Source organism: Chitinophaga sp. (assembly GCF_039596135.1).
Classification (GTDB): domain Bacteria; phylum Bacteroidota; class Bacteroidia; order Chitinophagales; family Chitinophagaceae; genus Chitinophaga.
Map to the genome: position 1 here is coordinate 288,358 of NZ_JBCNKH010000002.1, position 57,671 is coordinate 346,028.

35 protein-coding genes (2 of these 35 only partly in view) are annotated in these 57,671 nt (G+C 46.0%); 31 read left to right on the top strand and 4 right to left on the bottom strand.

Annotated features, from left to right (window positions below; all coding sequences use genetic code 11):
* The 10 genes from ABDW16_RS03120 to ABDW16_RS03165 all read left to right on the top strand — a co-directional run.
* Positions 1-1,032, top strand: the 3' portion of a protein-coding gene (locus ABDW16_RS03120; RefSeq protein ID WP_343667657.1) for a RagB/SusD family nutrient uptake outer membrane protein. Its footprint begins 420 nt before the window's first position; 1,032 of the gene's 1,452 nt are visible here — the last part of the coding sequence; its start codon lies beyond the left edge, outside the window; it ends in the stop codon at positions 1,030-1,032.
* A 22-nt stretch (positions 1,033-1,054) separates the two neighbouring features.
* Complete coding sequence (locus tag ABDW16_RS03125; RefSeq protein WP_343667658.1) at positions 1,055-1,966, top strand: putative zinc-binding metallopeptidase; 912 nt, start codon at positions 1,055-1,057, stop codon at positions 1,964-1,966.
* Between the two features lie 6 nt (positions 1,967-1,972).
* A complete protein-coding gene (locus tag ABDW16_RS03130; RefSeq protein WP_343667659.1) occupies positions 1,973-3,253 on the top strand; it encodes a DUF4302 domain-containing protein in 1,281 nt (426 codons plus the stop codon).
* Between the two features lie 38 nt (positions 3,254-3,291).
* A complete protein-coding gene (locus ABDW16_RS03135; RefSeq protein ID WP_343667660.1) occupies positions 3,292-12,216 on the top strand; it encodes a gliding motility-associated C-terminal domain-containing protein in 8,925 nt (2,974 codons plus the stop codon).
* 21 nt (positions 12,217-12,237) lie between these two features.
* Positions 12,238-16,395, top strand: coding sequence for a PKD domain-containing protein (locus ABDW16_RS03140; RefSeq protein WP_343667661.1), 4,158 nt, complete (start codon positions 12,238-12,240; stop codon positions 16,393-16,395).
* A 17-nt stretch (positions 16,396-16,412) separates the two neighbouring features.
* A complete protein-coding gene (locus ABDW16_RS03145; protein WP_343667662.1) occupies positions 16,413-17,420 on the top strand; it encodes a PorP/SprF family type IX secretion system membrane protein in 1,008 nt (335 codons plus the stop codon).
* 16 nt (positions 17,421-17,436) lie between these two features.
* Entirely contained in the window at positions 17,437-19,203 is a 1,767-nt protein-coding gene (locus tag ABDW16_RS03150; RefSeq protein WP_343667663.1) for an OmpA family protein, read from the top strand.
* A gap of 6 nt (positions 19,204-19,209) precedes the next feature.
* Positions 19,210-20,235 (top strand): type IX secretion system membrane protein PorP/SprF, encoded by a 1,026-nt coding sequence (locus ABDW16_RS03155; RefSeq protein ID WP_343667664.1) that lies wholly within the window; start codon positions 19,210-19,212, stop codon positions 20,233-20,235.
* Between the two features lie 98 nt (positions 20,236-20,333).
* The gene (locus ABDW16_RS03160) at positions 20,334-20,864 is read left to right on the top strand and encodes a collagen-like protein (protein WP_343667665.1); all 531 of its coding nucleotides are present in this window, start codon (positions 20,334-20,336) and stop codon (positions 20,862-20,864) included.
* A gap of 90 nt (positions 20,865-20,954) precedes the next feature.
* Complete coding sequence (locus ABDW16_RS03165) at positions 20,955-21,542, top strand: sigma-70 family RNA polymerase sigma factor (protein ID WP_343667666.1); 588 nt, start codon at positions 20,955-20,957, stop codon at positions 21,540-21,542.
* A 6-nt stretch (positions 21,543-21,548) separates the two neighbouring features.
* On the opposite strand, the gene ABDW16_RS03170 is transcribed toward ABDW16_RS03165, so the two are convergent.
* Together ABDW16_RS03170 and ABDW16_RS03175 are read right to left on the bottom strand one after the other, a co-directional pair.
* On the bottom strand, positions 21,549-23,666 hold the full coding sequence (locus tag ABDW16_RS03170) for a tetratricopeptide repeat-containing sensor histidine kinase (protein WP_343667667.1): 2,118 nt from the start codon (positions 23,664-23,666) through the stop codon (positions 21,549-21,551).
* Between the two features lie 263 nt (positions 23,667-23,929).
* The gene (locus ABDW16_RS03175) at positions 23,930-24,787 is read right to left on the bottom strand and encodes an OmpA family protein (protein WP_343667668.1); all 858 of its coding nucleotides are present in this window, start codon (positions 24,785-24,787) and stop codon (positions 23,930-23,932) included.
* A gap of 225 nt (positions 24,788-25,012) precedes the next feature.
* On the opposite strand from ABDW16_RS03175, the gene ABDW16_RS03180 reads away from it, so the two are divergent.
* The 17 genes from ABDW16_RS03180 (at position 25,013) to ABDW16_RS03260 (ending at position 47,659) form a co-directional block, all read left to right on the top strand.
* Positions 25,013-26,404, top strand: coding sequence for an alpha-L-fucosidase (locus tag ABDW16_RS03180; RefSeq protein WP_343667669.1), 1,392 nt, complete (start codon positions 25,013-25,015; stop codon positions 26,402-26,404).
* Positions 26,405-26,698: 294 nt separating this feature from the next.
* Positions 26,699-29,941 carry a TonB-dependent receptor gene (locus ABDW16_RS03185; RefSeq protein WP_343667670.1) on the top strand — a complete coding sequence of 1,081 codons (3,243 nt, stop codon included), beginning with the start codon at positions 26,699-26,701 and terminating at the stop codon, positions 29,939-29,941.
* A gap of 16 nt (positions 29,942-29,957) precedes the next feature.
* A complete protein-coding gene (locus tag ABDW16_RS03190; protein ID WP_343667671.1) occupies positions 29,958-31,424 on the top strand; it encodes a RagB/SusD family nutrient uptake outer membrane protein in 1,467 nt (488 codons plus the stop codon).
* Positions 31,425-31,559: 135 nt separating this feature from the next.
* On the top strand, positions 31,560-32,225 hold the full coding sequence (nfi, locus tag ABDW16_RS03195; protein WP_343667672.1) for a deoxyribonuclease V: 666 nt from the start codon (positions 31,560-31,562) through the stop codon (positions 32,223-32,225).
* 89 nt (positions 32,226-32,314) lie between these two features.
* A complete protein-coding gene (locus ABDW16_RS03200) occupies positions 32,315-32,752 on the top strand; it encodes a hypothetical protein (RefSeq protein WP_343667673.1) in 438 nt (145 codons plus the stop codon).
* Positions 32,753-32,805: 53 nt separating this feature from the next.
* On the top strand, positions 32,806-33,870 hold the full coding sequence (locus ABDW16_RS03205) for a DUF5009 domain-containing protein (protein WP_343667674.1): 1,065 nt from the start codon (positions 32,806-32,808) through the stop codon (positions 33,868-33,870).
* A 43-nt stretch (positions 33,871-33,913) separates the two neighbouring features.
* Positions 33,914-34,528: a sigma-70 family RNA polymerase sigma factor gene (locus ABDW16_RS03210; RefSeq protein ID WP_343667675.1), complete on the top strand. Its 615-nt coding sequence runs from the start codon at positions 33,914-33,916 to the stop codon at positions 34,526-34,528.
* Positions 34,529-34,573: 45 nt separating this feature from the next.
* The gene (locus tag ABDW16_RS03215; protein WP_343667709.1) at positions 34,574-35,602 is read left to right on the top strand and encodes a FecR domain-containing protein; all 1,029 of its coding nucleotides are present in this window, start codon (positions 34,574-34,576) and stop codon (positions 35,600-35,602) included.
* A gap of 50 nt (positions 35,603-35,652) precedes the next feature.
* On the top strand, positions 35,653-39,099 hold the full coding sequence (locus ABDW16_RS03220) for a SusC/RagA family TonB-linked outer membrane protein (RefSeq protein WP_343667676.1): 3,447 nt from the start codon (positions 35,653-35,655) through the stop codon (positions 39,097-39,099).
* A gap of 24 nt (positions 39,100-39,123) precedes the next feature.
* The gene (locus ABDW16_RS03225) at positions 39,124-40,644 is read left to right on the top strand and encodes a SusD/RagB family nutrient-binding outer membrane lipoprotein (RefSeq protein WP_343667677.1); all 1,521 of its coding nucleotides are present in this window, start codon (positions 39,124-39,126) and stop codon (positions 40,642-40,644) included.
* Between the two features lie 19 nt (positions 40,645-40,663).
* Positions 40,664-41,125 (top strand): RidA family protein, encoded by a 462-nt coding sequence (locus tag ABDW16_RS03230; protein WP_343667678.1) that lies wholly within the window; start codon positions 40,664-40,666, stop codon positions 41,123-41,125.
* Between the two features lie 78 nt (positions 41,126-41,203).
* Positions 41,204-42,439 carry an aminotransferase class V-fold PLP-dependent enzyme gene (locus tag ABDW16_RS03235; protein WP_343667679.1) on the top strand — a complete coding sequence of 412 codons (1,236 nt, stop codon included), beginning with the start codon at positions 41,204-41,206 and terminating at the stop codon, positions 42,437-42,439.
* Positions 42,440-42,527: 88 nt separating this feature from the next.
* Positions 42,528-43,763 (top strand): amidohydrolase/deacetylase family metallohydrolase, encoded by a 1,236-nt coding sequence (locus ABDW16_RS03240; protein WP_343667680.1) that lies wholly within the window; start codon positions 42,528-42,530, stop codon positions 43,761-43,763.
* Positions 43,764-43,766: 3 nt separating this feature from the next.
* Positions 43,767-44,681, top strand: coding sequence for an RraA family protein (locus ABDW16_RS03245; RefSeq protein ID WP_343667681.1), 915 nt, complete (start codon positions 43,767-43,769; stop codon positions 44,679-44,681).
* Positions 44,682-44,697: 16 nt separating this feature from the next.
* On the top strand, positions 44,698-45,693 hold the full coding sequence (locus tag ABDW16_RS03250; RefSeq protein ID WP_343667682.1) for a bile acid:sodium symporter family protein: 996 nt from the start codon (positions 44,698-44,700) through the stop codon (positions 45,691-45,693).
* Between the two features lie 274 nt (positions 45,694-45,967).
* Positions 45,968-47,005, top strand: coding sequence for a sugar phosphate isomerase/epimerase family protein (locus tag ABDW16_RS03255; protein WP_343667683.1), 1,038 nt, complete (start codon positions 45,968-45,970; stop codon positions 47,003-47,005).
* Between the two features lie 162 nt (positions 47,006-47,167).
* Positions 47,168-47,659, top strand: a complete 492-nt coding sequence (locus ABDW16_RS03260; protein ID WP_343667684.1) for a hypothetical protein — start codon at positions 47,168-47,170, stop codon at positions 47,657-47,659.
* On the opposite strand, the gene ABDW16_RS03265 is transcribed toward ABDW16_RS03260, so the two are convergent.
* On the bottom strand, positions 47,656-48,435 hold the full coding sequence (locus ABDW16_RS03265; RefSeq protein WP_343667685.1) for a DUF4974 domain-containing protein: 780 nt from the start codon (positions 48,433-48,435) through the stop codon (positions 47,656-47,658). The genes ABDW16_RS03260 and ABDW16_RS03265 overlap by 4 nt on opposite strands.
* 201 nt (positions 48,436-48,636) lie before the next feature.
* On the opposite strand from ABDW16_RS03265, the gene ABDW16_RS03270 reads away from it, so the two are divergent.
* The 3 genes from ABDW16_RS03270 to ABDW16_RS03280 all read left to right on the top strand — a co-directional run bounded on the left by ABDW16_RS03270 (position 48,637) and on the right by ABDW16_RS03280 (position 51,383).
* Positions 48,637-49,815 (top strand): proline dehydrogenase family protein, encoded by a 1,179-nt coding sequence (locus tag ABDW16_RS03270; protein ID WP_343667686.1) that lies wholly within the window; start codon positions 48,637-48,639, stop codon positions 49,813-49,815.
* Between the two features lie 252 nt (positions 49,816-50,067).
* A complete protein-coding gene (locus ABDW16_RS03275) occupies positions 50,068-50,862 on the top strand; it encodes a thymidylate synthase (RefSeq protein ID WP_343667687.1) in 795 nt (264 codons plus the stop codon).
* Between the two features lie 29 nt (positions 50,863-50,891).
* Positions 50,892-51,383, top strand: a complete 492-nt coding sequence (locus tag ABDW16_RS03280; RefSeq protein ID WP_343667688.1) for a dihydrofolate reductase — start codon at positions 50,892-50,894, stop codon at positions 51,381-51,383.
* Between the two features lie 94 nt (positions 51,384-51,477).
* On the opposite strand, the gene dnaG is transcribed toward ABDW16_RS03280, so the two are convergent.
* Positions 51,478-53,457 carry a DNA primase gene (gene dnaG, locus ABDW16_RS03285; RefSeq protein ID WP_343667689.1) on the bottom strand — a complete coding sequence of 660 codons (1,980 nt, stop codon included), beginning with the start codon at positions 53,455-53,457 and terminating at the stop codon, positions 51,478-51,480.
* Positions 53,458-53,540: 83 nt separating this feature from the next.
* Between dnaG and ABDW16_RS03290 the strand changes: the two genes are divergently transcribed.
* Positions 53,541-57,671, top strand: the 5' portion of a protein-coding gene (locus ABDW16_RS03290; protein WP_343667690.1) for a PKD domain-containing protein. Its footprint extends 954 nt past the window's final position; the window shows 4,131 of its 5,085 coding nt (coding positions 1-4,131); its start codon is at positions 53,541-53,543; its stop codon lies off the right edge, out of view.

Sequence of the window (57,671 nt, forward strand, 5' to 3'; positions counted from 1 at the left end):
ATGCTGGTGACATTCTTCTCCAAATTCTATAATGCTGCCACAGCAGCTACTGATCCGGGCATTCCGTATGTAACGGAGCCTGAAACGGTGGTATTCAAACAATACGACCGTGGCACGGTTGCCGATGTGTATGATAAGATTGAGAGAGATTTACTGGCCGGCATTCCGCTCATTAACGACGAAAAATACGACGTTCCTCATTACCACTTCAATAAATCGGCGGCTTACGCCTTTGCTACCAGGTTCTACCTGTTTAAAAAAGATTATGCAAAGGTGGTGGAGTTTGCCAACAAGACTTTCCCTAACAATGACCTGGCCGGTTACATGCGCCCATGGAATACCACTTACAGAACGATGACCCCATCCATGCTGTGGGAAACCTATGCCCGCGCGACCGAAAAATGTAACCTGCTGCTGGTAGAAACGCAGTCACTATATGGGCGATATGTAGCGCAATACCGCTTTGGTATGAATCAAAGCATAGAGTTCGCCGTGCTGGGAAGTAATGTAACAGGTGGTAACTACACGTATCCAATATACTACTATGGTACCCGCGACTACTTTGTACCCAAGCTGACAGAATACTTCGTGAAGGCATCCGTGAATGCGACGATCGGTGATCCCTATGTGATGGTGCCGCTGTTTACCACAGAAGAAGTATTGTTCAACAGGGCAGAGGCCAATCTTTATTTAGGCAATACCAGTGATGTGCTGGCTGACCTGAACCTCTTTGCCAGCAAGCGTATCGTGAACTATGACGCCACTGAGCATGCGGTGACCATTGCCAAGGCACAGACTTTCTATGGTACTTCAAACAGCAGGAATGCTTTGCTGAATACCATCCTTGGTTTCAAGAGAGCAGAGTTTTTACAGGAAGGGCATCGCTGGTTTGATATACAACGGTATGGTATCACCGTGAACCACTATGATATTTATGGCAATAAGGTGACTGTAACTGCCGATGATAACCGCCGTGTATTGCAATTACCACTGTCTGCCCAGACAGCAGGACTTGCTTTGAATCCCAGATAACAACCAAAAATATTTCGCATATATGAAACCGTTAAACGCACTCTTTTTCTTTCTGCTGGTGATCGCACTTGCAGCCTGTTCAAAAGAAAACGATGATCTAAGTGGTGTGCAAGACATCCCCGGCCTGGGTGGAGACACCTGGGTCGAGGATTCTTTAGACAAATGGCTGTACGATTCCCTCACCGTGCCTTACAACATAGAGGTGAAGTACAAATGGGATCAGTTTGAATTTGATGTGACCAAAACACTGGTACCGCCTAAGGAAGAAGTAGTGATCCCTGCCATGCAGGCAATTATGAAGGTATGGATAGATAATTATATTGAATATGCCGGAGAACTTTTCTTCAAGAAGTATTCTCCCAAATTTTTCATTCTCTCAGGCAGCGCCAGCTGGAATGACAATGGTACCATCACCCTGGGTACTGCCGAAGGTGGCCGCAAGGTAGTAATGTACCTGCTGAATGAATTCCGTACCAAGGGCATGGATGGCTACCAGCTGGGTGATACTGCCAATGTGAAGCAGATCTTTCATGTAATAGAACACGAATTCGGGCACATTCTTCACCAGAATATTATGTACCCAACCGAGTTCAAAAAGATCAGTGTTGGGCTCTATACGGCAAACTGGAATAATATCTACGATTCCGATGCACACCAGGATGGTTTTGTAACGGCCTATGCCATGAGCAGCGAGAATGAAGATTTCGTAGAGATGATTGCTACTATGCTGATAGAAGGGAAGGAAGGATTTGACAGGATCGTAAATAGCGTAGAGGATAAGACCAGCGACAACGGCACCACCCAGGCACAGGCAGTAGCCGCCCTGCGGCAAAAGGAAGCGATGGTGGTGAACTACTATAAATCCGCATACGACGTAGACTTCTACGCTTTACAAAAGGCAACCAGAGACAGTATTAACGCACTTTTTTATTGATGCTTTATGAGAACAAATTTATATCTCTATATTTTCCTGACTACATTATTCTTTGCCGCCTGCAAAAAGGACGATGATAATGTATTTAAACAATCGCCCGATGAAAGGATTAACGAAGTGCTCAGTACCTACAGTACTGCGCTTACCAGTGCCGAATATGGATGGAAGGGGCTTGTGTATCCCTCGGCTATATCCAAAGTACCTTTTAGTTTTTATTTCAGTTTCGATACAGCGAATCGTGTACAGATGTATTCAGACTGGGATTCGGCTACGCTCTCTGTAATGCAGGAGAGCAGTTACCGGCTGAAAGCCCTGCAGCAGCCTTGTTTATTATTTGATACCTACAATTACATTCATATACTCTGCGACCCCGACGCCGGCGTAAATGGCGGTTATTATGGCGGCGGATTGCTATCCGACTTTGAGTTCATACTGGATGGCATAAGCAGCAATGGTGATACAATTAAACTTACAGGACGCCAGCATAGCAGCAAGGCCGTGCTCGTCAAAGCTACCTCCAAAGAGGCACAGGATTATTACGATAGAAAACGGAACTGGGATTTTGAAAAGGTTTCCCGGTTTCTTACTTACTTTAAAAAGTTACACACGGGCAAAGGTGACTATGACATCTATGTAAACCCGTCATTCAAGAGCATTAAGATCGTAAATGCCAACGTAAAATTCAGTGCCGGTTATTACTTCACTCCCAACGGTGTGGCTTTTGATAAACCATTTACCGATGCCGGTGAGACCATTAATGGATTTGAAGATGCCACCTGGTCAGAAGAAAACCAGCTCATGACCCTGAAGGTCAATGACAGAACTGTTACTATCACCAGTGACAAGAAGCCCTACATTGTAGACAGCACTGCCGGTACCCGCTGGTACAATACGGCTTTGAACGCTGCTAACTATTACTACGCGGATAGAGGGATTCATGTAGATGGCCAGGATGACTATTACAATTTCAAATCCATTTCCGGTTTTGAGTACCTGTTTTATTATCCCAATTTCCAGAGCAGTGGGTATGATTTCAATGGACTCATGGAAAACAGTTACTATGGTCCTGCCTTCAAAGCAAGATTCAGTACTGCCGGCATTGCCACATTTACCTACGGCGGCACATTCTACACGATCCCTGACTACAGCAATACCACCATATCTAATATTGTCACCAAGATCACAGAAAGCACCGGTTACTACTTTGTACAAACCAGTGACAACAATACCTATGACATGGTGAATGTAAAAGATGCGCGTAGCTGGATCAGCTGGCAATTATTCTAATGCATTAACCCCCTAAATAATAGAAAAAGAGAACCCATATGAGAACCAAGCCTGTTTCTGTACGCCTCGGGGCTGTCTTATACCTGTTATTGTTGTTGCTGCCGGCTATCAGCCTGCGTGCACAGTCTGATATTACTATCGGTCTTGGCAACGGCAGCAACTCTACGACATCTTATCCATGTCCTATACAAGACTGGTATCAAGCTACCCGGGCACAATATCTATATCGAGCCTCAGAATTGACTGCCAAAGGCATGGGCCCTGGTATGATCAATGCTGTGAAATTTAACGCCACCTCCGTAGGAAGCGATGTGGACGGCGCAGAACAATATGCAATCAAGATAGTAGGAACCACTGTAAGTTCACTGTCTGATACATATTATGAACCCGTAGGCAATAACTTCTTCGGACCGGTGAATTATATGCCGGTAGTCGGGCTTAATACCTTCGCCATTCCGTCAGGTTTTTTCTGGAATGGTACGGACAATATCCTGGTGGAAGTATGTGGAGGTGCATCTTCCTATACACATAATCCCATATTTCCTTACACGACAGGTCTTGCATTCAATGGGTCTCATACCTATATACAGGATGCGGGTACCAGCCTCTGTGGCACCAACCTGGTGAGCACGGCATCGACAACCCGCCCTGACATTATTTTCAACTGGACTCCTGCAGCTGCATGTACCGGCACTCCCACAGCCGGTACTGCGGCCAGCAGCGCTTCGTCCGTATGTTTGAATGAAAGCTTTACACTTTCTCTGAGTGGTGCAACGGTGGCCTCCGGTCTTAAATACCAGTGGCAATCATCTACAAACAATAGCACATGGACAAATATTCCAAATGATACATTGTCATCACTTACTACCTCGCAGACTGTGTCCACCTATTATCGTTGCGTGGTTACCTGTGCTGCCAGCGGTAATTCGGCGAACTCTACGAGCGTACAGGTCTCAAGCCCATCGCTAGTACATGGTACCTTCACCATCAATAAGGCATTGCCTACAGGTGCAGGCAACTTTGCCTCCTTCAATGACGCATACAATTATATCAAGTGCGGTATTGACGGCGCCGTGGTATTTAATGTAGTGGCCAATGCAGCTTCTGCATATAATGAACAGCTGATCATGACACCGGTACCAGGTGCATCGGCAACGAATACAATAACCTTCAATGGTAATAACGATACGATTGCTTACCTGAGCACGACGAGTGCAGAAAGAGCAGTGATTAAACTGAATGGCGCAGATTATATCACCTTCAATGACCTGGTCATTCAGGCCAAAGGCAGTACTTCCGGCCAATATGGCTTTGGGGTACAACTGATGAACGATGCGGATTACAATACCATCAACAATTGTAAAATCCTTATCAATACAACCTCTACCTCTTCCGATTTTGCAGGTATCGTCGTGAGCGCTTCAGCTACATCTGCTACCGGAACTGGTGCTACCAACTGTGACAATAATACTATCAGCAATAATACGATCATAGGCGGTTACTACAGCATTACGCTGGTAGCCAGCTCTACGAACTCAAATGGCAGCAATAAAATTATCAGCAACAAACTCCAGGACTTCTACTATTATGGTATCTATATCTATGGAGCATTCAACCTGACATTTGAGAAAAATATCATCAGCCGTCCTTCACGTACTTCTGTAGATAACTTTTATGGTATCTATGTGACGAACCTGAACACAAAGCTGAACATCAATGCGAACAGGATCACTAACCCATTTGGTGGTAACCCCACCAGCACCAGCACATTCTATGGTATTTACTTTACCAGCGTAGATGCGCTGAACACGTTGGAGAACGTGGTGAGCAATAACCTGATCTACAACCTGACAGGTAGTGGGTCTGTATATGGCTTCTACAACAGTTCTTCAGACAATGTATTCTATTATCACAATACCCTTTCACTGGATGGATCTGCGACCCCGGGCACATCTTATGTGACAAGAGGTTTTTACCAGACCACCCAGGCCGCAGGCATTTATTTCAGGGATAACATGATCACCATCAACCGTGGTGGACAGAATATCAAGCATGGTATTTATTTTAATACTACTTCCAGTGATATCGTATCCAATTATAACAATATCTACCTGGCTGCAACGGCAGCTAATGCTTACACAGGTTATTATTCTGCTAACAGGTCAACATTAACTGACTGGCAAACCGCTGCTACACAGGATGCCAATTCACTGGCGGCAAATCCTATTTATAAAGACAGCACGAATGGCAACTATGCACCCAGCAGCCAGACGGTGAATGACAGAGGGTTCCCTGTAGGTATTGCTGCAGATATCAACAGCAATACCCGTAGTACATCTACCCCTGATATGGGCGCCTATGAGTTTACACCCGATCCATGTACCGCACCACCAGTGCCAGGTACTGCAACGGTGAACAGGAACCCGGTATGTGTGGGTACTAATGTAGGTCTGAGCCTCTCAGGTAATAGTAATGGTCTCACGCAAACCTATCAGTGGCAGTATTCCACTACTGCTACAGGTCCGTGGACGGATCTGGGTACGCCTATCAACTTCCCGGATACAGTGATTGTATCTACGGCTACTCTATACTATCGGGCAGCAGTGACCTGTAGTGGTAATACTGCTTATGCTACACCTGTGTTGCTTACGGTAAACCCGGCATTGCCGCCAAATACTTATACTGTAGATAAAAACTCACCAGCCAGTGCGACCAACTATACCAGCTTTGCAGCTGTAAAAGCTGCCCTGGAGTGTGGTATCTCAGGTCCTGTGGTATTCAATGTAGTGGCAGGCCGTACGCCTTATGAAGAACAGTTCTCACTGGATTCTGTAAGAGGTACTTCAGCTATCAATACTATTACTTTCCTTGGTAATGGTAATACTATTCACTATAGCTCTAATACCACCGATGAACGTGCCGTCATCAAACTGAAGCACACAGACCATATCATTTTCGATGGCCTGAACATCGATGCGACCGGTTCTGGTACTTACGGCTATGGTGTACAATTCATCGATCATGCAGATAGCAACGTGGTAAGGCATAGTAACATTCTTACGAATACTACTGATGGGTATAATACCAGCTACGCAGGTATCGTGATCAATGCATCTGATGCAGATGCAACTACTTCAGGTGCTACCCGCTGTACAGGCAACGTGATTGACAGCAATACTGTGACAGGTGGTTTTTACAGTGTTACTGTAGTAGGCGATAACAGTGATCCGGTATACAGTACAACCATCACTAACAATACGCTGCAGGAGTTCTACTACTACGGCGTTTACCTGGAATATACTTCCGGTACACTGTTAAAGGCAAATATCATACAGCGACCTACCCGTACAAATGTGAGCTACTACTATGGATTGTATGCTTACGGAGAGAACACTAACCTGAATGTACTGGAAAACAGATTTACCAATCCATTTGGAGGGGCATTGACTTCTACCAGTTACTTCTACGGTATATACTTCAGCAGTGTGTCTTCCAATTTAAGCACACCTATCCTGGTAGCTAACAATATCATGTACAAAACTACCGGTGCAGGCTACCAGTATGGTATCTACAATTATAATTCACCTAATATCAATTACTACCACAATACACTTTCGCTGGATAATACCGGCGGTAGCTCTTCTTATTATTCAAGAGGTTACTACCAGTCCGGTACAACTACTGGTATTAATTTCAAGAATAACATTATTACCGTCACTACCTCTGGTCCGAACTATAAATATGCAGTTTACCTGTCGTCAACCGGTACAGAGTTCTTCGCAGACCACAATGATTACTTTGTAGCAGGCGGCGGCAACAATAAATATATCGGTTACAATAATGGTAACCAGGCTACACTGGCAGCCTGGAAAGGCAGCACAGGCCAGGATGCTGCTACCATTAGTATAGATCCTGTCTATGCCGATGCGCCAAATGGTAACCTGACCCCGGTGATCTATCCGCTGGATAATACAGGTATTCCATTAGGCATCACCAACGATATTGTACATAAGACAAGGAGCACTACCACACCTGATATCGGTGCTTACGAAATAGACATCGTTCCGTGTGTGGCGCCACTGAACCCTGGTAATGCAGTGGTAACGCCAAACAGCAATATCTGTATGGGTACCCAGATCACCCTCGATCTGACAAGCAATACACCGGGTGGCCGCATGACCTACCAGTGGCAGGCATCTTATACAGCGAGTGGTCCATGGATCAATGTATCCGATACCCTGTATGTATCTCAATATAAGATGGAGCTGGGTATGCTCAACTACTTCCGTTGTAAGATCGTATGCAGTGGCACTGACAGCGCATTCTCCACAGTAGCTTCCGTGGCCATGAATGCACCGCTGGTGAAAGGGTTGTATACCATCAACCCTGCAGGTACAGGCAACCGCAACTTTACTTCTTTCCAACAGGCGGTGACAGCACTGGAATGTGGTATAGCTGGTTGGGTGATCTTCGATGTAGTGCCCGGCACTTACACTGAGCGGATCCGTATGCATAAAATACCAGGTGCATCAGATACCAGCCGTGTGACCTTCCGTAGTCAGTCCGGCGACGCTACAACTGTAACACTCACAACTGCACCTACTACGGCTGCTAACTATGTATTGAAACTGGATAGCGCAAGCTATGTGACTTATAAAAACATTACCATTAAAGCTACCGGCTCTACCTATGCAAGAGTAGTAGAACTGGCCGGTACTACAGCATACGACAGCTTACTGACCAACAATCTGGTGATGCCGGCTACGACTACCAACAGTACAAATATGGCCGGTGTGTATGCCACCAGCTTTAAAGGAAACAATAATGCAATTGTCGGGAATACCATCACAAATGGCGCCAGTGGTATTTACATCTCTGGTACAGGCTCGGATGAACTGGCTGCATCCATTGTGATCGACAGCAATACCGTGACTGGTGCCTATGTGAATGGTATCTATTCATCTTATGTAGATCATATTGTCATCACAGGCAATGCGGTGAATATGGCAGCACCGCTGGCCAGCACATCTTATGGTATCTACAACTACTACGACGACGGTGCGTTCAAAACAAACCACAACGTGGTGAACATCAGCAATGCCACCACCACTACCTATGGTATTTATACCTACAGTTGCGATGCATCGCAGGCAGATACTGCACAAATGGATGGCAACAGGGTGATTGGGGTAACAGGTAATACCGGTTCTATGTATGGCTTATACAACCAGTATTCTACCTATGTGAATAATGTTAACAACGTGATCAATATCGCGACATCAGGCAGCAGTTCCTATGGCCTGTACAGCGGCAGTGATGCAAACAGCGTGTACTATAACAATACTGTACAGAGTGCCGCTACATCAGCTACCAACAATGTCGCTGCATACCTGGGTCACGCTTCTGCCGGATACAGCAATGTCTTCTTCAGAAATAACATCTTCTCTCATACCGGTGGTGGTTATGCCATGTATGTGACCAATGTGGGGTATCACAACAGTGACTACAATACACTGTATACATCCGGTACAAACCTGGTCAGAAATTCAGGTGTAGGTGCCAACTACACTTCGCTGAATGATTTTGTGACAGCTGCCGATCAGGATATACATTCCATTGTGTACAAACCAGCATTCGAGGCAGGTAATAATAACCTGCTGCCTGACCTGAATAATCCTGAAGTATGGGCAATTCATGGTCGTGGTGTACAGGTGAGAGGCAATGCACATGATTTTAGTGGTGCATATCGTCCACAAACACTGGCAGAGGGCGTACCTGATATGGGGGCCTATGAGTTCCTGCCTGCTGTGGAACCAGTGTTGTTAACACCGGTACCAGCTGCTCCGTCGCCGGGTATTACCCAGACGTTCATGTTCGGTACAGATACAGTAGCGAAAATTACATGGGCTGCTTCGGGTGCAGTACCTGCATCCCTGACGCTGAAACGCTATTCTGGTATCAAGCCGCCAAACCTGAATCCAACACAGGAATTCATGTACTTCTATACAGATGTAGATGCGAATGGACAGTACAGCAACTTTGATTTCAAACAATACTATGTGCCTTCATGGCAGGGTACATTCACAGACGAAAAAACTATTCACCTGGGCAGAACCAATGTAGACTCTGCATGGGTGGTGAATGATAGTAGTAAGGTAGATACTGATTTCAAAACGATTGCTGAAAATCAGTTGTCATACCTCGACAGGTATACCGGTCTGAAAGGTAGCGAGCCTGATGCACCTAACTTCCCTGCACTGCCGGATAGTTCTAACAGGGGCACCCGCTTCTGGGTAGGCTATGGCCACCAGTACTACATGAATGTGGATAACTCTCAGAATATGGTGCTGTACCTGAGTGCACAACAACCAGCACATGTAGTAGTGAAGATTCATGGTACCAGCTATAGAAAAGAATATTCAGTACCAGCCAATTCAGTACTCGCTACAGACATCATTCCTAAATCAGGATTGAGCGATGCACGTCTGTTGGGCGAAGGATTGTATGAACAAGGTATCAGTATAGAAAGCGACGTGCCTATCGTAGCCTATGCCCACATTTATAGCGCTGCTTCTTCGGGTGCAACGATGCTGTTGCCTGTAGGAACTTACGGTTATGAGTACTATGCACTCACATCCCGTCAGAACTATAGTTCCGGTTCTTATTCCTGGTTCTACATCATTGCCGACAATGATAATACAGTAGTAGAAGTCACACCATCCGTACCTACACTGGCAGGCAAACCAGCCAAGGTACCATTCACCGTGACACTGAATAAGGGCCAGGTGTACCAGGTACTGGGTGCCATCATGAGCGGTTCAGAAGGCTATGACCTGTCTGGTAGTAAGGTGAGATCTATCACCAACAGTGCAGGTAAATGTTATCCGGTAGCTGTCTTCTCTGGCAACAGCCGTACCACATTAGGTTGTGACGGTGCGCTCGGTAGCTCTGGTGATAATGCGATCCAGCAGAACTTCCCGTCACAGGCATGGGGTATGCACTATCTCACAGCACCTACCAGCAGTTCTGACGATGCTGCTACACTCTCTACCAATATTTTCCGTGTACTGGTGAAAGACACCACTACCATTGTGAAGCTGAATAATGTGCAGCTGACAGGATTGATCAATGGCCGCTACTACCAGTACCAGAGCAATACTGCCGATTTCCTTGAAGCTAATCAACCGGTCATGGTAGCGCAGTATATGTCTTCCGAAGATGCCTGTCCTAATACCGGTTCAATGGGCGATCCTGAAATGTTCTATATCAGTCCGCTGGAACAGGGTATCAATGCAGTAGGTCTGTACCGCAATGTGGTAGATGCGATCGAGGTAAACTACCTCACGCTGATTATCCCAACAGGAGGTTTAAGCTCCCTGCTGATTGATAACAGTAATCTCTTCGACTATACTTATGCACATCCTAACAAACCGGGATATACAGTAGTAGTGAAGAGATGGTCCGCAGCATCTGCACAGTGTATAGTAACCAGTGATTCGGCCTTTACAGCAGTTACTTATGGTATGGGTAGTGTAGAAAGCTATGGTTTCAACGCTGGTACACTGGTAAGAAACCTGAATGCCACTACATCCTTCAACAATAACTATGGTACCGGTACCAGCTCTAATTACACCTGTGCCGGCACACCATTCCACTTCACGGCTATGCTGCCTATCAAACCAGTCTCTATCATATGGGAACTGAGCCAGGTCAGCAACCTGTTGCCAGCAGGCGATGTTACTCAAACAAACCCTGTAGCACTGGATAGCCTTGTGGCCAATGGCAAGACCTATTATAAATATGACCTGACGGGTGATTACATGTTCACTGCACCAGGTACCTACTACATCCCGATGAAGATGCAGCATCCTGAAATCGAAAGCTGTGACAACACTTCCGAAGTGATGCTCACCATCAAGGTAATCAGGAAACCAGTGGTGGACTACAGTGTGGATTACTCCGGTTGCGTGGCTGACATTGCCGAGCTGACAGGTACTGTAACCACCGAAAACAATGCGGCCATCAATACCTGGAAGTGGAACTTCGCCGATGGTACAACAGCAGCTACACAAAAGGTAACCCGTCAATATCCTGCTGCCGGCACCTATGTAGAAGAACTGCACATCATCACTTCCGAAGGTTGTATTGGTGATACAGCAAAAGAAGTGGTAGCCAATGAACCCACAGCAGCGAAACTGGTGACGGATAGCTTCACTGTTTGCTACAACTCATCTATAACCTTCACCGTGAAGGACCCTGAAACCGGTGTAACCTATAGCTGGTTCAATGCGAAGACCGGTGGTGCCCTGCTGGATACCGGCAACACCTTCACCATCAATCCGGTAACGACTCCTGGTATCTACTATGTAGAAGCTATGAAGAACGGTTGTGTGAGCACCTCGCGCACAGCAGCTACACTAACTGTACTGCCGCTGCTCACCGCACCTGTAGTAGAAGTAGATAGCATCGGTGTAAACACTATCCGCTTCAAATGGAATGCGATACCTGGTGCAACTGGTTATGAAGTAAGTACTGATGGTGGCACTACCTGGACCACGCCTTCATCAGGTGCACAGGGTACAGAACATATAGTGACCGGCCTGAAACCGGTGCAGGAAGTGACGCTGATTGTGAAAGTAAAAGGTTGTGAAGACAAACTCTCTGATCCGGTGTCAGCAATCACGCTTACAGATGGTATCTATATACCAAATGCTTTCTCTCCAAATGGCGATGGACTGAACGATGTACTGAAAGTATATGGTGCAGTGATCCGCGAAGTACACTTTATGGTGTTCAACCAGTGGGGTGAGAAAGTCTTTGAATCAAATGACCAGTCAGTAGGCTGGGATGGTTTCTACAAGAGTAAGGCGCAGCCTTCAGGTGTATACATCTATGTGGTAAAACTGAAACTGATAGATGGTAGTGCAGTAGATAGAAAGGGTTCAGTGAACCTGATCAGGTAAGCCTAATAAAATAGTTATCCCATGAAGTATCCTGTTTTAAATTATACTGCTTGCTATTGCTCTCCACCTACGGGTGGGGGCAACAGCCGCAGGTTACAGCGCCCCTTGTGGCTTACACTGGTCTCGCTGTTCGTCATCGTATTATCTGGTCATGCACAAAACCTTTCCAATAAAGGAACAGAGTTCTGGACAGCGTATGGCCACCATGAGTTTATGGAGCCAGGCTGGACCAACTCACAGGAGATGGTGCTGTACCTGAGTGCAGAGCAACCTGCTGTAGTCACTGTATCGGTAGACAGCCTTGGCTGGAGCCGTACTTACTCCATTCCGGCCAATACGGTAATTGCTACTGATTATATTCCCAAGGGAGGTACCTACGATGCGCGTTTGTATTCAGTGCCGCCTGCTTTTGGTGGTACAGGTGGCGAAGGCATATTCAGGTACAAGGGTATCCATATTGTGAGCGATGTACCTATTGTGGCATATGGTCACATATTTGGTTCTGCTTCTTCCGGTGCCACTACATTGTTGCCTGTCAATACCTGGGGGTATTATTATGTATCGCTGAATAGTGAGCAGAACTATGCCTCAGATTGCTTTTCCTGGATGTATGTAATCGCGAGTCACGATAGTACAGTTGTGGAAATCACACCTTCTGCGCTGACCCGAAATGGAAACCTGGCCAATGTGCCCTTTACAGTAACATTGAATAAAGGACAGATTTACCAGGTGGTGGGAAGCACGAATGGGAGTTCAGGCCCAGAGCTAACGGGAACCAAAGTTCGCTCTATTGCAAACGTCGCCGATACCTGTTATCCGATTGCAGTTTTCTCCGGTAGTAGCCGTACAGCTATTACCTGTACACCTGGTGGCAGTGGTAGTGGTGATAACAACATGCAGCAGGTGTTTCCTTCGCAGGCATGGGGAAAGCGCTATTTGTTGGCGCCAACCAGTACTGACAATAGCCCTTCGACTTTTATGACCAATATCTATAAGGTAGTGGTAAAAGATCCTACTACGGTCGTAAAACGAAATGGTGTGGTATTGACCGGGTTGATTGGAAATAGTTACTACCGTTTTACCAGTGGTACTGCCGATTATATAGAAGCAGATAAGCCGGTACTGGTTGCACAGTTTATGTCTTCTTCGGGATCCTGTCCGAACACCAACGGTAACGGCGACCCTGAAATGGTATATCTCAGTCCTATTGAACAGGCGATCAAAAACATTGGCTTCTATCGCAATACAAGGGAAAGTATTACGGTGAATTACCTCACCCTGATCATTCCCACATCAGGTACGCAAACATTAAAAATAGACGGGCTGAATAATGCGTGGAACTATACATATGCACATCCAAACCTGCCAGGTTATTCCGTAGTTATCAAACGCTGGCCGGCAGCACAGGCACAATGTCTTGTGTCCAGCGACTCAGCCTTTACCGCGGTGACGTATGGATTAGGTTCTGTAGAAAGCTATGGCTACAATGCAGGTACCCTTATCAATAACCTGAATGCAGTTGGTACCATTCACAACCAATATGATACAGCCAAAGTAAAGAACGACTTTACCTGTACCAATACGCCTGTGGAACTGTCTGTATTACTGGCATATCATCCTACAAAGATGGTGTGGCAAATCAGTCAGCTGGGTAGCGTGATCACACCTAACAATGATGTGGTCATCACTAATCCCGTGAGCTCTGGCCAGGAACTCGTAAATGGCGTACCCTATTACAAATATACCCTGCCGGGCACTTACCAGTTCAGTAATACCGGTAGTTACGATATTACAATTACAAATACCAACCCTGAAATTGAAAAATGTGATCACACCGAACAGGTGAAAATCACAGTAACAGTTAAGAAGAAACCATCCGCTAAGTTCTCTTATACCCATACCGGGTGTACAAAAGACTCTGTCTACTTTACTGGCGACACCAGCGGAAATGGATACGATGTCAATCGCTGGAAATGGACATTTGCAGGCCCCGTACTGGATAGCGGTCAGCATGTGACACATGCCTTTGCGCCCGGCCAGCAGAATGTACAACTGCGTGTGATTACAGAAGAAGGTTGTGTGGCAGATACTACAGCGAGCATCACTATCTATCCAAGACCTACTGCAGACTTCAATACCAGTGTGCAGGGTGTATGTGCAGGCGGTGATGTAACGCTCACAGACCAGTCGGCCTTTGGCGGCAGTGGTCCTATCGTGGGATGGTACTGGGATGGCGGCAATGGCACTATCGCTAACAATACAACTGCTGCTGCACAGACTGTACACTACGATACATACGGCACTTATAATATCAAACATATTGTAAAGGTGAGCGACCTCTGTGTGAGCGATACTGTTACAAAAGCAGTTACTGTGTATGCCAAACCGGTGCCTTCCTTTACCTATCCTGACAACTGCCTGGCAGTAGATGGCATTGTACAGTTCACCAGCACAACGACGGTGCCGGATGCACAAACCCTGAGCTCCTATACATGGGACTTTGGGGATGCTGCTGCTACACCTGCCAATCCAAACACCAGCACAGATGCTAATCCACAACATACATACACCTCATTTGGTACATATACTATCAAATACAGTGCGACTACTGCAAATGGTTGTACAAAAGATACTACCGTGACTGCGGTCTTCAAGCTGAAACCAAAACTCACTTACACCAAACTGGATTCTGTCTGTGTAAACCTGAAGGGAACCGTAGATGTAGCGAAAGCCGCCGTAACGAATGGGGTAACAGGTACAGGTGTATATAAAGGTCCGGGTACCAGCACTGCCGGGGTATTCAATCCGATCACCGCAGGTGCAGGCACTCACACTATCTGGTATGTATTTACTACCAACAGTGGTTGTATAGATTCCATTTCGAGTACTATCAAAGTGAATCCAAAACCGGCAGCTGCCTTTACGGCCAATGATGTATGTCTGGGCGAAGCGGTAGCGATCAGCGATCAGTCGACCATCTCAGCAGGCAACATTGTTTCCTGGAACTGGAACTTCGGCGATGGTAATAGTGAGAGCCATACTAATAATACAACCTTCAACAAAACATACACTGTCTGGAAGACCTACACTGTGAAACTGGTAGCGGTCAGCGATAATGGTTGCGCCAGTGATACCGCTACCAACACAGTGGCTGTACACCCGAACCCGACTACCGACTTTGCATTGCCACAGCATATCTGTATGCCGGAAGGTATTGCGGAATTCACCAACAATGCTTCCACACCCGATAAATCGGCTATGAGCTATCAGTGGAACTTTGGCGATGGCACAGCCACCAGTACCACTGCTTCGCCAACGCATGTTTATCAGCAGGCAGGCAGTTATACGGTGACACTGACCGCTACTACTAAATATGGTTGCAGCAGCAGTAAAGACAAAGTACTGAGTGCCTTCTATACCCAACCGGTCGCCCAGTTCTCCGTATCGCCCGATACACTTTGTCAGGGCACTGAAAGCATATTCACTGATCAGAGTACAGACGCCAGTGACAACATTACTACGTGGAGCTGGACCTTTGGCGATGGCAGTAGTTCTACCAGCCGTAACCCGGTAAAAGAATACACGATGCCCGGTGAATACACTGTACAACTCACCGTTACCAACGGTGCAGGTTGTGTATCTACGCCGGTGAGCAGCCAGGTGGTTGTCTACCTGCAACCGGTGATCGATGCCGGCGATGACTTTGTCGTACCACAAGGCACCCTTATACAATTTAATGCCACTGCCAACGATAGCACCCAACTGGTATTCCGCTGGTCACCGGGCGATGGGCTTTCATCTGCCAATGTACTGAACCCATGGCTGGTGGCGATGGCAGACCAGGTATACACGCTCACGGCTATCGGAAAAGGTAGCTGTGGTGCACAGGACCAGATGAAAGTAAAAGTGCTGAAACCTGTGAAAATACCGAATGCTTTCTCTCCAAACGGAGATGGTATCAACGATCGCTGGGTAATAACCAACCTCGCAGATTATCCTGGTGCCACCATCGAAGTATTCAACAGGTATGGACAAAGGGTCTACTCGTCTGTCGGCTACGATACACCCTGGGATGGTATGTGGAATGGCAAGCTGCTGCCGTTGGCGACTTACTACTACATCATCAAACTGAAAAACGGGTTCGCACCTCTCACCGGGTACGTTACGATACTTCAATAAGCAAATATTAACTCGCAATGAAAAATATCATCACCTTCATCCTGCTTTGCCCGCTATTGTTTGTAATGGCTGATAGGGCAAATGCGCAATCTGATCCGCATTTCTCCCAGTACTATGTGTATCCCTCCTGGCTGAACCCCGCACTGACCGGTGCTTTTGATGGTGACTACCGGGTGTCGGCTATATACCGTACCCAGTGGGGTAACATCAGCAGTCCGTTTGCCACCTATGGTGTAGCCGCTGATATTACCACCAATAAGCAATTCAATATTGGCGCCAGTGTATTGAATCAATCCGCTGGTGATGGTGGATATAACTATACAACCGGTTATGCCAGTGCATCTTATACAGGTGTGAAGCTGGGCGCTAACCAGACACACAGGTTGGTATTCGGTATCCAGGTGGGGTTAATCCAACGCCGCTTTGATGCCTCCAAACTCACCTTTGGTGACCAGTGGAACCCGGTGACTGGTTATAACCCTGGCACGCCGAGTGCAGAAGCGTTAAGCAGAACATCTGCCACCTCCTTCGATGCCGGTGCGGGTGTACTGTATTACGACGCAGAGCCAGGTAAGAAATACAACATCTTTGGTGGTTTTGGTGTCAGTCACCTTACACGTCCTACCGATCAGTTCAGTGCCAGTGGCGATGCACGTTTCCCCATGCGCTTTACAGGACACGCAGGTGTGAAAGTAGCGATCAATGAAACCTTTAGCATTACGCCGAATTTATTATACCTCCACCAGGGCAATGCAGAAGAAAAGATGATAGGTGCATACGGTCAGATGTATGTAACCCCCACAGTCGATTTTCTGCTGGGTGTGAACTACCGTTTCAAAGATGCAATTGCGCCTCATGCTGGCTTTACCTATGGCGGCTTTACCCTCGGTGCCAGCTATGATATCAACACGTCCGATCTGGGTAAGATAGCGAGAGGCTCCAATAGCTTCGAGATCTCGCTGACCTGGATAGGCAGAAAACTCTTTAAAACACCTGAAGTAGAATTTGTGTGCCCACGTCTCTAACATCTAATACAGAACCATGAAAAAGATTTTCTTCACAGCAGCACTGTTAGGTGCAGTCATGGCAGGCAAAGCCCAGTTTGCATACAATTACCTCAAGGCTGCTGACTATTATTTCAGGAACGCGGACTACAATTCTGCTGCACAGTATTATGAAAAATACCTGGCAGGCAACCGCTCCATCGTCAGCAATGCCGTTTATAAACCTTACAATACACAACAGGTAGCCAGCAAAAAATCCCTGCCTGTCAGTTCTGAACACCAGGCCATTTATAAGCTGGCAGAGAGCTATCGCTTATTGCATGATTATAGCAAAGCAGTGCCCTGGTATGCAGAAGCCATGGAGTTCGAAAAATCTGAATATCCATTAGCGCCTTATTACTATGCCGTATCACTTCGTGCATTGAGCCGCTATGACCTGGCAGAAAAAGCATTTGCTTATTTCCTCGATACTTACCAGGCAGATGATAAATACCGGGAAGATGCAAAGCGGGAACAACAGAACCTGCACTTCATTATCGTGCAACTGGCACGTCCTGACCTTTCACTATACACTGTAGAAAAAGGCAATACTAACCTGAACCCTGAAGGTGCAAACTATGCACCGGTATGGTTAGGTGATACACTCCTGTTATTCACGTCTACCAGACCTGATAACGGTGCAGCAAAGAATCACGTATTTACCAACAGGGTGTATGGTGCAAAGTTCAGTGGTGAAGTACCAGACAGTATTTCCAAACTGGCATTGGCACAGCCAAAAAGTGAAGAGCAGGGAGTGATCAGTGTTACGCCTGATGGCAATACCATGTTCCTGACCCGGTGGATAAAAAATAAGAAAGCGGCGATCTATAGTAGTCGTAGAAATGGTGATACCTGGGGAGAGCCAGTGTTGCTGGATTCTATTGTAAATGCAGCCGGCTTCAGTGCACAGCAGCCCTTTGTAACAGCCGATGGCAAGCGTTTATTATATGCCAGTGACAGACCTGGTGGTGAAGGAGGATTGGATATATGGGAAGCGCAACTGAATGGTGACGGTACACCTTTCTTCACAAAGAACTTAGGTCCTGTCGTAAATACGGCTTCCAATGAACAGGCGCCTTATTATCATAGCCCTTCTGGTTTATTGGTCTTCTCTACAGATGGGAGAGTAGGTATGGGCGGATATGATTTCTTCTATACGAAAGACAGTGCAGGTGGTTATACAACACCCGTGAATTTCGGTTATCCTGTAAACTCTGTGAAGGATGATATCTACTTCACCAGCAAGGGGAGTAAAGACAATATCCTGGGGTCAGTATGGTTATCGTCTGATCGTTCTGCCAGCTGTTGCTTAGAGTTGTTTACCCTGAAAAAGAGTGTGCCACCACCACCGCCACCTCCGCCACCAGTACCTGAAACACCTGTGGCTGTAGCACCACCGCCAGCTGAGATGCCTGTGGTACTGGACAATGTATACTACGATTTCAATCAATCATACCTGCAACCAGCTTCATATCCTGCATTGGATAAACTGGTAGCGATGCTGCAGGCACATCCTGAAGTGAAGATAGAACTGAGTGCACACACAGATAGCAAGGGTTCGGATGAGCTGAACCGGAAACTGTCTGACGCACGTGCAAAGAGTTGTGTGGATTACCTCGTGAGCAAAGGTGTGGCAGCAGAACGTCTTACCTGGAAGGGGTATGCGGCTACAGTGCCGATAGCGCCTAATACCAACGCGGATGGATCAGATAATCCTGAAGGAAGGGCCAGGAACAGAAGGACGGAATTCAAAGTGATTAAATAGTAAACCATGAAAAGATTACCCCTGCTGTTATTGCTGCTGGCCTGGTCAGCCAGCAGCTATGCACAGCAACAACCGCACTACACCCAGTACATTCTCAATACGTTCATTATTAACCCTGCTGTGGCAGGCATTGAGAACTACTGGGATGTAAAGGCAAGCCATCGCCATCAGTGGGCAGGATTGAATGGTGCCCCGGTTACTTCTTATCTCACCGTGCATGGCCCATTGCGCAAGAGTGATTATCCCGAAGCAAGTATCACGGGGCTTACACCCCCTGGTGAGAATCCAAGAGGCAGGGCTTACTGGCAACAGTATACCACACCGCCTGCACATGCAGGTGTAGGCATGACGATTCTGAATGATAAGACTGGCCCGCTGAACAGGTTTTCCATCACAGGTACATATGCACATCATATCCCTATTTCTGCACGAACCAGTGTGAGTGCAGGTATTTCGGTAGGTGTGCAGCAGATGTCGCTGGATGCATCGAAGCTGGATTTTGAACAGGCGGGAGATCCGGTGGTGGCAGCAAGTACACAGTTGAATAAGTGGCGGCCGGAAGTGAATGCGGGGTTGATGCTGTACAGCAGTAACTATTATATCAGTGCAGCTGTACAGAATATTATACCACAGCAGATCGCGTACGACAATGGAAAAGTAGTGGGTGATTCTTTGTATAGAGGCAAGCTGGTACCGCACCTGTTTTTCTCAGGCGGGTATCGTGCATTTATCAATGATGATATCAGTGTGTTGCCATCCGTGATGGTGAGAATGATTACAGCTGCACCGGTCAGCTTTGACCTGAATACAAAATTTCAGTATCGTGACCGGATGTGGATCGGGGCTTCTTACCGCATACAGGATGGGTTTGCAGCCATGTTTGGAGTGAATATCAATTCGACTATCAATATCGGGTACGCCTATGATTATACCACCTCTTCATTGAATACGGTGAGTAAGGGATCGCATGAGATATTGATTGGGTTCTTAATAGGAAATAGATATGGAGATCTATGTCCGCGCAATTTCTAAATCAAGTTGGGGCCGCCGGCCCGCTATATGCAAACCAGGATGGAGATAAAATTATTTCAAAACAATTCAATCAAAAACAAACAATCAAAATTTAAACTATGAAAAAGGTTTTCGGTTATTTATTCGTGGCATGTATGTTCTCCCTTACCCTTGGAATGACTTCTTGTAAGAAAGGTGACACGGGTCCTGCAGGCCCTCAGGGTGAGAAAGGCGACTCAGGAGTAGCCGGTAATGCAGGTATCATTTATTCCGAATGGGCAGATGCTACTTTCAGCCTGGCATCTGACAATGCTACGTACTTTGTAGATGTAGATGCACCAAAGATCACAACAGACATCCTGAACAACGGCGATGTAAAAGTATATACCCAGTACTATACAAGCGCTGGTGAACTGGTGGTGATGCCATTACCTTATTTCAATGGCAACTACATCATCAACGTATCATTATTTGAAGGTGGCTTTGAACTCTACAGCAATGCAGACTTCAGCTCTTATACTGACGATAGTGGAAAGAATGCTTTCCAATACAGATATGTAATCATTCCAGGTGGCAAGGCTGCGCGCAAAGCAGGCATTGACTGGAACAATTACGAACAGGTAAAAGCATACCTGCATCTGAAGAACTAGTTTACTAATGACCATCTCCATCAAAACCACAAGTAACAGGGCTGCTTTATCGAGAGCGGCCAGTTTTTATCAACATCTAATAATCATACCATGAAAAGATATAGTGAATTGACAGATGAAGAACTAATAAAACTCTACAGATCGGGAGACGATAGTGCATTCTCGGTACTGGTGTACAGGCATAAAAACAGGATCTTTACAACCATCATGTTGTTAGTAAAAGACCGGCACCTGGCAGAAGACATTTTCCAGGATGTGTTTATCAAAATCATTAATGCGCTCAACGAAGGACATTATCTGGACAACAGCCGTTTCATAGCCTGGGCAGTGAGAATTGCCCACAACTGCTGTATCAGCCATTTCCGTAAAAAGAATGCGCGTCCGGCCTTTGCGCTCATCTACAACGATGATATTACCAGCGGCGATAGTCGTATGGACATCAGCCAGGAGCAACGCATTATCATCAAAGAAACCAATACCGCCGTACAGGCATTGATGGATCGCCTGCCGGAAACACAGCGGGAAGCGCTGATACTGCGCTACTATGCAGATCTGAGTTTTAAGGAGATTGCGCAAACCGTCAATATAGGGATCAACACCGCCCTGGGTAGGGTTCGGTATGCTATCATCAACATGCGGAAACTGATGGAGCGTGAGGCACTGGAAGCAGTATTATAATCAACATCATACGTTCAATCGGGCACCTTTAACAGCGGGTTGCTTACTAGGCTCACAGGGGAGCTCTACATAAAAGGTTGTTTCCTTACCAGGTACACTCTCAAACCACAGATGGCCATTGTGCATTTCTGCAATTTTTCTGGAGATGGATAACCCCAGTCCAAAGGACTGTTCACCGGCTGTACCCGGTCTTCCGGCAGAAGTGTGCATCTCAAAGATCTTTTCCTTTAATTCCGGCGGAATACCAATGCCTTTATCCTTGATCATAATGGTAAAGGTATTGTCTGTCCGGGTAGCACTGATACTGATTACTGACCTTTCACTACTGAACTTGATGGCATTGTCAATCAGGTTGGTAAAGAGCTGCCAGATCTTGTCCCTGTCCAGGTATGCCATACCTGCGGGTATACGGCCTACCCTGATGCGTTGTCTTTTCTGCTGTGCTTTGAATTGTAGCAGGTCTATACATTCCATCAGGAGGAGGCGAAGGTCTGTCAGTTCTGATTTCAAACCAGCCAGTTGTCCTTTGTTCTTATTTTCGAGTAGTTGGTTGATGATTTCAAATGCCTGGTTGCCAGCGTTGGCGATCATCTGGTACATAGCTTTGCGCTGCGCCAGGTCGAACTCATCGCCATCCAGCAGTAAGCCTGCGATGGCCCCTATATTGCCTACCGGATTTTTCAGGTCATGGATGATGACTTTGAGCAGGGCGGCATTTTCCTGGTCACGGCTTTCCAGGTTGCGTAGGGCAGTAGTAAGCCTGTCATTCTGAATACCCACGAGTTGCAGGTTCTGCTTGGATCGTAACCATGTTTTCCAGATCAGGAAGGAGATGGTGATCAGAGAGGCCAGGAAGAGCCCTGCGATGACCAGCAGGACAGTTTTGAGCCGGTCGTCATTTTTGAGTGTAATGATCTCCTGCTGACGGGCTACGTTGTCAAATTCCCGGCTGATGTCTGCTTCATGAAACTTCCGGTTGCGGCCGTCCAGCGAGTCTTTGATGTAGGTATATTCTTTCAGGAAAGCGTATGCCTTGTCTGGTTGTTTTGTTTTCTCAAACCAGGTTTGCTCTGCTTTGAGCCACCTGAGGCGCAGTTCTTTGTCAGGCTGAGCGATGGTATCCAGTGCCGATTTTATCTGTTTCAATACATTGAATGCTTCGGGCATCCGGTTGGTATTGATGTAGAGATTTGCCAGGCGCAACAGTGTAAAATAGGCGTCGTCATTGGCATAACCCGGCTGGTTATTGATGCGGATACTTTCCAGCAGGAGAGGTTCCACACTGGCAGTATCTCCCTTTTTCAGGTACATGAAAGACTGATTGCCATAAATTACACCTTTTGCAGTAGCGATATAGCGCTTTTCGTTCGCCCCGGTATTGAACCGGTTTTCATTTGCACTGATATAACTGAGGGCTTTCTCAAAATATACACCGGCACTGTCGTAGTTGCCGGCACGATCAAAGGAAAGCGCAGTATTATCAATATTTTCCTGGATGAATGAGAAAGCAGCAAAGTTCTGCTCACCACAAATGAGGCGAAGCTGAGTCGCTGTTTTGAAATATTGAGCGGCCTGCGTGTATTTCTCCTGCCTGTAGCAGATCATGCCCAGCTGATTGTAATAGTCAGCCAGGAACGCAGTGTCATGAGTGGTTTCACCTATTTGTTTTGCCTGATAATAATATTCGAAAGCTTCAGTCAGCCGTTTTTGTGCTACCAGCACATCCCCTTTATTCAAAAGCGCATTGACATAAGACTTTGTGTACTTTTTGTTGTCCCTGAGATCTCTCATTACATACAGCATGCTGTCGCAATAGATCAGGCTTTTTGAGTAGTCTTTGTCGTAATAATATCCTCTTTTGAACTGGTATTTACGGTACAGATCGCCGGGGCCTGCATCCTGAAAATTTGCATATACGGAATCCAGGTATCGTATACCTCTCTCCCTGTCAGGATCTGCTCCCAGGCTGTCGGTATGGCGGATGACGGCATCGAAAAATATTGGGTGATCAACGTTTTGCTGTTGACCGGGGTTACAGGCAATACCTACTGAAAGTATGCACACTAACAATACATACCAGAACACTCGCAGGAGGGATAATTCTTTTGTACTACGAATAAACATTACATCTAATAACGTTAATAATCGCTAAACTATTTTTTAGCAGAACATTTTGTAACAGGTATTGGCTATTGTCCGCCCTAGTGTAAGTTAAAGCGTTTTTTGCAGGATGTATAACAGGGGGTGAAAAATTACATGTAAGTGGTATAATGATATAAGGATACTTTTTCAATTAATAGGGATTTTTAATGCGATTAAATTTCAGGGATCTCTTGTATGGGGATAGAAAAAACTGAGGACCACTTTCATGATCCTCAGCCATCAAATTATTGCTTCTTTTCTAACAACTTGAAAAACTGGTCCAGTTGCGGCAAAATAACAATCCTTGTTCTGCGGTTGGCCGCCCGTCCTTCTGGTGTATCGTTGGTGGCTACAGAAATGTATTCGCTACGACCAGCAGCAGTGATACGTGCCGGATTGATGCCGTAATCGTTTTGTAAAATACGGGTTACGGCAGTTGCCCGCTTCACACTCAGATCCCAGTTGTCCAGCAGCACGCCTCTTCTATACGGGTTGGTATCAGTATGACCTTCTACCATGAACTCGATATTGGGCTGGTTATTCAGCACCTTGGCCACTTTGCCCAGTACTTCTTTTGCCCGTGCTGTAATGTCGTAACTACCACTTTCAAACAGCAGTTTGTCGGAGATGTCTATGTACACTACACCCTTTTCAACCTTGATGTTGATATCCTGGTCATTCAGGTCGCCGATAGCTCCCTTCAGGTTCATGACCAATGCCATGTTGAGGGAGTCTTTTTTGGCAATCGCTGATTGCAGGTCCTGGATGTAGGCATCCTTCGCACCTATATTATCCAATGATTTCTTGATGCTTTCAGCCTGTGAATTACTGATTACAGACAGGTTTTTCAGCTGATCAAGCAGTTCGTTATTGTTCTTTTTCAGTCCTTCTGTACGTTCGTCTGCGATATTTCTGCGATGTTCAAAAGCAGCAGTGGAATCACGAAGACTGCGCTGGCAATCCTGTAATTGGCCCTGCAGTGCAACATATTTCTCACTCAGAGAAGCATAGCGGGCCTCAGAAGCCTTGTACTTCTTCGTACCCACGCAGGAAAACAATAATACAGGCAACGATACTACCAAAATCATGATCCTTAGTTTCATATAAATTGTATTTAAATTAAATGACTCTCTAAAATTGATACCTGCACCTGCTATAATTCCAAAACCTTGCCACAATGTGTTTTGGCGGGGTGAACCATACCTTTAAATTTGTTAAAATGATGAGATTGATGGCAATTTCACCAATCATGATAGTAGTTTAGCAGGATGTGTGCAGTGCGTAATGCTTATATTATATTAGGTTTTATTTACCACGTAAGGTCTCATATGAAGAAACAACTCTTTTCCCGCTTGCTGGCAGGGGTGCTGTGTTTATCACCAGCCATTTTAAGCGCACAATCAAAATCGTTATCCACACTACAGCAACAATTTGTTGACCTGCGGTTTGGTATGTTCATTCACTTCAACATTCCTACTTTCATGGACCAGGACTGGCCTGATCCTGAAACACCCGCTACTGCTTTCAATCCGACCAGATTGGATTGTAACCAGTGGGCTGCAACTGCAAAAGCCGCGAATATGGCGTACGGTTGCCTGACCACTAAACACCATAGCGGGTTCTGTATATGGGATACAAAGACTACGGATTACAATGTTATGAATAGTCCGCTGAAGCGTGATGTCGTGAAAGAATATGTAACCGCTTTTCGCGCAAAAGGATTGAAAGTAATGCTGTACTATTCCATCCTGGATACCCATCACAAATTGCGTCCCCACGGCATCACCCGTCAGGATATTGAAATGATCAAAGCGCAGCTCACAGAATTACTCACCAATTACGGGGAAATCACAGCTTTGATTATAGATGGATGGGATGCCCCCTGGTCACGCATCTCTTACGAAGATGTACCGTTTGATGACATTTATCACCTGGTGAAAACATTGCAGCCCAACTGTCTGCTCATGGACCTGAATGCAGCGAAATATCCGACAGATGCACTCTTTTACACAGACATCAAATCATATGAACAGGGTGCTGGTCAGCACATTTCAAAAGAAAGTAATCAGCTGCCTGCATTGTCCTGTTTACCCATCAACCAGAACTGGTTCTGGAAAACAAGTTTCCCGACCACTCCTGTAAAAGATCCGGTGAAACTGGTAAATGACAACCTGGTTCAGTTGAATAAAGCCTGGTGCAACTTCATCCTGAACGTGGCGCCGAACCGGGAAGGTCTCATTGACGACAATGCGGTAGCCGCATTGACACAGATTGGAAAAATGTGGAAACCAGCCGGACCATTACCTGCGTTGCCAAAAGGAGCAGCGCCCATTACCGCACAGAACTTTGCGAAGTACCAGTACAGCAATTCCAGCTGGAGTGATGATATGAATATCATGGATTTTGCAAATGATGATAATTTCCGTACCAGCTGGCAGTCAAATGCCGAGGTGAAACAACCCTGGTACGAAGTGGATTTTGACCGGGAAAAAGATTTCAATATGGTGACCATTGTAGAAGATGGTGATCATATTAAAAAGTACCAGTTAGAATACAACGATGGTGGTGTGTGGAAACCTTTACCTGCCGGTGTGCAACAGGGACGTGTAAGGATACACCGGTTTGATACAGTGAGAGGCGGAAAAGTGAGAATAAAAATTGAAGAAAGTAGCGCACCTCCTGCCATCGCAGAATTTGGCGTATACGATGAAAGAAAGTAGATAAATAATTCTTTCTTTTTTTAAAAAGCCTCCAAACTAAAAATCTTTTGCCGAAGGCAAAAGATTTTTAGTTTGGAATAATCTATCCTGTTAAAAAAAACCTAAAAATAATTACCTACTAATTTAGTAGACTTTGTATATTTGCCCCCGATTCGCTACTACTGCCACCAACTGTAGTACAACAACCCACTGCTACCACCAATAGTAGTACTCCATTTTTACTTGCAATATTTATTGCTGCTATCGCCAACTATAGCAGCCTCCATGCTTTTTACTAATTAAACCGACTTCGAGATGCAAAAACAAGGAAGGCGCGGAATGGCCATATTTATGCCATTCGTAACCTGCGTATTGATCCTGCTCAGCTGCTTGCAATCCATTGCAGCAACGATCCCTATTTCCGGTAAAGTGACAGATGAAAAAGGACAACCATTACCAGGTGTAAGCGTACAGCTCAAAGGCACTGGCACCGGAACTTCTACCGGCACAGATGGTACCTTCACTATCAATGTACCTGACCAGTATGCAGTGCTGGTATTCTCTTATGTAGGCTATGGCAGGCAGGAAGTGCCTGTTGGCGGTCAGAAACATCTTACCGTAAAACTCGCTTCTTCAGAAAGTGCACTGAGCGAAGTAGTGGTAGTAGGGTATGGTACCCAACAAAAAGGAAACATCCTGGGTGCAGTAACAACCATGCCCACCGGCAACCTGATCGAAAAACCATTGGGTAGAGTAGAACAGGCACTGATTGGACAAATGCCCGGTGTACAGGTAAAACAACAAACTGGTATGCCCGGACAGGGCCTGAGCATCACCGTACGTGGTGGTGGATCTGTAACTGCCGGTACTGAACCGTTATATGTAGTAGACGGGTTCCCGTTAGATGTAGTAAGCAATAACGGCTCCGGTGGTTTTACCGCCAGCCCGCTCAATAATCTGAACCCGAACGATATCGAAAGTGTACAGGTGCTGAAAGACGCTGCTGCCGGCGCCATCTACGGTTCCCGTGCTGCCAACGGCGTTGTAATCATCACAACTAAAAGAGGGCAGTCAGGCAAAGCGAAAATCGCTTTCAATGCCACTACCGGTTTAAGTAAAATACAACGCAAAACAGATGTACTGAGTGCAGACGAATGGGTGAAAATGGCGACTGAAGTAGCCAATACTAACTGGGTAGCATCCGGCACCGGTAGATCTGCTACCCAGACAAATGCAGAACGTGCGGCTATCTTAGGACTGGCAAGCGGTGTAGTCAACACTTCTTATATGACGGATGATCGCTGGGCAGAACCTGGCCACCCTGGTCTTACATATCTGGACTGGCAGGATGAGATTTTCAGAACTGCTCCTTTCGGTAACTACGAAGTATCTGCCAGTGGTGGTACAGACAATGTGCATTACTTTATTTCTGGCCATTACCTGGACCAGGAAGGTACCGTTATCAATTCTTCTTTTAAGAATTATGGCGCCAGGGCCAATGTGGAAGCGAATGTAGGCAAGCACGTAAAAGTAGGGCTGAACCTTGCTCCGAGCTACTCTGAAAACCATGCACCTGATGCAGAAGGTAAAGATAACCAGGTGATGAAAGCCCTGCAAATGGTGCCGGTGGTTGAATCTACCGCTGGTAATATGACGGGTGCCGGTGGCCGTTCTACCTACACCTGGGCAAGTGCAAAACTGATCAGCCCTTATGCTTACCTGAAAGAAGTGACCAGCCTTGTAAAGACAACCCGCCTGCTGGGATCCATGTATGGTCAGTATGAAATAATTCCGGGCCTGGTACTGAAGTCTACCATAAACCTGGACCAGATGAACCTCACTACTAAAAGATATATTCCTGATGATGTAGTGGTTGGTGCTGCCACAGAACTGGTTACCAATCCAGGTAAGAATGCTTCCGGCTCCTATGGCGGTTATACCAAACAAAACTTCATCAACGAAAATACCCTCACTTATGCCAAAACGATCGCAGGTAAGCACAACATCTCGGCAGTATTGGGTGAATCATTCAACAGGGTACACTACGAAAACTTCAGCATTGCCACAGCAGGTGGTTTTGCCAACGATATTATTCAAACACTGAACAATGCCATTCCCAATAGTTCAGGTGTGACGACTACCGGTTCTACCAGCGAAAGCAACAACACGTTGTACTCCTGGTTCGGCAGGGTACAATATGATTATGCAGGTAAATACCTGGTGACAGCCAGCTTAAGAAAAGATGCATCTTCCCGGTTTGGGGCTGACAGCCGCTGGGGTACTTTCCCTTCTGCTTCCATCGGATGGCGCTTGTCAGAAGAACCTTTTCTGAAAAGTGTAAGCTTTATCAATGACCTGAAACTACGTGTGAGCTGGGGTAAATCGGGTAATAACAACATTGGCGATTATGGTTCTATCCCTACACTCACCAGTGCTACTTACAGCTTTGGTGGTAACAGTGCTACTGCTGCTACTGGGCAGGTGGTATCAGGTCTGGCAAATCCTAACCTGAAATGGGAAACTTCCTCTACCTGGAATGCCGGTATTGATGGTAGTTTTCTGCGCAGCCGCCTGAATGTAATCGTGGATGTATACAGAAAGAAAAATACCGATCTGCTGCTGAACCTGCCTGTAGTAGGTGCCAGTGGTTTTACAACCAGCTTACAGAACATTGGTGCTGTACAAAACCAGGGTCTTGAAATCGGTGTGAACAGTGTGAACGTTCGCCTGAAAAACTTTGAATGGTCTACCAATGCAAACATCGCTTTCAACCAGAACAAAGTACTGGAACTGGGTCCTGATGGCGCACCAATTGAAATATCTTCTGCTTACAGTGGTAGCAATGCACCATACCTGTTGAAGAAAGGTCTGCCGCTGTTCAGCTATTATGTAACGAAAGTAAATGGTCTGCTCACACAGGCGGATATCGACGATGCGAGTGTGGCAAGAGTTACCAAAGAGAGGGTAGGAGATCCTAAGTATTACGATGCGAATGGCGATGGTTCCATTACTTCTGCAGACAGGGTGGTGTATGGCCAGCCTACGCCTAAATATACCTGGGGCCTCACCAATACTTTCAAGTATAAAGACTTTGACCTGGGGGTAACTATCTATGGTCAGCATGGTGGTTCCATCCTTTCTTACCTGGGCAGGGCGATCGACTTTTCCGGTAGTACCACTGCCAATACCCTGGGAGTATGGAGAGACAGGTATACGGATGCTAACCAGAACTTCAGCGCACCCCGTGGTAAAGCTGCCTCTACTTTCACCGTGCCTAACGTAACATCCGACTGGATCTATAGCACTGACTTCTGGCGTATTCAGAACATCACCTTAGGGTACAACCTGAAACACATTCTCAGAACCAATGCTATCAGTGGCGCGCGTATCACAGCTTCTTTACAGAACTGGTTCAGCCATGATAAATACAAAGGCGGTGCAAACCCCGAAGCACAAAATACCAATACCAGTGGTAACAGCAGCTATGCATTGCCAGGGGATTATGGCGCAGTGCCTTTGACCAAATCTGCGGTTATTGGTTTGAATGTCACCTTCTAATTTAAAAAGTAAAACGATGAGATCAGGATATATATTTTTATTGGGTCTGCTATTTGCTTCCTGCTCCAAACAGCTGGATCAGACGCCGGTATCCAGTACAACTACAGGCAATTTTTACTCAACACAAAATGATTTTGTGCAGGCGGTGAATGGGGTTTATTCAGGGCTGAAGAACTATCCTTCTATGGCCTTGTGGCTGGGAGAGATGCGGAGTGATAATATCAACGCCATCTCTGATGGTAACCGCGACTGGCAAGGCATCAACGATATGTCGCCAGACATTACGGCGGTTACATTCATCACGAATGCATGGCAGAATAACTACAATGCGATCTATAATGCAAACAGCACGCTGGATGCATTTGCCACTAAAGGTAGTGTAGTAACAGATACAACACTGCGCGCACGACTCATAGCTGAATGCCACTACCTGCGGGCGTTCTATTATTTCGAACTGGTGAAATTATTTGGTAAAGTACCTTTGATCACCACAGCCATGACGTCTTCAGAAGCGGCTACTGTACCGAGAACAGCCGTGTCACAGGTATATGATACCATTATTTCCGACCTCACTTATGCAGGCGCACATTTACCTGCCAGCTATACCGGTTCCAATGTGGGCAGGGCCACTTCCTATGCAGCCAAGGGCTTGCTGGGCCAGGTATACCTCACCCGTTCCGGTCCTGACTATGGCATAGAAGGTCCGGGTTTAAACAGTGGTGAATATGACAAAGCACTGGCATTGTTCAATGAAATTATCGCGAGCGGCACTTATTCATTTTTGAGCAGTTATTCAAATATCTTCTCTTATACCAATGAGAATAATGCAGAAGTGATCTTTGATGTACAGTTCATGAGTAGCTCCAATGGCGCGGGTTTTCCAAGTTACCTCGTACCGGTGGCATACTGGACCAGTTTAGGATTGTCCAATACATATGGGAATGGATATGGCGCAAGCAACTTTGCAGTGACCAGCAATCTTAAAACTTCTTACGGCGATACTGATACACGCAAAACCTTCAATATCGCAACTACGTATACAACAGCTCCGTTTATCAAAAAGTATATCAACACGGCTTACAAAGGTACCAGTGGTACAGACTGGCCTATTAACTTCATCGTACTGCGTTATACAGATGTGCTGCTGATGAAAGCGGAATGTATCTTACATGGTGCTTCGGGCTCACAGGCAGATGTGGATGCGATTGTGAACCAGGTGAGAGCAAGAGCGGGTCTGAGTAGCTTGTCCAACGTAACGCTGGATCAGCTGATGGAAGAGCGCAGAAAAGAATTCTTAGGCGAAGGGTTGAGATGGAATGACCTGGTACGTGAGGGCATGGCAGTAACGACGATGAATGCATGGATAGCAGCAGATGCAGTGACGAATGTGGAAACAGTGGTGCCTGCATATGTGATTTACCCGGTACCATCAGCGGAGATTTCCGCGAGTGGGGGCTTGTATGAGCAGAATACAGGATACTAAAACAGAAAAGGGCTGTATCAAAAGTACGGTACAGCCTCTTTTTATTCGGGTACCTGATGGAGACAAGTTGTCTTTTAAGCAATTCTCAGGAGGTACTTTTATTTTTGATACAGCCCCTTTTTTTACCTTTATAGCATGCTAACAGAACAAGCTGCTATCGAACTACAGAAAACCCTTCGCCAACAACTGGTACTGACAGATCAGTTACCCGAAAACCTACAACTCATAGCCGGCGTGGATGTCGAATATGATAAAGAAACCGACCTGATAGCGGGTGCTATTGCTGTACTGGACTTTCATACACTGGCAGTAAAGGCTGTTGCTACCCATGTTATGCACGTCACCTTCCCTTACATTCCCGGATTATTTTCATTCAGAGAAATGCCTGTCTTACTGGAAGCCTGGAAGAAACTGGAACTGCATCCAGACCTGATTATCTGTGATGGTCATGGATTGGCGCATCCCCGACGATTTGGGTTGGCCTGTCACCTGGGTGTGGTATTGAACATACCGACATTAGGATGTGGCAAAACCCGCCTGTTTGGTGATTTCGAACCGCCGGCAGCAGAACGGGGTAGTACATCCTCTTTACTGGCAGAAGATAATAGTGAGCCCGTAGGCAATGTATTGCGTACGCAACCCGGTATCAACCCTGTGTTTGTTTCACCGGGGCATAAGATCAGTATTGCAACTGCTACAGATATCGTGTTGAAAATGGCGGTAGAATATCGGTTGCCGGAGACTACGCGTAAGGCAGATCATTATGGGAGGGAAGCGCTGCTGGCGTATAAGAACGGTTAAAAGTACGGATAAATTTAAACCTGTCGGAGCAAGGCCTGTCTAATCCAAAGACTCGTATTCAAATTCAACCACCATTTATTCCCCTTCGTATGCAAAACAACTATTTACTTTCCATGGTGCTATGCCTGCTGGCATTGCAACCTGCCGCTGCCCAGTCCATGGGAAACTTAGATCAGCGGGAAGTCGCCATCAGCTTTATGGAATACATACAGGATGGAAGACCCGATAAAGCCGCGGAACTATTGGATCAGGGTAGAGTAAAATACGATGATCATCTGAAGGCGAGCATGAAAGGAGCCGCAGAGAGTATCAGGGATGTGGCAGAGATGACCATACCCGCAGTGACAGCGATGAAGACAGATAGTACAGTGTTTTTCAGGTGCAGGTACTATGCCCCCAAAGATAAGTTCCCTGACTATTACCAGGTGGATATTCAATTTGTAGACGGGCAATCCTTAAAAATAAGTAAACTGGTATTTTACGACAGGGCGACCCTGGTCAAAATGCAGACAGCCAGGAAAGAATAAATGAGAAAAGGAATCACTATAATGATTCCTTTTTTTTATATATTTTTCATTCTATGAAACAGCGCTTACTTTCCCTGGACTTTTTCCGCGGTGTCACCGTAGCGGGCATGATCCTCGTAAACAACCCCGGCGACTGGGGCCACATCTACGCTCCCCTGGAGCACTCCAAATGGAATGGCTGCACACCTACAGACCTGGTATTCCCGTTCTTTCTCTTTATGGTAGGGGTAGCGGTATCATTTGCCCTGAGCAGCAGACGGGAAGATCCTTCCTTACATAAATCCCTCATCCTCCACATATTTCGCCGCGCGGCCATCATATTTGGCATCGGACTGGCTTTTGGTCTCATACCCCGGTTTGACTTCGCACACGTACGTATACCCGGTGTATTGGCCAGGATTGCGGTCGTTTACCTCGTCATATCATTATTATACCTGAAAACGGGCAGTAAAACCAGGATCTGGATTTGTGGTGGTTTATTAATAGTATACTACCTGCTCATGACCCTCGTGCCTGTACCAGGTGTGGGCTACCCCAACCTGGAGCCGGAAACCAATTTAGGCGCATGGCTGGACAGAACTATTCTCACCCCTGATCACCTCTGGAAGCAATCCCGCACCTGGGACCCTGAAGGCATTTTAAGTACATTGCCTGCCATTGGTACCGGCTTATTAGGGATCATGGTTGGCGATTGGGTAAGGAGAAAAGATAAACCGGAAGCAGACAAGGTCGCCTGGTTATTTGCAGCAGGGTTCCTGTCAGTACTTGTGGGATTGATATGGGATGGCTTTTTTCCCATCAATAAACAATTGTGGACCAGTTCATTCGTATTGTTTACAGCAGGGTTAGCTACTATGGGGCTGGCACTCTGTTACTGGCTGATAGACGTGCAGGGGTATAAAAGAGGTACTGCTCCCTTTGTGGCCTTTGGCCGCAATGCCATTACAGCTTATGTACTGTCCGGACTGGTACCCAGAATACACAGTATACCATCCTCCCTGTTCATGCCATGGTTATCGCCGCTCAATGCCTCTCTGGCAGCGGCCATTACATTGGTACTACTCATGCTCATACCTGTATGGATCATGTACAAGCGAAATATTATAGTGAAGATTTGACCGGTTTTTTGTATTATTAAGCGTCTTCCAAAATCAACTGCCAATGCAATCGGAGAGTCACGTGTTATGGTGGAATGCGTTTAAACAGGGGGACTGGGATGCCTTCACCGCTCTTTATGGAGAGTTTTATGAACTATTGAACAACTATGGCCGTAAGTTCACGCGCGATGAAGACCTCATTCACGACGTAGTACACGATCTCTTTGTGAGAATATGGACTACCCGCCAGCGACTGGGTCAACCTGTATCTGTAAAAAATTACCTGTACAAAGCATTCCGATCTACCTTATTCCGCAAGCTCCAGTCCCTTTCCAAATTTGTGGAACTGGAAGGGGAGGGAGGTGGCTTTACTGTCAACTTTATTCCCGATGCATCTTTCCGGCAGGAGGAGCAGGAACTGCGCAAACAGGTAATCGACCTGGTCAATACGCTCCCTGCCCGGCAACAGGAGATCATCTTCCTCCGATTTTACGAAGGCATGTCCTACGAAGAGATCTCCGCGATCATGGACATCAATGTGAGTTCCACGTATAAATTATTATATAAAGCCCTCGATAACCTGCAAAAGGCCTCCAACAAACAAACCTGGCTGCTTATAAGCTGCCTTTTTTTCCTGCTGAAAAATTTTTCAAAAAAAATTCCTCTTCCGGAGGGATAATTTTTACTATGTCATGTATAATACCAATAAACAGGGGATAGCGTGATGAACAATGATAAATATTTAGCGTATTCACTACAGGATTTTTTGGATGATGATGCTTTTGTTAAATGGGTATCAGGCAAGGAACAAGACCCTGTAGTAGCACAATTCTGGAGTGAGTTCCCTGTACAGTATCCTGCTGCAGCTGCCAACTTTGAGTTTGCTGTCAATGTGATCCGTTCCTACCGGTCACAGGAATTCTGGGACAATAAAGATAACAAGGCCCGTGTACTCGAAAGGATCACGGCTACGATAGAAAGTCAGGGTGCCCGCCCTGCCCGTATGCGTTGGTTAAACAACTGGGTGCGTGCAGCAGCAGTTGCACTTGTTGTGACTGCCGGAGGTTATATGATAGTGAACCATTACTTCCGGTCTCACATGGAACAGATAGCAACTGGTTATGGAGAAATGAGAACAGTAACCTTGCCAGACCACAGCACTGTAACACTCAATGCATCTTCTGCTATTTCATTCAGCGAAGAATGGAGCGACACAAAACCAAGAGAAGTATGGATAGAAGGTGAAGCCTATTTCGATGTAAAACATATCAACCGAACTGGTCCCGGCCAGCAATTTATAGTACATAGCAATGGCATTAATATAGAAGTACTGGGTACATCCTTCAATGTAAGAAGCCGCCATGGCAAAACCAAAGTTGGATTAATCACCGGTAAGATCAAAGTAGATTATAATAAGGATCGCTCGCTCGTCATGTTGCCTGGTGACTATGTGGAATACGCAGACAACAAATTACTATTAACAAGAAAGTTAGATAAGCCCGAGAAGATAAAGCGCTGGACCGAGATACAGCTTACGTTTACAGACGCCACTTTAGGTGAGATCATAGAAACACTGCAGGATAACTATGGCTATACCGTAAAAGTAGCTGATGCCTCACTCAGAAAGTTAAAGATTGAAGGAGATATTAACGTAACGAATGTTGAAGAACTCTTAACTGTAATTACTACTACGCTAAACGTAACAATCGATCAACCTTCCAAAAAGGAACTGGTCATCACATCAGGAAAGTAAGGGAGTACGCGGAGGAAGCGCGTATAAACAGTACACGTAAAAAAAAACTAATGAACATTTTAAACCAAAATCTCATTTTGGGGCTGCTTTCCTGTGCCCTGCTACCAGGTATTGCTGCACCTGTCAGCGCACAGACGCCCGCGATGTATGCTTCCATGAGGCAGACAGATAATATCCCTCACCACAAGGCAGGAACAATATCACTGAAAGATGCACTTTTAAGGCTGAAAAAGCTGCAAAATATCCGTTTCGCATACAGGGAAGGACTGCTGGATGGAAAAATGGTTCCCGCTGACCTCGTAGACAGAGCAGAAACAATGGAGGCAGAAGCTGCCTTAAAATTATTACTGTCTGATTTTGCGCTTACTTATATGCGTGTAAATAAAACACAGTATTCTATCTATACCAGCGATGCTAATGCAGCCATTCTCAATTACAATGCACTCTTTGCCGATAAACTGAAAGGTAAGATCACCGGCCCTGATGGCGCCCCTGTACCGGGTGCTACCATCTCTGTAAAAGGTAATCCCGCTCTCGTTACTGTAGCCAATGATAAAGGAGATTTTGAACTGAATCTGAAAGATGCTACGCTACCTGTAGTATTGGTTGTTTCATCCATTGGTTTTGATAAGCAGGAAATAACTGTCACCAGCGCTGCTGATATCGTGAGTGTGAAACTGGCTGAATCCAACAAAGCACTCTCTGAAGTAGTTGTGACCGCATTGGGTATTAAAAAAGACAAAAAAGCACTGGCATATGCTGTTACCGAAGTAAAGGGTAGTGATTTCACACAGGCCCGCGAGGTGAACGTAGCCAATGCACTCACCGGCAAAATTGCAGGTGTGAACGCTACCAGTCTGGCTAGTGGGCCCGGTGGTTCCAGCCGTGTGATCATTCGTGGTAATACTTCGTTGAATGGAGATAACCAGCCGCTCTATGTTGTAAACGGTATGCCTATCGACAACACGACCCCAGGTGGTAGCCCTACTACCGGTGGTGGTGGTCAGAACGTAGACCGTGGTGATGGTATCGGTGGTATCAACCCTGATGATATCGAAACCATCAGCGTACTGAAAGGAGGTACTGCCGCAGCGCTCTATGGCTCCCGCGCAGCGAATGGTGTGATCCTCATCACTACCAAGAAAGGCCGTTCACGCAAAGGTGTTGGCGTAGATTACAACACTACACTCACTGTAGAAACACCTGCTGTGTATCCTGACTGGCAGTATGAATATGGCCAGGGCGACGGCGGTGTAAAACCAACTTCACAGTCACAGGCAGTGACCTGGGGCCGTCGTAGCTGGGGTGCGAAGATGGATGGTCAGCCTTACATCGCATTCGATGGTAAAGAACATCCCTACTCTCCACAAAAAAACAATATTCAGAATTTCTACCGTACAGGTTCTACTTATACCAACACCGTAGCTTTTAACGGTGGTAACGAAGCACTGAATTTTCGCTTCTCGCTCTCTAATACCAACAGTAAAAGCATCGTTCCCAATTCAAAGTTCGACAAGAAAATTGCGAACCTGAACCTGAACGCTGCACTGGGTAAAAGAATCAGCATCGAAGCTATAGCGCAATACAATGTAGAGAATGCCACAAACCGCTCCAGTTCAGGGGATGCTACCGGCAACCCTAACTGGGGCGTATACATGATCGCGAATACAGTAGACATCCGCTCTCTGGATCCGGGTTATGATGCCAATGGCCGCGAGATTCAATGGAACGAAACCGCATATGCTTCCAACCCTTACTTCGTAGTAAACCGCTTCAAAAACAATGATACCAAAAACCGTTTCATTGGTCAGGCAAGTGTGAAATATGATCTCCTGAAAAACCTGTATGTCAAAGCAAATATCAGCCGCGACTTCTTCAACTACGACTATGTAGGCATCATTCCTACTGGTACGGTATATACTACAGGTGCTGCCGGTGAATACAGTGGTTTGAGAAATGCCGTGTCAGAAACCAACTCTATGCTGACTGCGAACTACAATACCAAAATTGCTGGTGCAATTGGTCTGAATGTACTGGCAGGTACGAACGCCCGCCGTTACAAATCAAACCAGACAGCTATTACGGGTACACAGTTCATCATTCCGTTCTTCTATAGTTATACCAACTTAAGTACCACGACTACTACACCAACAAGAAATAACGTAGCGACCAACTCTGTATTTGGTGCGATAGACCTGGATTACAAGTCTGTGCTGTTCCTGAACTTCAGCAGCCGCCAGGATTGGTTCTCTACACTGAGCCCACAGAATAACCACATTTTTTATCCTGCTGTAGGTACCAGCTTCATCATCTCTGATGCAGTACAATTGCCTAAAGCCATAAGCTATGCCAAAGCACGTGCCTCCTGGGCACAAGTGGGCGGTGCTACACCTGACCCATACATCTTAAACCAGAGTTACACCATGGTACAGGGTGGACATGATGGACAACCCGTTCAGACTGTTACCCAGTCCGGTGGTGTAAACCTGGTGACCAATTCCAGCCTGAAACCACTCACATCTACTACTTACGAAGTGGGGCTGGAAGCACAATTCCTGCATAACCGTATCGGTTTTGATGTGACTTATTACAGCAAGCAAACGACGAATGATATTGTAAGCACAGCCATCTCTACCGCTTCCGGTTATAACAATGCCCTCCTGAACGTAGGTAAGTTGTCTAACAAGGGTATTGAAGTACTCTTAACAGGTACACCTGTAAAATCTAAAAACTTCACCTGGAATGTGAGCTACAACATGGCTTACAATAAGAGCGAAGTAGAACAGCTGGCAGCAGGGCTCACCACCTTACAGATGGCGACCAGCGTAGGTAGCTGGGCATTCGTTCACAACTCAGTAGGTCGTCCGTATGGGGTGATCATGGGTTACTCCGCGTCGAAAAACGAGAAGGGCCAAACCATCTACAACAGTGCTACCGGCTATGAACAAAAGAGTGCATTGAAATATTTAGGCAATGGTGTACCACCATTGACAATGGGTCTCAGCAATACCTTCAGCTACAAACGCCTGTCACTCGATGTACTGGTAGATGGCAAATTTGGTAACAAAGTATTTTCTGTAATGGACGTATACGCTACCCGTTTCGGTCTGCACAAAAAGACCCTGGCAGGTCGTGAAAACGGACTGGCACTAAGCGGTGTAGATCAGAATGGCAATGCTTATACCAACACCATTCCTGTATCTAACCTGCGCCTTTACTACGACAATACCAAGAACTATACAGATCATTTTATGTACGACGGCAGCTTCGTAAAACTGCGCCAGGTAGTACTGAGCTACCAGATTCCTGTACAAAAGCTGAAGATCGTACAGAGCGCTTCCCTGTCTTTCGTAGCGCGTAACCTGCTCATCCTGTATAAGAATACGGACAACTTTGATCCGGAATCAAGCTACACGAACAGTAATGCCCAGGGCTTTGAAGCGTTTGGTATACCACGCACCCGGAGCTTTGGTCTGAACCTGATGGCTAAATTCTAATTGTTCATGTTACACACTCGAATTATGAAAATGCGTTTTAACTTTCTGATATATACAGCCGTAGCAGCGACCTTATTGATTCAGTCCTGCGACAAAGGCTTTGAAGCAATGAATGTAAACCCGGATGCCTCTACCACCGTAGTACCGGAGTATATGTTTAGCAAGGCGCTGCTGGATGCGCTGAACAATAGCTGGTTTGCCACAGATGCGCTGGCCTGCGGGGGATCTATGCAGCAGTTTGCTACTTATAAGGATGTACCGGGCATAGGGGACAAATACTATTTCCAGCAGGGTACATATCCCTATGATTTTTTTACAACCGGGTATCCCGGCGCTGTGAACGAAATAGGCACAGTGATAAATGCACTCGATTCATCAGAAACCAACAAACTTTCTATCGCACGCATCTGGCGTGTGTACATCATGAGCCGCCTTACTGATATCTATGGTGATATTCCTTATTCAGAAGCGGCACAGGGGTATACGACCAACAATTTTACCCCTAAGTACGATGCACAGCAGGCTATTTATGCTGACATGCTGAAGGTGCTCGATGAATCTGCAGCAGCCTTCGATGCATCTAAAGCTACTTTTGGTGCGGGCGATTATATCTACGCCGGGAATGTGACCAGGTGGAAGAAGTTTGCATACTCACTCATGCTGCGCCTGGGTATGCGCATGTCAAAAGTAGATGCGGCATCTGCACAGACCTGGGTACAGAAAGCGATTGCAGGTGGTGTGATTACAGACGATGCAGACATTGCTACCATGAAGTACACAGACGGTACAGCCCTGAACAGGAATCCGAAAGCAGCTGCACTGCTCTCTAACGACTATGCAGTAGCAGATGGTAAGAGTAATACAGAAGGGGGTAAACTGGCACAGACATTCATCAATATGCTGAAGAGCAATAATGATCCCCGTCTGAATGTGATCGCGATTGTATGGAAAGATGGCAAGGCAGATACCACCACTTCCTTACAGACAGGCATGCCGAATGGCCTGCTGCTGAAGCCCGATAATTTTGCCAGTTACTCAGAGCCAAACCCCGCCACCATCTTACAGTATACGGCGCCTATCATTGTGATGAGTGCTGCTGAAGTAAACCTCTACCTGGCAGAAGCTGCGGTGCGGGGCTGGTACTCCGGCGATGCGGCTACTACTTTCTCAAACGCTATTGGTGCCTCTATGCGCAACTGGGCACAGTTTGGTGCGGCAGGTGTGATTGCTGAAAGCAGGATCACTGCTTACCAGGCGGCACACGTTCTTACCGGTACCACTGCACAACAGCTGGAAATGATCGGCAATGAATACTATGTATCACTGTTCCTCGATGAGCAGCAGATCCATGCAAACTGGCGTCGTTTGGGCTATCCCACACTGACACCGGTGAATATCTCCGGTAATATTACCGGTGGTACCATTCCCCGCCGTTTGCTGTATCCACCTTCAGAAGAAAGTGTGAACGCTGCAAGTCTGCAGGAAGCAGTAAACAGGCAGGGGCCAAACCTGATGACAACCCGCGTATGGTGGGATAAAGAATAATCCTCTCAAATTTTCTATCATGCAAAACCAAAGAAGATCCGTATTGAAAAAAATGTTTGCCGCTGCAGCTGGTATGACCGGTATCAGTGCCGTGGCAAAGGCTGCAGGCGCTACACTGCCTGCCGCCACTGAAAATGGAAATGTAGTGTATGACCAGGAAGTGCCTTTGTTTTCCAGCTTCAAAGTGCATGGCAATACTGTATACATTGCCGGAATCGGCGCTCACTTCGAAGGCGATATCAAGGCACATACCGATCATGTGCTGAAGGAAATGGAAGTACAGTTAAAAAAGGCAGGTTCTTCGATGGACAAGGTATTGAAGGTAAGCGTATTCCTGCATGACCTGAATGATTACAAGGCCATGAATGAGGTGTTTAGAGGCCGGTTTGGCGCTAACCCTCCGGTACGTACTACCGTAGCTGTATATGGAGGAGTGCCGGGAGACTCTCTTGTAGAAATGGACTGCATTGCATCTCTATAAAAATAGTTCCCCCTTCTCTACGGGATCGCTTATTGAAGCGGTCCCCCCTTTCTTGTTCACGTTTTTATTTTACTACTCATGAACCGCAGAGACTTATTGAAAAATATGTCTGTGATCCCTGTATTCGGGGCTTTCGCAGGCAGTGCTAACATATTGCCATTAACTGACGCCGCACCCGCTGTTGCTAAAGATTATTTCAAGGAACTGGGCATCCGCACTTTTATTAACGCGGCCGGTACCTACACTGCTATGACAGGATCGCTCATGCGTCCGGAAGTGATGAATGCCATCAACTATGCATCCAAAGATTTTGTATTGCTCGATGAGCTGCAGGATAAAGTAGGCGCGCGCATTGCACAATTGCTGAAATGTGAATATGCGACCGTTACCTCTGGTTGTGCATCGGCCATGACCCTGGGGGCTGCGGGTGTGCTCACCGGCATGGATGAAAAGAAAGTGGCACAGCTGCCACACCTGGAAGGTACTGGTATGAAGACGGAAGTGATCATCCAGCGCAAGCATGATATAGCGTATGCACATGCGTTGAAAAACACAGGGTTAAAGATTGTGTATGTAGATACCAAAGAAGACCTGATCGGTGCTATTACAGATAAAACTGCACTGATGTATTTCCTGAATGCGAACAACTTTGATGGCCCGGTACAGGTAGAAGAATTCCTGAAAATAGCACAGGCACACAACATTCCTACCATGATAGATTGTGCGGCAGACGTGCCGCCTGTGGAAAACCTGTGGAAGTATACGAACATGGGGTATGACCTGGTTTGCTTTTCTGGTGGTAAAGGAATCCGTGGTCCACAGAGTGCGGGCTTACTACTGGGCAGAAAAAAATACATCCAGGCAGCAAGACTCAGTGCACCACCCAGGGGTAATACCATTGGCCGTGGACTGAAGGTAAACAAAGAAGAAATACTCGGTATGCTGATAGCGCTGGAAACCTACCTGGCTACCGATCATGATAAAGAATGGAAAATGTGGGAAGCGCAGATCAAACTGATTGGCGATGCGGCAACATCCGTAGGGGGTGTGACCACAACCGTGAAAGTACCGGCCATAGCCAATCACGTACCTACCCTGCACGTAAGCTGGGATGCAAAGAAGATTCCTGCTACAGCAGCAGAATTAAAAGAGAAATTGAGAAGCGGTTCTCCATCTATAGAAGTGGCAGATGGAGAAAACCAGCATGCCATTGCCATTACAACCTGGATGCTGGTACCCGGGCAGGAAAAAATAGTAGCCGCAGCGCTGAAAAAAGCGCTTACAGAAAAGGCTCTTTCGGAAACGCATGGTTGATAAATTGGAGTGTGTTTAGTCACCCACAGGGAGCCTTGAGGCTCCCTGTTAATTTTTACCACAGGTCTTAACATTAAAGTAACAGCATATGAGGTTTTTACTATTGCTCATGCTGGCTGGAAGTGCTTTGCATGCACAACAATACAGCCTCCTCATAAAAAACGGGCACGTTATCGACCCGCGAAATCATATTGATGCGGTCATGGATATTGCCCTCAGGGAAGATACCATTGCTAAGGTAGCACCACATATAGATGCTACGAAAGCCACCACCGTCATAGATGCAAAAGGATTGTACGTAACGCCGGGGCTTATAGATATTCACACGCATAATTTTATTGGCACCACGCCAAACAGGTATTTAAATAACAGTTACAGTGCAGTAGCACCAGATGGTTTTACATTCCGTTGCGGTGTAACCACGGTTGTTGATGCAGGTAGTTCCGGATGGCGCAGCTTTGAAACTTTTTTAGATCAGACCATTCGTCATTCACAAACAAGGGTACTGGCTTTTTTGAATATAGTAGGTGGTGGCATGCGTGGTGGTGCTTATGAACAGGATACGAATGATATGGATGCAAAGATGACGGCATTGACCATTCGCCAGTATAAAAAGTATGTAGTGGGCATTAAGGTGGCACACTTTGAAGGGGCAGAGTGGACACCTGTAGACAGGGCTGTACAGGCAGGAGAGATGACGGGTACACCGGTGATGATTGACTTTGGTGGCAGCAATCCGCCTTTGCCATTGAATGAATTATTTGAAAAGCACCTGCGCCCCGGCGATATTTTTACGCATGCCTATGCCAACGTAAGAGGGCGTATGCCAGTGGTAGATGAAAGTGGAAAAGTACCTGCTTACATCTGGGCAGCGCGCAAAAAAGGAATTCTCTTTGATGTAGGGCATGGTGGCACCAGCTTTTCTTACAAAATTGCCATGCCGGCTATGAAAGCGGGTTTCCTGCCAAATACCATCAGTACGGATATTCACACCGGGAGTATGAATGCAGCCATGAAAGACCTGCTGAATGTGATGTCGAAAATGATGGCAATGGGAATGGACTTTCCTGCACTGATCAAAGCTACTACCGACGATGCGGCAAAAGCTATTCGTCATGAAGAACTGGGAAGCCTGTCAGCAAACAGTGTAGCAGACATTGCCATTTTAAGAATCGAAAAGGGGCAGTTTGGCTTTGCAGATCCTATGGGAGTAAAACTGGAAGGGAAAGAAAAGATTGCCTGCGAAGTTACCATCCGTGCAGGTAAAGTAGTGTACGATTTGAATGGCCTGGCGGATAGTATTTCAGTACAAACCGAAAATTAAAATATGAAACTGTTTTTATTGATTCCACTTTGTTTACTCATGAGTCGTCTGGCAGCGCAGACTATATCTAAAGAGGAACTGATATTTTTAACGGCCGACTGGAAAGGAGAACGCTTTCCGGACGGCCGGCCCCGTATTCCGGATGCCGTGATTACACAGGCAAAGGAAGTAGGATTGGATGATGTATGGACGATCCTGGAAGGAGAGGGGTATCACTGCCAGTTTGAAGGTGGGTTCAAAATGATCCATCCGGATAGTGTAATTGCCGGCAGGGCGGTGACGGCAATGTTTATTCCCGCCAGACCCGATGTAGAGCAGCACATGAAAGAACGTGGGCAGCAAAAAGGCTGGAAGGGAAATACCAATTCATGGCCCATACAGCAGTTGACCAAAGGAGATGTATATGTTGCAGACGGATTTGGTAAAATTGCAGATGGTACGCTCATTGGTTCTACCCTTGGTAATGCTATCTTTGCCCGCTCAGGTAATGGTGTAGTCTTCAATGCATCGGCGCGCGACCTGGAAGGCCTGGAACAAATACCGGGTTTCAATGCACTGGTAAGGGACTGGGATCCCTCTTTTCTGAAAAATGTGATGCTGTCAGGCATGAATGTACCGATTCGTATAGGGCGGGCAGTGGTATTGCCGGGCGATCTGGTATTAACTTCCAAAGAAGGTGTCATCTTTGTACCCGCGCACCTGGCAGAAAAAGTAATCGGTATCGCCGCCTTTATACAAGTAAAAGATGCCTTTAGTTTTGAGATGCTGAAGGCCGGCAAATATACGCCCGGAGAACTGGATAACAACTGGACAGATGCCATCAGGCAGGCTTTCCTTGAATGGCAGCACAGGCAGGTGGGTAAGGCCCCCATGACCCGGCAGGAGCTGGACAAGATGTTAGAAAAACGCACATGGTAAAAATAAATATCCACTTATGAATCATTTAGGCCCTTATATCATTGGTTTTTGGGTACTGTTAGCAATATTATTTTCACGAAAACCACAGACCCGTGGTTACGTGTACACGTTAATGATTTTTGCGGCTGTGACAACTTCGCTATACTACCCGCAATATTTTACCCACATTGGGGATTACGACCTGGCAAAGCTGATCACACCATTACTACAGATCATCATGTTCGGCATGGGCACGGCCATGAGTCTTGGTGACTTTTATGGCGTCATCAAAATGCCGATGGGGGTATTGACAGGCGTGCTCTGTCACTTCACCATCATGCCTTTCATTGGCTGGGGGCTGGCGCACCTGTTTGGGTTTCCGCCGGAGATAGCGGCAGGTGTGGTACTGGTAGGCACAGTGCCTTGTGGCATGGCTTCGAATGTGATCTCTTACCTGGCCAAAGCGAACATCGCATTGTCAGTGACGCTCACCGCTATTTCTACCATGCTGGCGCCTTTTGTAACACCTTTGCTGATGCGCTGGCTGGCAGGTAGTTATATAGATATCAGTGTGACCCACATGATGTGGGATATATTTAAACTGGTGATCCTGCCGGTGGCAGCGGGTTTGATCTTCAATCATTTCCTGAGTGGAAAAGCAAAATGGCTGGACAATATTATGCCTAAGATCTCTATGACAGCCATAGGATTGATCATTGTGATTATTACAGCACATGGGCGGGATAGCCTGCTGGATGTGGGTTTGCTGTTGATACTCAGTTCCCTGATTCACAATTTATCAGGCTATGGACTGGGCTACTGGTTGTGTAAACTGATCCGGATGAAAGAGCAGGATTGCCGTACGATAGCCATAGAAGTGGGCATGCAAAATAGCGGGCTGGCATCGGCAATAGCGAAAAGTATGGGTAAGATAGCGACGGTAGGATTGGCCCCGGCTGTGTTTGGCCCTTTGATGAATGTAACGGGATCTTTGCTGGCCAGCTGGTGGCACCGGCATCCCCCTGAAGAATAACGTGGAGGAGCCGTACTACCGTAAGCAGTACGGCTCAAGTTTTATCATACAAGACGCCTTGCGGCATCACGTGGTGGAATCTATAATAAAGCAAACGGGGAATGAGAGGCAAAAGATAATGACTTTATGCGAAAAAAGTATGCCTTTGGGCGAATTTTTACAAATAATCTGTAGCTATCTTTCTTTTGTCCTGTTAATTTGATAAATTGTTAGTGAATAAGCAGGTCTCAAAAACGGGGCCGGAATCCACTTTCATCAATCAAATACCACGTCTATGAATTCTCACTCGCATCGTCGGGATTTCCTCCGTCAACTGGCATTGTACACAATGGGCGCCGGCATGGTTCCAACTATCCTTGCTGCTTGTAATAATGGTCAATCAACTAAAGAATCAGCTACTAAAGATTCCACAGCTGCCTCCAAAGCGGAAGCGCTGGGCACAGCCAAATCCCTGTTCTTCAAAATCTCCCTGGCGGAATGGTCCTTCCACAAAGCCTTGTTTGCAAACCAGATGAGTCACCTGGATTTCCCCGTGAAAGCCAAAAAAGATTTCGGCATTGAAGCAGTGGAATATGTAAACCAGTTCTTTAAAGACAAGGCCAAAGACAAAGGCTACCTGGCCGATCTGAAAAAGCGCTGTAGTGACAATGGGGTCAGGAGTGTACTGATCATGTGCGATGGAGAAGGAGAGATGGGTGATCAGGATGCAAAGAAAAGACACCAGGCTGTAGAGAATCATTACAAATGGGTGGAAGCCGCAGAGTACCTGGGTTGTCACGCCATCCGCGTCAACGCAGCCGGCGAAGGTAAGCCGGACGATGTAGCGAAAGCAGTCGTAGAATCGCTCTCTAAATTATCAGAATTCGCAAGTACCCATAATATCAATGTTATAGTAGAAAACCATGGCGGCATTTCCTCAAACGGTAAATGGTTGTCTGGTGTCATGAAAACAATTAACCGTCCTAACTGCGGCACACTCCCCGATTTTGGCAACTTCTGCCTGAATAGAACAAAACCTGAAGCCAATACGCCGGAAGCATGGGCAAAAACAAAATGTCTGGAAGAATACGACCGCTATGAAGGGGTCACAGAACTCATGCCCTTTGCAAAAGGCGTAAGTGCCAAAACCTATGATTTCGATGCAAATGGTAACTGTGTAGAAACAGACTATCATAAAATGCTGAAGATCGTGAAAGAGGCCGGTTATACAGGTCATATCGGTATAGAATACGAGGGCAGCCAGTTGTCCGAAGATGATGGAGTGAGAAAAACATTAGCACTCCTTAAGAAAGTGGGAGAGGAACTTAGCTAAGTTCCTCCTCTTTTCTTTTACCATTTATCAAATTTCTTTTAACTTGATAATTTTATAATATCTTAGTAGTCAGTTTCTAAATGCTTCTTTCGTCCACCGTTTAGTAGTTTATCCCTAAAAATCATTGTCCGCAAAAGTAAGTTTGTACTACAACCCTCCTCTATGAATACGTTAATCTTATTCGGCGCACTGGCAAGTTGTATGTTGATGCTTGCCTGTTATATTGAAAAGCTGATATCCTTCTTTGAGGATGTAGATGAGAAAAAGGTGCTGGCGGTAGGCTATGGTACCTGCTCCAGAGGAGGATTTCCAGTTCCTTCGGCCAGTCCGGAGGCCCCTGTTTTACTCACCGGTATTCACAGTACGGTGGATAACCAGTATGTGTACATTTATCCCAATCCACAGGACCGATTCCTGGCGGGGTATTTTGTGCAGGTGGTAGGTACCAGGATCCTGTACAAAATAGGTAATTACGGGGATGATGCCATCATCATTGGTATACCAGAAAAGCTACAGGGAAAAAGATTTACCCTGCAGTATGCGGCTTTTGATACCCAGGACCGTGTGAGCAATAAGATTACCGTGGTGATCGATGCCGTGCCTGTACTGGCAGATGCCCTGGAAGACACCCTGAACTGGATGAAGGAAAACTAATTCACCTTCACTTTTACCCTGTCTCCTTTGAACTGATAAGAAAAATGCATTGCTTTTTGCATGGACTGTAACACCTGGTCCAATGACTGGTTTGGGAAACTCCCATCCACAGCCGGCAATGCCGACACATCTCCATCTACATAGATTTCCGTACCATACCACTCTTCCAGTGTATGCATGGCATTCATAAACGGTACTTTAGAAAAAGTCAGCTCCCCTTTGAGCCAGCGATCCAGCTCTGCAGGCTGATAGGTTTCTTTTTCCATCAGGTCTATTTCTTTATTGGCCAGCACCATATTGCCAATACTCAGTGTTTCTGCCTGGTTGTCGGTAGTGGAATGATAGGATTTAGCTACCTGTACTGTACCGCTACCCAGGTAGGCGGTAGCACCCTGTTGCGCTTCAAAGCAGCGGATTCTGAACGAAGCAGCAGCTGTATTGGTAATAGTGAGAATATTGGTGATCACCTTCAGTTCATGTGGGGAATTGAACCAGGCTTCCCCATCCAGCAGTAAAGTATGTGTTTGCGCGTAATTATCAGGCACCAGCACGGTCGATTTCCCATTCAGCAGGACCTCTGTACTATCGGGCAGGGTGAACCGGGTACGGTTGCCCTGAGTGCCCTCGTGCGGGTTATAATTTACCTGCGCCTCCCTGAACGACGCCAGCGCTGGCTTCTTTCCCGGTTTGAAATACCACATGCCGGCTGTGGTGCCACATAAAATAAGTACGATAATGATATACAGCCACTTGCTGGACTTTGAGTTTGAAGGCACTGGGAATATTGAGTTTGATGAAGGTATAAAAATAAAGAAAAAATTATAGGCCGTATCCCCATTGGGATCAAATAAAAATCATCCCTTTATTATCAATTTATTTAATTAAAACTTCACTTGTTTTGATATTATCTAAACCTGACGACAAGCAGGGAACTTCTACTGTTGTTGATGTTAGGTGGCACCTTAACTTTGCGCCCCATGGAAAAGCAGCAACCTTTGTCATTTGAGAATACCGCTATCGCCTTTGAATCCAGAACGGATAAAGCATTAAAAAAAGCTGACTTCCTGTTTAGTAACATAGGTAAGCCCTGGCTGGTAAAGCTGGGAGCAGCCCTCACGCCCTTAGCCTTTAAGATGCATTTACCCATTAAGGGAATTATCAAACATACCATCTTCGATCAGTTCTGTGGCGGCGAAAACCTGGAAGAAGCGGCCCGTACCGCTGAAACCCTTGATAAATACCATGTAGGTGTTGCCCTGGACTATGGAGTAGAAGCCATGGAAGGAGAGGAAAACTACGACCATGCATTACCCGAGTTTATCCGGGCCATCGAATATGCCGGCAACAAATCCAGTATTCCATTCATTGCCATCAAGGTAACCGGTTTTGCCCGCATTTCCCTGCTGGAAAAAATGCATGCCGGCGAATCCCTTACCAGCGAAGAAAAAGCGGAGTTCGACAGGGTGACAAAGCGCATCCAGACCATTGCTGCAACTGCCGCCAGGTATAACAAAGGACTGCTCATAGATGCAGAAGAAAGCTGGATCCAGCAACCGGTAGATGATATGGCCGATATGCTGATGGCACAGTTCAACAAAGAAAAAGTAATTATCTACAATACTTTCCAGCTGTATCGTCACGATCGGCTGGAGTTTTTAAAAGCTTCACTGCAGAAAGCACAACAACAGGGTTACCTGCTGGGTGCAAAACTGGTAAGAGGCGCCTATATGGAAAAAGAGCGCAAACGCGCTGAAGAAATGGGGTATCCTTCCCCCATCCAACCGAACAAAGCAGCTACCGACGCTGATTACAATGCCGCGGTAGACTTCTGCATGCAACACCTGGATAAACTGGCCGTTTTCATTGGCACCCACAATGAAGATAGCAGTATGCTGGGGGCCCGGCTGCTGGAACAACAAAATCTGCCTCATCAACACCCGCATGTCAGCTTTTCCCAATTGTACGGAATGAGCGACAACATTACTTTCAACCTGGCACATGCCGGTTATCGTGTATCTAAGTACCTGCCTTATGGCCCTGTAAAGGATGTGATGCCCTACCTTATTCGCCGTGCACAGGAAAATACTTCTATCTCCGGGCAAATGGGCCGGGAGTTGGGGTTGCTGCGTAAGGAAATGAAGAGAAGAGGGTTGTAACATTATTCCTGGTATAAAACTACATAAAGCCCCCACCTGCCCAGGCGGGGGCTTTTTATTTCCCCCCTCCAAAAGAGGGTATAACTATAGCATGCCCTTAGTGCTATCTTAGCACCAAAAGATCACCAAAAGGTCACCTCATTATCCCCGGGATATTGAAGTGACCTTTTGGTGACCTTATAGTACCCTTTTGGTAGTGAAGCTATGCTATCCCCACGGCGGAAGCGATTCTTTTTTCCTTACTTTTGCCAAATGGAACAATACCTCAACTTACTCCAACATATCCTGGACCACGGCTCCGTAAAAACCGACCGTACTGGTACAGGAACTATCAGCTGCTTTGGAGCTCAGTTACGTTTTAATCTCCAGGAAGGCTTTCCGTTGGTGACCACCAAAAAGCTGCACCTGAAATCCATCATCTACGAACTGCTCTGGTTCCTGAAGGGCGATACCAATATCAAATACCTGAAAGACAATGGTGTAAGGATCTGGGATGAATGGGCGAATGAAAACGGCGATCTCGGACCTGTATATGGTAAACAATGGCGTAGCTGGGAAACAAAAGATGGCAAAGTCATTGACCAGATCAGCGACGCGATCAACACCATCAAAAAGAATCCTGATTCCCGTCGTATTATCGTAACTGCCTGGAACCCGGCGGACCTGCCAGAGATGGCATTGAGCCCCTGCCACTGCCTGTTCCAGTTTTACGTAGCAGATGGCCGCCTCAGCTGCCAGCTCTACCAGCGCAGTGCAGACGTATTTCTGGGGGTTCCTTTCAACATTGCCTCCTATGCGCTCCTTACCATGATGATCGCACAGGTTTGTGACCTGGAACCAGGTGATTTTGTACATACTTTCGGCGACGTACACCTGTACAGCAATCATATAGAACAGGCAAAGCTGCAGCTGAGCCGTACACCTTATCCACTACCACAAATGAAGATTAACCCTGACAAAAAGGATATCTTCTCCTTTGAATATGAAGATTTCGAACTGGAAAACTACCAGTTCCATCCTCATATCAAAGCGCCGGTAGCTGTATAAGTTCGTTTTTCCTTTATTAAAATCTCTACATGCTCTCTATTATCGTTGCTGCATCAGAAAATAATGTAATCGGCATTCATAATCATTTACCCTGGCACCTGCCGGTGGATATGAAATATTTTAAAGACATGACAATGGGGAAACCAATTGTCATGGGGCGTAAATCTTTTGAAGAATTAGGAAAGGTGCTGCCAGGCAGACCTAATATCATGATTACCCGTCAGCAGGGTTATTCCAGCCCGGGGTTGATTGTGGTACCTTCGCTGGAAGCGGGTATTGAAAAGGCGAAGACCTTTGGTACAGAGGAGATTTTCATTACGGGAGGAGGGGAGATCTTCAGGATGGCATTGCCAATAGTAGATCGGTTGTACCTGACAAGGGTGCATGCGGAAGTAGAAGGGGATACTTATTTCCCGGCATTTGATCCGACCGGGTGGAAACTGGTGAAGAATGAAAGGCATGAGAAGGATGAAAGGCATGCACATGCGCTGACATTTCAGGTGTGGGAGCGGGAGAAATAGAACTGGTCTTATACCAATACTCATAAACTTTAATACCCAAAAAAGGGCTTATACCGAAGGTATAAGCCCTTTTTGGAATATTGAATATCTATCTTTATCTGAATATCACCGTCCCCAATCCATTCGTCAACTCACTCTCTAACTGTTTCAAATGTTTATGCATATTTATACAATTGATCTGCACCTCAAAATCCGTCGTTCTTTCCATCTCCTGCTGGTTCTCTATAATCATCTTCCGTATCTTTCGTAGCATAAGATAATTTGTAGTCGAGATGGTATCCTTCAGGTAAGCATTATCTCCATACACTGTTTCAATCTCAAACTCTTCTTTCCATTTAGGACTCAGCTCTGCTTCTTTATCCTCCATAATCTGCACCACCATCGCAGTTACATCGTGATCGCTGTGATACAGGAACCATTTCTTATCAGGCAGGCTATCCTCGTCATACATCTGTTTATATTCTCTCAGAATGCGTTTCACAATCTCATTATCTGCCAGTGATTCAAAATCATATGGCAGGTGGAAAATATAATCAGCTACGGTATTTTTATCTTCTTCACTAAATGGTTTGTCGCCAAAGCGGAGCAGTATTTTCACCAGTTCTCTTTCCTGTCTTTCATCGGGGTTAAAGAAGTTGTCCGATACCACACCACCATTCTCCATCGCTTCCATGGCAGCAATAGCTTCCGGCGAAAGGTCATCATCGGGGGCAGGTGCATTTTTCTCCTGATCCCTGGAAAACTGTTGCTCTTTCTTTTGCAACTTTTCCCTGATGAATTTATTTACCAGGTTGATCAGCCCCTGTTCATCAATCTTCAGTACCTGGCTGCACTGGCGGATGTAATCCTGTTGTTTGGTAAAGTCTTCCGTCTTATCAATCTTGGCGATCGTCTCTGCAATTTCATTTACCAGCTGAGATTTCCGGGTGGTATCGTTACCGGCATCCTGCATGGAAATTTGCAGTTTAAACAGGATGAAGTCCTGTTTATTTTCCGCAATAAATTGCCGGAAGGCATCGGCGCCTATTTTTTGTACATAGCTATCCGGGTCTTCCTTATCAGGTATCAACACCAGCTTCACATTCAGTCCTTCCTCAATAGCCATATCCAACCCACGCAAGGCCGCTTTTACACCGGCATTGTCACCATCGAAAAGGATGGTCAGGTTGTTGGTATATTTCTTAATGAGGCGTAGCTGGTGCTGCGTAAGGGAGGTACCGCTGGAGGCCACTACGTTTTCAATCCCGGCCTGGTGTAGCGAAATGACGTCGGTATACCCTTCCACCAGCAGGCATTCATTCAGTTTGTCGATAGCGTGGCGGGCAAAGTAAGTACCATACAACACCCGGTTTTTGACATAGATCTCATTTTCCGGGGAGTTGACGTATTTGGGGGCACGGTCGTTTTTGACAAGGATACGCGCACCAAACCCTAATACTTTACCACTCTGGTTATGGATGGGAAAGATCACCCTGCCCCTGTAGTTATCGCCGGGTTGTTCATTCCTCACGGTGACCAGCCCTGTTTTTTGCAGGTATTCCAGGTTATAGCCTTTGGCGAGGGCGGTTTTGGTGAAGGCGTCCCATACATTCAGGCTATAGCCCAGCTGGAACTTGCGGATGGTTTCCTGTGTGAAACCTCGTTCCTCGAAGTAGCTGAGACCTACGTTCTGACCTTCGTCGGTATTAAAGAGTGTATTGGAGAAGTATTCCCTGGCAAAGTTGTTAATAATATACAGGCTATCGGCCAGTTGCTGCTGTTGCTTGACTTCTGCGCTGACTTCCGTTTCTTCAACAGTCACGTCGTAGCGCTGGGCGAGCCATCTCAGGGCTTCCACATAGGAGTATTTTTCATGCTCCATGAGGAATTTGATGGCATTACCACTGGCCCCGCAACCAAAGCATTTATAAATCTCCTTGCTGGGCGTGACGGTAAAAGACGGACTTTTTTCGTTGTGAAAAGGGCAGAGGCCAAGATAGTTGGCGCCTCTCTTTTTCAACTTTACGAAATTGCCGACGATCTCTACAATGTCGATGCGGGCGAGGATTTGTTGTATGGTTTGTTGCGAAATCACGGGGCAAAGTTAGGATTTTTAGGCCGGGTCCCCTAGTATATTGTATATTTGAATCATATTCAGTTAATAATCCCTATATATAAATGAGAAGAATTTTACTATTGTTTGTATTGCTCTGTTTTGGGACATATTTATCAGCACAAACATTGTCAGCCCACTATGCAGTGGATTCCGCTGAATTGTGTTACCCACAACGAACTGTACATTTTACTGATCAGAGTACCGGCCAGGTTAAATCCTGGTATTGGAAATTTGGAGATGGTACCTTTTCAACTGAACAAAACCCAACCCATACTTTTACTAACAGGGGGAAATATGTGGTTAGTCTGGTTGTCACAGATGTGAATGGAAATATAGATTCGACTACCGAAAGTGGAAATAGTAAAGCCATTAACATTTACCCTTTCATTGATTTCGGCATTCCTTCCCTCTATGCTGCCTGCGGGGCGGTGCAGCTTTCTAACCAGGGGTATGCAGATGCGACCGGGATCTTTCCTGCTACCTATCTATGGTCTACCGGGTCGACGGCATCGGCTATCACCGCCAATAGTGCGTACGCTATTTACAAACTCACCCTGAATCAGTGCGGAATGACTGTGAAAGATTCAATCACTTTTACAAAGTCATACTGGGCATTGACAATCGGGGACCCGGTTGTCAATTTTTACAATCTCAATTCAGATTCACTGAAGATCGATTGGGGAGCATTAACTCCATTTCCGTCAGGAACAAAATATAAGGTTGACTGGGGAGCTGGGGCGACTGCCGATACCCTGAAGGAAACAAATTATGTCTGGTATAAAGGAGCAGACGTATTGGGGAAAAATCTCAATGTTACCTTCAGGGCTACTATTCCGAAAGGATGGGGAACGGGGTGTGATACTGTTGTTACAGGCACGAGAACGATGCCTGCAACATATTTAAAATTCGATAGTTGGAATGGAAAAGACACCACCATTTTATATGGTGATACGCTAAGGCTAACCTCTGTCAATACACTGGCTACTGCTACCTGGACACTTCCTGACGACAATCAGGAGATTGATAAGTCAAACCCTGTGCTGATAACTAAAGACTCCGGTTTATATGTGGTGGACATGCAGTATGGTAATGAAATTGTCAGAGAGACAATTCGGGTGAAGTTGAAGCCGCATTGTTCAGAAGACTTTAAGGTAACATTGACGAATTTGGGCGATAAGACATTTGTGATGTCGCCATCTTCATCCTATAGTTACAAATGGTATAGGAATGGCGTACTTATGCCTAATGTTGACTATTTCATTTATCCGCCTACTGAAGCTTACTATGCGGTAGAAGTAACTAACGCTACGGGGTGTGTAGCGCGGGATACTATGTTATGGGCGGTTGTATATGATGCCACCGCAACGTTTACGAATGCTACCCCTGTTATCGCCTGCGATTCAAGCAAGTGGAAGTTCAAGGCCGATTTCGGTTACTATAAGAAGGCAGACTCTATACAGTCCTGGAAATTTGATTATGGTGATGGTATATCAGGTATGGACTCTATACATCAGTATACGGCACCAGGTACCTATCATGTTATCGTAAACCTCAGAACTTACAGTAGTATGGGCGCTTCAGATACTGTGACTGTAACGGTACGGATGCCATCTGTTGTTACCGCTGAAAAAGTGAGTGGTATACAGGATACAATCTTTGCACATCCACCTGTTGGTTATGATCGTTCTCTATTTACTGTAAGCTGGTCAAGAGATGGCATAGCATTGCCTGGCAACTCCTGGTTTATTGTTCCTGATGATGCGGGTACATATACCGTTTCAGTGTCTTCGCAGCATAATTGTGAAAGCAGTGCGAGTGTAATTTATGCACCAGGAGCCGGCTTCAATTATAAGAGTGTCAACTGCGATCCACAAACGATCAGCTGTACCTTTGTCGGAGCTACAGACAGTATACAGGCGTATAAATGGACTTTAAATGGGAAAATAGTATCAGCTGAGAAAAATCCTGTACTGGCACTTGATTCCGGGGTGAATATCCTACGGGTAACTGCTACTTTCACTACCGGCGATACTGCATCCGTGGCTAAATATATCAATGCTGAAGGATGGACGTTGAGGGCGGCTATAGGAACGATCGCTGATTGTAATGTCAGCGCCATATTGGACGCTACTACCAATGCGCCTGCCGGCAAATACTTCATTTCCTGGAACAAAGGAAGAACTTACAAAGAGGGTATGGTAATTGCTGATTCCTCAGATACCTACATCGTTACATTGAAAGATACCTGTGGTAATATCCGCGCAATTGATTCTGTGCACCTGGTGCTGGATCAGGTAAAACAACCTGCAATTTTCCAGGCAGGCGATACTCTGCAGGTCCTTTCTGCAAATCTTAACTATACTTATAGCTGGTTTAGAAATGATACACTGGTAGGTACAGGTACAACAGCACCTTATCCAACCAAAAGCGGTATTTACAAGGTTAAAGCATTTAAGACAGATTCCTGTTACAAGACTTCCTTACCGCTGACTTATATCGCTCCCGGTGAAAAGTTGGCCTATTCAATATCCAAATTACCAGCAGCCTGTGGTTTGAATACCTACGACTTCACTGTTACGCCGTCTTTACCATATGGAGACAGTGTTGTATCCTATTATTGGGTAGCAGGAAAAGACACCTCCCGGACAAACAGGCTGACTGTAAAACTGCTGGAAGGAGGGCTTATACAAGCCCAATTGACAATTACGACAGCTTATGGATTAACAACTACAGTCAATGAATCACAGGAAGTGGTACCGCTTTCATTGAAGGTGAATAATAACGGCATTAATCCTTGTCGTGATACAGCTTACTTAAGTACAATTGTATCAGCATCGACTCCTTACAAAGTAGTATGGAATAATTCATTTGTAGGAAATTCATATACTGCTATCACCAGCGGTACGTATTATGTATCCCTTCAGGATAGCTGTGGCAAAGCCTACCTACAGGATAGTATTACAGTAAACCTGACTCCATTTACACCAGTCATTCGAATTAATGCTACAATAGATACAATCTTCTGTACACCCAACGACACCACTGTTTATACTTACATGTGGAATATGGGTGCAGTTCCAGTGGGTGTGGGCAACAAATCTTACCTTACAGATTTGCAGAATGGAGCAATTTATGGCGTAACAGTAAGAGATACAGGATGTTCGAAGTATTCTAATACAATTGCAGTCACCAAAAAATTGATTGCATCATTTACAATTACTCCAAGCGCATGTGATTCCTCTGTAGTTACATTGGCTGGTAGCTATAGCGAGCTAGCACCAGGTGACACTATACGCAACATCATTTACAATTTCGAAGATGGTTCATATAGCAGAAGTCAGAACCTGGTCAAGGCTTTTCCTTACAAGGGTACATATACCATAAACTTTACTATCACGACAAAAAATGGTTATTCTGCAAAGGCATCACAAACATTCTATTCACCCGGTAACGTAACCGGATTCCTGTATCTCGACACCGTTCCTTGTACGAACGAGGTTACGTTGAATTTTGCGCAAAATGAAGGGGTTGGAAAAAGAACTGGTATTAAATGGTCTACAGGAGATACAAGCCGTTCAATCATTATTAAAAATACCGGCACCTATTATTGCAATTTGGTGAATGACTGTGGCTACACTTATTTAACATTACCGTATACTATCTCATCTGCACCACAACCATTCGACCCGACATTGAAGGTTAGTGGTAATAAGGTAGCAGTGGCTTCGCCATCTGATACCTATTTATACAAATGGTACAGGAATGGCGTAGAACTGGCTGATATTGGCTCTGCCATCTATCCGCTTAATGATGGTTACTATGCAGTAGAGGTAACTAACCGTTATGGCTGCAAAGCACGGGATACCATTCTTTGGATGCTTATCTATGATGCAACGGCAACATTTACGAATGTTACCCCTGTCATCTCCTGCGATTCAAGTAAATGGAAGTTCAAGGCAGATTTTGATTATTATAAGAGAGCCGATTCATTGATATCCTGGAAATTTGATTATGGCGACGGTACATCAGGGACAGACTCTGTACATCAATATTCCGCACCTGGTACCTATCAGGCTGTCGTCAATCTCAGAACTTACAATAGTATGGGGGCTTCAGATACAGTGACCGTCAGGGTACGGAGCCCATATATTGTTACTGCTGAAGCGGTGTATAGTATAAAGGATACGATCGTT

What these genes read in the sequence shown, in the direction of transcription:
- ABDW16_RS03125 (WP_343667658.1), top strand. Translation starts at nt 1,055, where the DNA reads ATGAAACCGTTAAACGCACTCTTTTTCTTTCTGCTGGTGATCGCACTT.
- ABDW16_RS03130 (WP_343667659.1), top strand. Translation starts at nt 1,973, where the DNA reads ATGAGAACAAATTTATATCTCTATATTTTCCTGACTACATTATTCTTT.
- ABDW16_RS03135 (WP_343667660.1), top strand. Translation starts at nt 3,292, where the DNA reads ATGAGAACCAAGCCTGTTTCTGTACGCCTCGGGGCTGTCTTATACCTG.
- ABDW16_RS03140 (WP_343667661.1), top strand. Translation starts at nt 12,238, where the DNA reads ATGAAGTATCCTGTTTTAAATTATACTGCTTGCTATTGCTCTCCACCT.
- ABDW16_RS03145 (WP_343667662.1), top strand. Translation starts at nt 16,413, where the DNA reads ATGAAAAATATCATCACCTTCATCCTGCTTTGCCCGCTATTGTTTGTA.
- ABDW16_RS03150 (WP_343667663.1), top strand. Translation starts at nt 17,437, where the DNA reads ATGAAAAAGATTTTCTTCACAGCAGCACTGTTAGGTGCAGTCATGGCA.
- ABDW16_RS03155 (WP_343667664.1), top strand. Translation starts at nt 19,210, where the DNA reads ATGAAAAGATTACCCCTGCTGTTATTGCTGCTGGCCTGGTCAGCCAGC.
- ABDW16_RS03160 (WP_343667665.1), top strand. Translation starts at nt 20,334, where the DNA reads ATGAAAAAGGTTTTCGGTTATTTATTCGTGGCATGTATGTTCTCCCTT.
- ABDW16_RS03165 (WP_343667666.1), top strand. Translation starts at nt 20,955, where the DNA reads ATGAAAAGATATAGTGAATTGACAGATGAAGAACTAATAAAACTCTAC.
- ABDW16_RS03170 (WP_343667667.1), bottom strand. Translation starts at nt 23,666, where the DNA reads ATGTTTATTCGTAGTACAAAAGAATTATCCCTCCTGCGAGTGTTCTGG.
- ABDW16_RS03175 (WP_343667668.1), bottom strand. Translation starts at nt 24,787, where the DNA reads ATGAAACTAAGGATCATGATTTTGGTAGTATCGTTGCCTGTATTATTG.
- ABDW16_RS03180 (WP_343667669.1), top strand. Translation starts at nt 25,013, where the DNA reads ATGAAGAAACAACTCTTTTCCCGCTTGCTGGCAGGGGTGCTGTGTTTA.
- ABDW16_RS03185 (WP_343667670.1), top strand. Translation starts at nt 26,699, where the DNA reads ATGCAAAAACAAGGAAGGCGCGGAATGGCCATATTTATGCCATTCGTA.
- ABDW16_RS03190 (WP_343667671.1), top strand. Translation starts at nt 29,958, where the DNA reads ATGAGATCAGGATATATATTTTTATTGGGTCTGCTATTTGCTTCCTGC.
- nfi (WP_343667672.1), top strand. Translation starts at nt 31,560, where the DNA reads ATGCTAACAGAACAAGCTGCTATCGAACTACAGAAAACCCTTCGCCAA.
- ABDW16_RS03200 (WP_343667673.1), top strand. Translation starts at nt 32,315, where the DNA reads ATGCAAAACAACTATTTACTTTCCATGGTGCTATGCCTGCTGGCATTG.
- ABDW16_RS03205 (WP_343667674.1), top strand. Translation starts at nt 32,806, where the DNA reads ATGAAACAGCGCTTACTTTCCCTGGACTTTTTCCGCGGTGTCACCGTA.
- ABDW16_RS03210 (WP_343667675.1), top strand. Translation starts at nt 33,914, where the DNA reads ATGCAATCGGAGAGTCACGTGTTATGGTGGAATGCGTTTAAACAGGGG.
- ABDW16_RS03215 (WP_343667709.1), top strand. Translation starts at nt 34,574, where the DNA reads ATGAACAATGATAAATATTTAGCGTATTCACTACAGGATTTTTTGGAT.
- ABDW16_RS03220 (WP_343667676.1), top strand. Translation starts at nt 35,653, where the DNA reads ATGAACATTTTAAACCAAAATCTCATTTTGGGGCTGCTTTCCTGTGCC.
- ABDW16_RS03225 (WP_343667677.1), top strand. Translation starts at nt 39,124, where the DNA reads ATGAAAATGCGTTTTAACTTTCTGATATATACAGCCGTAGCAGCGACC.
- ABDW16_RS03230 (WP_343667678.1), top strand. Translation starts at nt 40,664, where the DNA reads ATGCAAAACCAAAGAAGATCCGTATTGAAAAAAATGTTTGCCGCTGCA.
- ABDW16_RS03235 (WP_343667679.1), top strand. Translation starts at nt 41,204, where the DNA reads ATGAACCGCAGAGACTTATTGAAAAATATGTCTGTGATCCCTGTATTC.
- ABDW16_RS03240 (WP_343667680.1), top strand. Translation starts at nt 42,528, where the DNA reads ATGAGGTTTTTACTATTGCTCATGCTGGCTGGAAGTGCTTTGCATGCA.
- ABDW16_RS03245 (WP_343667681.1), top strand. Translation starts at nt 43,767, where the DNA reads ATGAAACTGTTTTTATTGATTCCACTTTGTTTACTCATGAGTCGTCTG.
- ABDW16_RS03250 (WP_343667682.1), top strand. Translation starts at nt 44,698, where the DNA reads ATGAATCATTTAGGCCCTTATATCATTGGTTTTTGGGTACTGTTAGCA.
- ABDW16_RS03255 (WP_343667683.1), top strand. Translation starts at nt 45,968, where the DNA reads ATGAATTCTCACTCGCATCGTCGGGATTTCCTCCGTCAACTGGCATTG.
- ABDW16_RS03260 (WP_343667684.1), top strand. Translation starts at nt 47,168, where the DNA reads ATGAATACGTTAATCTTATTCGGCGCACTGGCAAGTTGTATGTTGATG.
- ABDW16_RS03270 (WP_343667686.1), top strand. Translation starts at nt 48,637, where the DNA reads ATGGAAAAGCAGCAACCTTTGTCATTTGAGAATACCGCTATCGCCTTT.
- ABDW16_RS03275 (WP_343667687.1), top strand. Translation starts at nt 50,068, where the DNA reads ATGGAACAATACCTCAACTTACTCCAACATATCCTGGACCACGGCTCC.
- ABDW16_RS03280 (WP_343667688.1), top strand. Translation starts at nt 50,892, where the DNA reads ATGCTCTCTATTATCGTTGCTGCATCAGAAAATAATGTAATCGGCATT.